Origin of the sequence: Streptomyces sp. C36 (assembly GCF_040932295.1) — a bacterium.
Classification (GTDB): domain Bacteria; phylum Actinomycetota; class Actinomycetes; order Streptomycetales; family Streptomycetaceae; genus Streptomyces; species Streptomyces triculaminicus.
Window position 1 is genome coordinate 110642 of sequence record NZ_JBFQGI010000007.1, and the last position, 57671, is coordinate 168312.

Consider the following 57671-nt stretch of genomic DNA (forward strand, 5'->3'; position numbering starts at 1 on the left):
CGACGTGCACGGAAGCCGCCGAACCGTATCCGGATGGCTCAGTGCTTCGCGGGCAGGAAACCCATCCTGTCGTAGGCCTGGGCCAGCGTCTCGGCGGCGACGGCACGGGCCTTCTCCGCGCCCTTGGCCAGGACGGCGTCCAGCGTCTCCGGGTCGTCGAGGTACTCCTGCGTACGGGCGCGGAAGGGGGTCACCCACTCCACCATGACCTCGGCGAGGTCGGTCTTGAGCGCGCCGTAGCCCTTGCCCTCGTACTTCTGCTCGAGCTCGGCGATCGTGGTGCCGGTGAGCGTGGAGTAGATGGTGAGGAGGTTGCTGACGCCCGGCTTGTTCTCGGCGTCGAAGCGGATGACCGTGTCGGTGTCGGTGACCGCGCTCTTGATCTTCTTCGCGGAGACCTTGGGCTCGTCCAGCAGGTTGATCAGACCCTTGGCCGTGGCCGCCGACTTGCTCATCTTGGCGGACGGGTCCTGCAGGTCGTAGATCTTCGCCGTCTCGCGGACGATGTGCGCGGCCGGCATGCGGAAGGTCTGGCCGAAGCGGCCGTTGAAGCGCTCGGCGAGGTCGCGGGTCAGCTCGATGTGCTGGCGCTGGTCCTCACCCACCGGCACGGAGTCGGCCTGGTAGAGGAGGATGTCGGCCACCTGCAGGACCGGGTAGGTGAACAGACCGACGGTGGTGCCCTCGGCGCCCTGCTTGGCGGACTTGTCCTTGAACTGCGTCATGCGGGAGGCCTCGCCGAAGCCGGTGAGGCAGTTCATCACCCAGGCGAGCTGCGCGTGCTCGGGCACGTGGCTCTGGATGAACAGGGTGCAACGGTCCGGGTCCAGGCCGGCGGCGAGCAGCTGCGCGGCGGCGATGCGGGTGTTCGCCCGCAGCTCCTTCGGGTCCTGCGGGACCGTGATCGCGTGCAGGTCGACCACCATGTAGAAGGCGTCGTGGGTCTCCTGCAGGGCCACGTACTGACGGACGGCACCGAGGTAGTTCCCGAGGTGGAACGAGCCTGCGGTGGGCTGGATACCGGAGAGAGCGCGCGGACGATCAAGGGCCATGCACACATTCTCTCAGGTGCTGAACCGGACTCGGCTCAGCGGTGCGTAGGCGGGTGTAGAAAGGCGTCAGCAGCATGCCCCGAACCCCCTACAGCAGGAACGGAGCACACGTTGACAGCCACGGAACGCAGCATCGCCGCCGCCGAGGAGTACAGCGCGCACAACTACCACCCGCTCCCGGTCGTGGTCGCGACCGCGGAGGGCGCGTGGATGACCGACGTCGAGGGGCGCCGCTACCTCGACATGCTCGCCGGCTATTCGGCGCTGAACTTCGGCCACGGCAACCGCCGGCTGATCAACGCGGCCAAACAGCAGCTCGACCGGGTGACGCTGACGTCGCGGGCCTTCCACCACGACCGGTTCGCGGAGTTCTGCGCGGAGCTCGCGCAGCTGTGCGGCATGGAGATGGTGCTGCCGATGAACACCGGCGCGGAGGCGGTCGAGACGGCCGTGAAGACCGCCCGCAAGTGGGGCTACCGCGTCAAGGGCGTGCCGGACGGGCGCGCGAAGATCGTCGTCGCCGAGAACAACTTCCACGGCCGGACGACGACCATCGTCAGCTTCTCCACGGACCCCGAGGCGCGGGCGGACTACGGCCCGTACACCCCCGGCTTCGAGATCGTCCCCTACGGCGACCTCGCGGCGCTGGAGGCGGCGGTCGACGAGGACACGGTGGCGGTGCTGCTCGAGCCCATCCAGGGCGAGGCGGGCGTGCTGGTGCCCCCGCCCGGCTATCTGGCGGGCGTACGGCGGCTGACGAGCGAGCGGAACGTCCTCTTCATCGCCGACGAGATCCAGTCCGGGCTGGGCCGGACCGGCCGGACGTTCGCCTGCGAGCACGAGGGCGTGGTCCCGGACATGTACGTCCTGGGCAAGGCCCTGGGCGGCGGCGTGGTCCCGGTGTCCGCGGTCGTCTCCTCCCGCGCCGTCCTCGGCCTCCACCGCCCCGGCGAGCACGGCTCCACCTTCGGCGGGAACCCGCTGGCGTGCGCGGTGGCCCTCGAGGTCATCGCCATCCTGCGCTCCGGCGAGTACCAGGAGCGCGCCACCGAACTGGGCGAGCACCTCCACCGCGAACTCGGCCTCATGACCGGCGCCGGCGCCGTGACCGCCGTCCGCGGCCGCGGCCTGTGGGCGGGCGTCGACATCGCGCCGGAGGTCGGCACGGGCCGCGAGATCTCGGAGCGCCTGATGGCACGCGGCGTGCTCGTGAAGGACACCCACGGCTCGACGATCCGCATCGCCCCGCCGCTGGTCATCACCAAGGAGGACCTCAACTGGGGGCTGGAGCAGCTCCGCGAGGTGCTGGGGGGCTGACGGGCCGCCGGGCTTCCGGGCTTCCGGAGGCCGCCCGCGGGGTCCGGGCTTCCCGCCCGGGCCCCCTCGGATGGGAAGCCCGCCTGGGCTTCGCTCAGCGGGCCCGCGCTGGGGTGAGCAGGGTGCCGGATCTCTTGACGTGTCGGGTGACCGGTGTGGTCTCGGCGCCCCGTATGCCCGGCAGTGCGCCGACGCGCGTGGCGAGGTAGTCGTACAGCGCGTCGGCGTCCCGGACGGCGACGACCGCCATCATGTTGGCCGGCCCGGTTACGGCCGCGGCGTACGCGACCTCGGGGTGACCGGCGAGGGCCTCGGCGACGGCGGTGAGCTCGCCGGGCGCGACGGTCAGCCACAGCACGGCCTCCTGGGTGAAGCCGTAGAGCGCCGGGTCGATGTCGATCTCGAAGTACAGCGTCCCGGCGGCGCGGAGTTCGTCGATCCGGCGGCGGACGGTGGACTCCGACCACCCCGTCGCGGCGGCCAGCTCGCCGACGGCGGCGCGGCCGTCCTTGGCGAGGGCGGCGAAGAGGCGGTCGTCGGCGGTGCCCGGCCGCACGTCGCGAGAAGGCGCGCCGGGCGCGGCGAGACGGGACAGCTCCTCGGTCTGCCGTGCGTCGAGCGCGGCGGTACGGCCCGGCCAGCCGCCCGCGCCGGCGACCATGCGCAGGATGCAGTGGGCGGTCACACCGGTGATCCGGGACGTCCTGGGCAGTCTGGACAGCAGCATGCTGCCCTGGGCGGACCCGCCGCGGGCCCGGGTGATGCAGGTGATCTCGGTGCCACCGGAGGCGAGCCCCACCCATGACGTGTCCGCCCGCTCGACGAGCGCGGCGGCGATCTCGGCCGAGGCGCCGGGGACACACTGGAGGCGCACGGCCCAGTCGACGAGGCCGAGGCTGCCGGCGTCCGGCATCCCGGTGACGCGGAGGACCCCGCCGGCGCGGAGGCGATGGTAACGGCGGGCGACCGTACGGTCCGAGACGCCGAGGACGGCGGCGATCCGGCTGAACGGGGCGCGCCCGTCGATCTGGAGGGCGTGCACCAACTGCCGGTCGAGGAGGTCGAGATCGCGTATGACGGAATCCACCGGAAAACGCTATCCGATGTCGCATTCCGTCAGGGTGGGCCCGGTTGAGGACGCGGGACGGCCGGTCCGGTGAGAGTCCTCGGCATGACGAATGCGAACACACTCGATACGCATGCGAACACGCTCGACCCCGTCGCGAAGACGGCTCTTCTCACCGCCGCCATGCGGGCACGGGAGTCGGCGCGGGCGGACGCCCTCTTCCACGATCCGCTGGCCGCGAAGCTCGCGGGGCCCTCCGCCATGGCCCTGCTCGAGACGGTCGGCGACGTGGCGGCGATCCCGGTACGGACGCGGTTCTTCGACGAGGCGATCGGGGGCGCGGTGGGGCACGGGGGTCCTCGCCAGCTCGTGATCGTCGCGGCGGGAATGGACACGCGCGCGTACCGGCTGGGTCTGCCGGACGATGTGACGGTCTACGAACTGGACCGGCCGGAGCTGCTGGACCGCAAGGAACAGCTGGCGGCCGGGGTCGCGCCGGCCTGCCGCCGGGTGGCGGTGGGCGTCGACCTCGCGGCGGCCGGCTGGGAGGAGGCCCTGGCCGGTGCGGGGTTCAGGGCGGACCTGCCCACGTGCTGGCTGGTGGAAGGGCTCACGCAGTATCTGCGGGAGCCGGACGTCCACACCCTGTTCGAGAGGATCTCGGCGCTCTCCGCGCCCGGCAGCCACCTGCTGACCGACTTCGTGTCCGCGCGGCTTCTCGCCGCCCCGGAGGCCCGGCCGATGCTGGAGCGGATGGAGGAGTGGGGCTCGGCATGGCACTACGGGGCGGACGATCCCGGAGCGCTGCTCTCGGAGCGCGGCTGGAAGGCCGAGGTCCGGTCGTTCGCCGGCGTCGGAGAGGCACTGGGGCGGCACGTGGAGGGCGGCCCCGGGATGTCGGGGTGGCTGGTGCACGCCCTCCGTTAGAGGATCACGTGCTCTCAGAGGATCACGTGGGGGATGAAGCGCGCGTACTCGTCCGTGATCAGGCCCGAGCTCTCGCGGATACCGAGGCCGGCGGACTCGTCGCCGACCACCCACGCGCCCAGGACGACGTGGTTGCCGTCGAATTCGGGCAGCGCGGCAAGCTCCTGGTAGCAGCAGGGCTCGTCCCGGACGACCGGTTCGGCGCCGGGTGCGTGGAGGGTGACGCCGGCACCCTCGCGGCCGAGCAGCGGCTTGGCGACGTAGCCGTTCGTACGGGCCAGCTCGCGCGGGCCGTCGAGGTAGGCGGGGAGAAGGTTGGGGTGGTCGGGGAAGAGCTCCCAGAGGATGGCCAGCAGGGCCTTGTTGGAGAGCAGCATCTTCCACGCGGGCTCGATCCACAGGGTCGAGCCCGTGCCGCCGCCGTTGTCAAGGGTGTCCAGGGCCTGGGGGCCGAAGTCGTCGGTGGCCAGCCACTCCCAGGGGTAGAGCTTGAAGCAGGACCGGATGAAGCGGAGCTTCTTGTCGACGAAGCGTCCCGAGAGCCGGTCCCAGCCGATGTCCTCCATGGAGATGGCCTCGGTGGTGATGCCGGCCTGTTCGGCGGTCTCCTGGAGATAGGCGACCGTCATCAGGTCCTCGCCCAGCTCGTCCCCGGCCGAGTGCGCGAAGTGCACGGGCGCGCCGGGCGGCAGGAGGGCGGCCTGGCGCTTCCAGGCATCGACGAGCCGCTCGTGGAGGGAGTTCCACTGGTCGGCGTGCGGAACGTCGGCGAAACGTTCCTCCATCCAGAACCACTGCGGTCCGGCGGCCTCCACCAGGGAGGTGGGCGTGTCGGCGTTGTACTCCAGCATCTTCGCCGGGCCGCCGCCCGGGCGGCCGTCGTAGCGCAGGTCGAACCGCCCGTAGAGGGTGGGCAGCTCCGCACGGCGCTGCCAGGACTCGGCGACCAGGTACTTCAGACCGGGATCGGTGATGCCGAGGTCGGCGAAGCGGTCCTGGTCGACGATGTGCGCGGCGGCCTCCAGGCACATGCCGTGCAGCTCCTCCACGACCTCCTCGAGCGCCTCGACCTCGGGCAGGGTGAAGGAGTAGTACGCGCTCTCGTCCCAGTAGGGACGCAGCGAACCGTCGGGCTGACGAGCAAGGGGGTAGATCAGCCCCTGCTCCTCGACGATCTCCTGCCAGCCGGGCCGGGGGGATATGCGGTGACGCTGCATCGCTCTGCGCTCAGCCGCCGCTCGAGCCGCCGTGCGAGGACGACGACGAACAGCCGAAGCCGCCCCGGTCGACGGCCTGGCTCTTGCTGAACGTGCCCCGGTCGGCGAATCCGCCGTTGTTCGACTTGGAGGAGTCGTAGTACCAGCGCGCGGAGGACGAGCCGCCACTGCTGGAGCCGGAGCTCGAGCTCGAGGACGTGGAGCCTCCGCTCTTCTTGCAGGCCTTGGAGTCGAGGACCTTGTATCCCCGGCTCACGTCGTAGCTGTTCGGGTCGACGCAGCGCTTGTCCGGTTCCGAACCGCAGGCGGTGAGCGTGGCGGCGAGCGCGCCCATGCCGCCGAGTATCACCGTGCTGGAACGAAGTCGCCTTCGTGTCTTGTGTGGCGTGTGTGCCATGTGTGGGACGCCCCCGTCGCGGATAAGTCCACACACCCTAAGCCGCCGGCCGGTGAGGGTCGGTTTCCGGCCGGTCCCGGCTCGGTCACAGGTTTGTCAGGAGCACGGTCAAAGGGTGACCAGGCGGACGGAATTGTCAGTGGCGCCCTGCATCATCGAGCCATGACCGAGTCTTTCGCCGACGCCGCCACCCTGCACGACCTGGCCCGTGCCCACCTCCCCGCCGACGCCGCCGAGCGCTGGATCGCCGGGCTGCGCCCCGCGGCCCGCCTGAAGGCCGCCTCCGGCTCCGACCCGGTCGTCGGCCGCCTCGGAAGCCTGCCCCTGCTGCCGGACGACGTGGAGTGGCCGGTATGGGACGGCCACGGCCCCCTCGCCTTCGTCGCCTCCCTCGACTGCGCCGCGCTGCCGTCCGGCGCCCTCGACATCGAGCTGCCTGCCGACGGCACGCTGAACTTCTTCTACTTCGACGGCCAGATCGACGACGGCGACGCCCTGGTCAACCCGGGTGAACCGGAGACCCTGGCAGGCGCGCGCATCATCTACGTCCCCGCCGGCACCCCGACCGCCGAACGAGCAATGCCGGAGGACCTGCTCGAGGGCCTGGTCGAGGACCTCGAGGACGTGGAGACCTACCGCGAGGTCCCGCTGACCGCCGTGATCGAGGCGACCGTCTCCGACTCCTACGACGACACGGCGTTCCCGGAGGAGTTCCGGAACGCGCTCTGGGACCTCGCGGGCAACGCCTGCCACCGCGTGGGCGGCCACGCCACCGCCGTCCAGAACCCGGTGGACCACGAGATCGCTCACGCCGTCCTCGGCGGCAAGGTCGCCTGGGGCGAACCCGCCATGGAGGCCGAGGCCCGTCGCTGGACGCTGCTGGCCCAGTTCGACTCCGACCACCGCGCCCAGATGATGTGGGGCGACACCGGCTGCCTCTACTGGCTCATACGCCCCGAAGACCTCGCCGAACGCCGCTTCGACCGGGCGATGTTCACCTGGCAGTGCTGCTGAGTCGCTGCCGCTGGGCCAGGTGGTCGACGAACCGGGCCCAGGCCCCGGCCGGGAAGGCCAGGGCGGGGCCTGAGGGGTTCTTGCTGTCGCGGACGGGGACGAGGCCGCCGGGTATGTTGTCGGCGACCTCGAGGCATTCTTCCTGCCCAGCGCTATACGTCGACTTACGCCAGCTGGCGTCGCTCAGGTCAATTCGCATGATTCGAGATCCTCCATTGCCCTTTCAATCCACTTGGTAGACAAGGCTGGTGCGAGCGCCAAGGCGTGCACAAGATCGTACCGATGGGAATGCTGCGCTACCGCCTTGCGATCCCTCACTAGGTCGGTAAGCGAGGGGCCGCCCTCGAGGTACACCACATCCGGTGCGTTCTCGAAGGACAGCATGGTCACCGATCCCCCCATGACCGCGTGCCCGCCAGCCGCGAACGGCAGAACCTGCAGCTCGATGTTCGGACTCCTGGACGCCTCCACCAGGTAGCTCAGCTGCTCGCGCATGACTGTCGGGCCACCGACTGGACGCCGGATCGCCGCCTCGTCCAGTACGACCCACAGCAGCGGAGGCACCTCCTTCACGAGGACTCTCCGTCGGGCAAGCCGTGCGGCCACCTTTTCCTCGATCTCGTCTGCAGCACACCATGGCAGCGCACAGTGCATCAGCTCACGAGCGTATGCCTCGGTCTGCAACAATCCGGGCATGCAGTGAGCCTGGTATTGATGCAACGCAGTGGCCCTGTCCTCGTACTCCCTGTACTTGCGGAACGCGTCCGTGGGCGGAAACCGATCGAGGTGAACCCACAGGTCGGACAGGTCGCCATCCGCCCCCAGGAGCTTGTCCAGCTGGTCGGAGACGTCCTTCTTCGGCGTCTCGTTACCCAGCTCGTACTGAGCGATCCGGCTGTGGGCGATAGGGATCCTGTCGCCCAACTCCTTTTGTGTCCAACCGGCTCGTACGCGCAACTTGCGCAACTTGGCGCCGTACAGGGCGGCCAGCGATGTCGAAGGGTCGAGTTCCTTGGGTGCGGGCACTGTTGCCACCTGTTTACGGATTGACGCGCCGAAAACCGTTACCCCTGGTGAGCGTAGCTCCACACCCCGATGCTGGGAACCGAAACCGGAGTGCACACACCACGACCGAGGTACCCGCCCATGCCCATGCCCCAGCCCGCCGACCCCGAGGCGATCCGCCAGACCGCTGCCCGCGTGGCGGTGGAGTTGCACGATGCGCTGCGCGCGCACGGACACTCGGTCCAGGTCGTGCCCGAGCCGCCGTCGTACGGGCAGCCGTACGTGACGTTCCTCAGTCCGCTGCGGGAAGACGAGGCGCGACTGATCACCGCCGCGCTCGCGGCGTATTCGGGGGCGCGGGAGTCCGGGCAGCCCTGCGGGGAGTGCCGGTCGATCAAGCAGGAGTGGGCCACGGCCCAGCGTGGGGGCGATCGCGAGGGTGCGGCGGCTTTGGCGTGGAGCATGGGGCTGCATCAGCGACGGGCGCACACTTGATCGGGCGTTAGCCGTACGGGTGTTGGCGTGGCGGAAGGGGCCCTTCAGGCACGCTCGCGCAGTACGTTTGCGCACAAGCGACCCCCCACGCTGGCGGCAACCGGCGAAGGGGGTCTACACCCACGAGGAGATAAGAGCTCCCGTCAGATGCTGAAGCATGTTAGCGCTCCGGCGCATTCCTTCACCCAGGTTCCGAACGAGATCATCCGTCACCCCCGCCTCTCCGCCGAGGCCGTCCGCCTGCTCCTGTGGCAGCTCGCGCTCCCGCCCGGCGTCGACGTGTCGCTCTCGGAGACCGCCAAGCGCGCGGGGATCAAGAAGACCGCCTTCACGCGCGCCAAGGGCGAGTTGCTCGCCGAGGGCTACGTCCACGAATGGAAACGTCAGGGCATCGCAGGCCGCTGGGCCACCCAGCAACTGATCTCGAACACCCCCCTTACGGCGGAGGAAGCCGCAGCGGCGGCCGGTCGCCCACCGGCTGCTCCGAAACCGGCCGTCGGTGAACCGACACCTCGGGACGTCGGCCGTCCCCAAGAAAACACTGAGGGGAACACTTCCCCACCTCCCCACCACCCGCTCGCCGAGCGAGGCGCGCAGGCCCTGGCCCTCGTCACCCGGGGCGAGCGCCGCCTCCGCCTGTCGTCCCGCGACGTGCGTGCTCTCGCCCCGCTCGTCGCCGAGTGGCTCCAGCGCGGTGCGAGCCTGCGCGAGATCCGCGACGAGCTGACCTCCGGCCTCCCCGACCAGGTCCGCTCCGCGCGAGGGCTCCTCCGCAACCGCCTCCTGCGCAAGATGCCCGACCCGGCCCCCGAGCCCACGCCCCCGCCGTCCCCGCTCCGCGCCTGCGCAGGCGGCTGCGGCCGCATGATCCGGCCTGCTGCAGGAGAGTCCCAATGCCGCGACTGCCGCTACGAGCTCGCCACAGCCGTACCGCACGACGACGCCTCTGGTGCCGCCGCCGCGACCAGACGCGGCATGGCCGCCGTCCGCGAGGCGCTCAGTCCCTTCGCGCCAGCCCTGTGAGGCCTACGACGGCCATGGTCGCCGTGAACCAACCGGCGACTGTGCAGCCATAGGTGACGTAGGCGAAACGCTCACCCCCAGGTTTGGCACCGTTGGGGCCCCAGTACTCGGCCTGGTGCAGGTTGAGCACGGGGATGGCGACATCGACGGCGTATGCGGCCGGCTCGAAGGCCGGGTAGCCCTTCTGGGGGTGGTCCGCAGTGGGGGCCGGGTTCCCCGACGCAACGCTTCTGATCGGCATCACCAGGTCGTCCTGCTGCTGGGCCCAATAAGAGGCGCCGAACGCCACAGCCCAGATGGCGACAAGCAGGTAGCCCATACGCCAGGTCTTGAATCCGTAGGCAATGGTTCTGTCCAGGATCCAGCTCCACAGCCGACGAGGGCGGAGGAGTTTGCTGTGCTTTCGCTTGTCTCGGCGGCGGGCGATGGAAATCTGTCGAGCCTCCTTGTCCTGCCCCGTCTGCTTGTAGACACGCGCCAGTTGTTCATAGGGCTGAGCGGCGAACACTCCAGGCGACGACTTGGTTCTCTCTATATGGCCGCAACGAATCCAGCTCAGCCGCTGTTCGTATTCGGCCCGGTTCCTGCCGCCGAAGCCGTCGTAAGTGAAGCCGGCCATCTGCAGCCCGCCCTCACCGGGCCACCAGGCGCGCGGGCGGCACACGTCGTCCCAGTTGTCCTCCACACGATGCGCCGACGCTCTCTCGAGGATCACCTTTCCGCGCACCTGTGAGACCGGAAGCCAATGCAGTTCGTCCGAAATACGCGCCCCGGTCGCGTCCAGAGCGGTGTGCCGGGCGGCCATCTCGAGCGTCACGATGCGAAGCGCGCCGTTGATCCGGGCACCGACGAGCCGTACCGTTCCCCGCACCCGCAACGGTTTGATGTGTCCAGTGGTCTCGTTCCTGTCGCCCAGGCACAGGTGCCCACCCACCTGAATCCCGTCGGCGATCAGCGCATTGTGGTGCCTGTCGACGCCTGTGAGCTCGGCGTAGGAGCAGTCCAGCCGACCCGCGACCGTGGCCGAACGCAGGGATACCGGCCCCTTGGCGGTGAAGCTGTGCAGGCTCAGATCCCCCCGCATCACGGACCGGTCGGCGTTCAAGGCCTCGCCATGACGTGTATCAGGGGCGATCACCGCCCTGTCGAAGGACACGTTCCCCTTGATGTCGGTGCCACCCAGCCGCACGGCACCCCCCGCCCGCAGGTACCGGAACAGGGCCTTTCCGCCCACCTTCATCCCGTCGGCGATCACCACCTCCTCGTCACCGTTCGTACCGGTGAACCGGGCACGTGAGAAATCGAGCTGGAGCGCAATATCGGAGCCGAGCATCCGCACCGCGCCCCTGGCCGTGAATTCCCTCAGAAACATTCCGCCACGAACAGTGAGACCGTCCGCTTCCACCGCGCACCCGTCGGTATTGGCGCGCATGGAGTCAACGAACGAGAGATTCACCTGCCCCTTGATCTCCGCCCCCGAAAGGATCAGGGCGCCACCGGCCTTCATGCCCCTCAACGACACGTAACCATCGACCCTGATACCGGGGGCCACCAGAGCATCCCTGTCGGCGTCCGCTCCCAGAAACCGGGCCGCGACTCCATCCAGCTCACCCGCGATGCTCGCCTGCATCAACCGGACCGACCCGATCGCACTCCTGGCCTCCCTGAGGACGAGCCGTCCCCCGACTCCGACGTCGTCGGCCATCAGCGCACTGCGGTACTTGTCGCACCCCAGGAACCCGGCCTCGGCGCACTCGAGGTCCCCCTTGATATCGGCGCCGCTCAGCCACACCGCTCCGGAAGCCCTGACGCGCTCCAGCGACAGGTGTCCGTCCACCCGCACCCCGTCCGCGACCAGCGCGACGCCATCCTCGTCCACGTCCCTGAGCTCCACCGCGGACACGCTCAGCTGGTCGGCGAACCGCGCACCGCTCAGCCGCACCCCTCTCCGCGCCCCGCCCGGCGGGGGCGGCAGAAACCTCGAGCCGGTCAGCTCCAGGGACGTCGCCCGGAGCTTCTCGGCGGTGAACCCGGCCATGTCGCAGTGCTCGAAACGGATCCGCAGGGCGGTGGCATGGTCGAGAGCAACGGGGGCGTCGAACGCGCAGTCCTCCAGCGCCACGTGTCGTTTCAACTCTGCGGATTCCAGGTCGAGGGGCCCGAGAATCCGTGCCCCTCGCAGGCGCACACCCCCGGGGTGCACCGTTTCTCCGTCGAGGATGATCTTCCGAAGGGCCGACGCGGCGATCGTGCGCTCAAAGCCCCAAGCACGCATGTCAGCCCACGTCACGTGGCCCCGGGGCTCCAGGTCGAGCTTCCTCCCGCCTGCCACGCGTGCCCGGAGCTGCGCTTCCACCGTCAGTGGGGGCATATCTCGACCGTAGAACCGCCCCGCTCACCCCGCGAGCGGGGACAGCCCCCCGCCCTCTCACCCCACCGCCCGCAGCGCTCTCACCAGCGCGTCGAGCACGCCCGCGAAGGCGTGGTCCGGTGGGGTGCCGTAGCCCGCGATCAGGCCGTCCAAAGCCGCAGGCCCTGGGGCCTCGGGGTGGCGGAAGCGGCTGAGGCCCGACAGGGCCAGGCCCTGCCAGGCGGCTGCCTTGAGGGTGTCGCGTTCGGTGCCGGGCGGGAGTTCCAGGACCGCGTGGAGGCCGGCGGCGATGCCGGTGACGCGGACGTGCGGGGCGTGCTCGGCGAGGACGGAGACGAGCTGGTCGCGGCGGCGGCGGTAGCGCAGCCGCATGGCGCGCAGGTGGCGGTCGTACGCGCCGGAGTCGATGAACTCCGCGAGCGTGAGCTGGTCGAGGGCGCCCGTCCCGTACTCGCCCTGGCCCTTGACGGCGAGCGCCTCGTCGACGAGGTGCTCGGGCAGCACCATCCACGCCAGCCGCAGCGCGGGGGCCAGGCTCTTGCTCGCGGTGCCGAAGTAGACGACGCGCTCGGGGTCCAGTCCCTGCAGCGCGCCGACCTGCTGCCGGTCGTAGCGGAACTCGCCGTCGTAGTCGTCCTCGAGGATCAGCCCGCCGGTGCGCGCCGCCCAGTCGACGACAGCGGCGCGCCGGTCCGGGTGCAGGGCCATGCCCAGAGGGAACTGGTGGGCGGGGGTGAGCAGCACGGCGCGTGCGGAGCGGTGGGCCGCCAGTTCCTCGACGCGCGTGCCGTGTTCGTCGAGGGGCAGCGGCGTGGAACGCAGCCCGGCGCGGTCGATGACGGAGCGGTGGAACCACAGCCCGTAGGACTCGACGCCCATCTCGCGCACGCCTCGTGCCTTCAGCACCCGGCTCAGGACGGCCAGGCCCTGCATGAAGCCCGAGCAGACCACGATCCGTTCCGGGGTGGCGCGTACGCCCCGGGCTCGGGCCAGGTAGCCGGCGAGTACGGCCCGTAGCTCGGGTGTGCCGGCCGGGTCGGTGTAGCCGAGGGCGGAGTTGGGGGCGGCGGTCAGTGCGCGGCGGGCGGCCGAGAGCCAGGCGGCGCGCGGGAACGCGGAGACGTCGGCGGTGCCGGGCATCAGGTCGTAGGCCGGACGGGAGGTACCGGTGGGGCGCGCGCCGCGCGCGGGGGTGTCCGCGCGGGGCGGGACGGCGCGCGTCGCCACGCGGGTGCCGGAGCCCTGGCGGGCGGTGAGCCAGCCCTCCGCGACGAGGTCGCCGTAGGCCTCGGCCACGGTGTTGCGGGCGATGCCGAGGTCGGCGGCGAGGGTGCGCGAGGAGGGCAGCCGGGTGCCCGGGGCCAGCCGGCCCGTCCGTACGGACTCGCGCAGGGCGCGGGTCAGACAGGCCCGTACGCCGCCGGGACCGGTGAGGTCGAGGTGCAGGTCAGTGCCGTAAGTGGCCCAATTTTCCGCCATGGAAATGGACCATATCCGTGGGCTACCACAACCGTAGTGTCATACCCATGACGACGAACGAGAACACGAACGCCACCGGTCAGTACGTCCCCGAGCACACCCCCCGCCTGCAGCTGCCGAAGCTGGTCCCCGACTTCTACAAGGCGATGGTCAAGCTTGACCAGGCGTCGAGCAAGGGCCTGGACCCGGTGCTGCTGGAGCTGGTGAAGATCCGCGCCTCGCAGATCAACCACTGCGCCTTCTGCCTGGACATGCACACCAAGGACGCCCTGGCGGCGGGCGAGAGCGTCGAGCGCATCATCCAGCTGAGCGCGTGGGAGGAGTCCAAGCACTTCTACACCGCGAAGGAGATCGCGGCGATCGAGCTGACCGAGGCCGTCACCGTCCTGACGGACGGCTTCGTACCGGACGAGGTCTACGAGCGGGCCGCCGCCCACTTCGAGGAGACGGAGCTCGCGCAGCTCATCTCCGCGATCATCGTGATCAACGCCTGGAACCGCATCGCCGTGACGACCCGCGGCGTCCCGGGCCACTACAAGCCGGGCTCGCTGAAGAACTGACGCACACGGCACGGGCCGGAGGTGACAGGGGTGCCTCCGGCCCGGCGCGCGTCTAAGACAGCCACTTCTTCCACACCTCCGGGTGCTTGTGCACCCACCGCTCGGCCGCCTTGTCGGCCGGCAGCTTGTCCTCGGCGATCATCTGCGCCACCTCGTTCTGGTCCGCCTTGGTCCAGTTGAAGTTCTTCAGGAAGCGGGCGGCCTTGCCGCCCTTCTTCGTGAACTCGGTGTTCAGGAACTTCTTCAGGGGCGTCGTCGGGTAGGCGCAGTCGACCGTGGACGGGTCGGCGGTGCCCTTCTCGGCGCAGGTGTCGGTGTACTTCGGGAGCTTCACCTCGACCATCGGCACCTCGTTGAAGAGCCACTGCGGCTCGTACCAGTAGGTCAGGAAGGGCTTCTTGTCCTTCGCGTACTGCTGGATCTGGGTGATCTGGGCGGCCTCGGAACCGGCGAAGACGACCTGGTAGTCGAGCTTCAGGTTCTTCACCAGCGCCTTGTCGTTGGTGACGTAGGACGGGGAGCCGTCCAGGAGCTGGCCCTTGCCACCGCTCTCCGGGCCGCGCATCTGCCCGGCGTACTTGTTCAGGTTCTTCCAGTCCAGGACGTCCGGGTGGGCGTCGGCGAAGTACTTGGGCACCCACCAGCCGATGTGGCCGGTGACGCCCAGGTCGCCACCGTCCGTCACGGTCTTCTTCTGCGTGACGTAACGCTTCTCCTGGTCCGGGTGGCCCCAGTCCTCCATGATGGCGTCGACACGGCCCTGGCTGAGGGCGTCCCAGGCCGGGACCTCGTCGACCTGGACGGTGTCCACGCGGTAGCCCAGCTCGTGCTCCAGCAGGTACGTCGCGACCGCCGCGTTGGCGCGGGCGCCGACCCATGACTGGACGGAGAGGGTGACCGTCTTCGTGCCCGCCGCGTTCGCGTAGGGCGAGGACTGCTTGGTCATGTCCGCCGCGCCGCAACCCGTGGCCGTGACGGCCGTGACGGTCGTCAGGCCGATGGCCGCGGCGGTGATCAGTGCTTTTCTCATGTCCGTCTCAGCCCTCCTTCGGCTTGGTCGGCTGGGTGACCCGGTCGAGCATCAGGCCCAGGCAGGCGATCGCCGTACCGGCCATCAGGCCGGTCGCCAGGTCGCCCTGGGCCAGGCCGAACACGACCTCGTAGCCGAGCGCGCCGCCGCCGACCAGGCCGCCGATGATGACGACCGACAGCACCAGCACCACGGCCTGGTTGACCGCCAGCAGCAGCTCCGCCCGGGCGAGCGGGAACTGCACCTGACGCAGCTGCTGCCCGCCCGTCGCGCCCAGCGAGCGGGCCGACTCGAGCGCCGCCGGATCGGCCTGGCGCAGACCCTGGCTGACGATGCGGACCACGGCCGGCAGCGCGTAGACGATCGCGGCCGCGGCGGCCGGCGCCCGGCCGATGCCGAACAGCGCGACGACCGGGATCAGGTAGACGAACTGCGGCATGGTCTGGAAGACGTCCAGAACCGGGCGCAGCAGCCGGTCCACGCGCGGGCTGCGGGCCGCGACGACCGCGACCGCGAAGCCCAGGACGAGCGTGACGACGACCGCCGCCAGCACCTGGGAGAGGGTGTCCATGGCCAGGTTCCAGCGGCCCAGCACGCCGATCGCGGCGAGTGAGAGGACCGCCGTCACCGTCGTGCGCCAGGTGCCGATCAGCCAGGCCAGGGCGGCCACGATCATCAGCGCGCCCCACCAGGGGAGGCCCTGCAGGCCGTCGCGCAGCGGGTCGAGGACCCAGCCGGTGTAGTGGGCGGCCCAGTCGGCCGTGCCCCCGATGCCGGGGATGCCGCTGTAGAGGTGGTCGACCATCCAGTCCTTGGCGCGGTTCACCGGGGGCGCTATCGCTACGGTCCAGTGGTCGGGCCAGGGGCTGGCGCCGACCAGGCGGCCCAGCGCGGCGACCGCGGCGATGCTCACCGCCCACGTGGTTGCCGTTCGGGTGCGGGCCCGTGTCTGGTTGTGCCCACCCGTTCCGCCTTGCGGAACGCCTGCCCACAACCGTGGGCGGGCGGAGCCGGAAGTCGTGCGGTCCAGGACGATCGCCAGGAGGACGATCGGGATTCCTGCTGCCAGGGCGCTGCCTACGTCTACGGTCGACAGGGCCTGGTAGACGCGGTCGCCGAGGCCGTCGGCGCCGATGACGGAGGCTATGACGGCCATGGAGAGGGCCATCATGATGCTCTGGTTGACGCCCAGCAGCAGTTCCCGGCGGGCCAGGGGCAGCCGAGCGGTCAGGAGGCGCTGGCGGCCGGTGGCGCCGAGGGAGTCGACGGCCTCCAGCACGCCCTGGTCCGTACCGCGCAGGCCCATCGCGGTGAGCCGTGCCATCGGCGGGGCCGCGTAGACGACCGTGGCCAGGACGGCCGGCGCCACGCCGATGCCGAAGACGAGGACCACGGGCAGCAGGTAGGCGAAGGCGGGGAGCGCCTGCATGGTGTCCAGTACGGGCCGCAGCGCCCGGAACGTACGGTCCGAGAGCCCGGCCGCGAGGCCCAGGAGCGCGCCGACGGCGACCGACGCCGCTACGGCGACGATCATCAGCGCGAGGGTGCGCATCGTCGGCACCCACATGCCCAGCAGCCCGCACACGGCGAACGAGGCGAGGGCGGTCACGGCCGCCCGTACGCCCGCCAGGCGCCAGGCCAGCAGCGACGCGCCCGCCGTGACCCCGGCCCAGCCGAGGGCGAGCAGCACGAGATACACGCCGCGCACCGCCGTGATGATGGCGTTGCTGATGTGCCCGAAGAAGTAGAGGAAGAGCCAGTGGCCGTCGCGGTTGTCGATGATCCAGTCGTTGGCGCGGCCCAGGGGGCCGGCCAGATCGACGGTCAGCGCGTCGGGCCAGGCGCCGCTGCCCCAGCGGGCCGCCGCGAGCGGCGCCAGGACGGCGGTGACGGCGCCAAGCAGCAGCAGCTTGCGGGCGGCCGGGCGGCGCAGGGCGGCACGCAGCCGGCCCGGCGGAGCCACGGCCCGGGGCGGGACGGTGGTGGTGGCGGAACTCATGCGGCCGCCTTCTTCAGGGAGTGCACCCGGCCCGGTATCCGGTCCAGCCCCGCGACGATGCTCAGCAGGGACTTGAAGTCCACGATGCCCAGGCACCGGCCGGCGTCCATCACGCGTGCCGGGGCGCCCGTGCGGGCGACGGCCTCGATGGCGTCGGCGACGGTGGTTGCGGGGTTCAGCGCGGGGCCGGCCTCGGCCTCGCCGGCGCCGCGGACGGGGCGCATGGCGCGGCGGACGGTGAGGACCTGCTCGCGCGGCACGTCCCGGACGAAGTCGCGGACGTAGTCGTCGGCCGGGGAGCCGACGATCTCCTCGGGGGTGCCGCACTGCACGACGCGGCCGCCGCGCATCAACGCGATGCGGTCGCCGACGCGCAGCGCCTCGCTGAGGTCATGGGTGATGAAGACCATCGTGCGGCCCTCGTCGCGGTTGAGGCGTACGACCTCTTCCTGCATGTCGCGACGGATCAGCGGGTCGAGGGCGCTGAACGGCTCGTCGAACAGCAGTACTTCGGGGTCGGCCGCCAGTGCTCTGGCCAGGCCCACGCGCTGCTGCTGGCCGCCGGAGAGCTGGCCGGGGCGGCGGGCCTCCATGCCCGCGAGGCCGACCTTCTCCACCATCTCGGCGGCCTTGGCCCGGCGCTCGGCCTTGCCGACGCCCTGGATCTCCAGGCCGTAGGCGACGTTGTCGAGGACCGTGCGGTGCGGCAGCAGGCCGAAGTGCTGGAAGACCATGGCGGCGCGGTGCCGGCGCAGGTCGCGCAGGGCGCCCTTGTCCATGCCGCGCACGTCCTCGCCGTCGATGGCGATGGTGCCGGACGTCGGCTCGATGAGCCGGGTCAGGCAGCGTACGAGGGTGGACTTGCCGGAGCCCGACAGGCCCATGACCACGAAGCACTCACCGGGGCGGACGTCGAAGGAGACGTCGCGGACGGCGACCGTGCAGCCGGTCTTCTCGCGCAGCTCCTCCGGCGAGAGGTCCGCCAGGTCGCTGCCGGGCACGCGCTCGGCCTTGGGGCCGAAGACCTTCCACAGGTTGCGGACGGAGAAGACGGGAGCCGCCCCGTCCGTCGCGTTCTGCCGATTCTCCACGTGGGCGTTCAGGCTCTCGGCGTTCGTATCGACGGTAGGCATCTTTATGCCTCACCCCCTTGGGTAGCGGCCTCGGCCAGCAGTTCGGCGCACTTCTCCCCCACCATCAGCACACCGATCATCGGGTTCACGGCCGTCATCGTCGGGAAGACCGACGCGTCGGCGATACGGATACCGTCAAGGCCGCGAATGCGCAACTGCGGGTCCACAACGGCGAGTTCGTCGCCCGTGGCGCCCATACGGCAGGTTCCGGCCGGGTGGTAGACGGTGTGCGCGACCTTGCGGGCGTACTCGCTGAGGTCCTCGTCCGAGGTGACCTCCGGGCCCGGACAGACCTCGCGCTTGAGCCAGCCGGCGAGCGGCTGGGTCCTGGCGATCTCGCGGGCGAGGCGGATGCCGTCCACGAGCGTGCGGGCGTCGTAGTCCTCCTCGTCCGTGAAGTAGCGGAAGTCGAGGGCGGGCTTGACGGCCGGGTCGGCGCTGGTGAGGTAGAGCCGGCCGCGGCTGCGCGGCTTGGGGATGTTGGGGGTCATCGACACGCCGTGCTCGGGCTTCTCGTAGCCGAGCCGCTCGGGGTTGTCGGTGAAGGGGATCTGGTAGAAGTGGAACATCAGGTCGGGGCCGTTCGCGGCCGGGTCGCGGCGTACGAACAGGCCCGCGTCCGAGTCCATCGCGGAGTTCTCCGGGATCGGCCCGTCCGTCTCCCAGACGATGACCGACTCGGGGTGGTCGAGGAGGTTCTCGCCGACGCCCGGCAGGTCGTGGACGACGGGGATGCCCAGCGCCTCCAGGTCGGCCTTGGGGCCGATGCCGGAGTGCATCAGCAGCCGCGGGGTGTCCACGGCGCCCGCGCACACCAGGACCTCGCGCGCGGCCTCCACGTAGACCTCCTCGCCCTCCTTGGTGCGGACGTGCACGCCCTTCGCCCGGGTGCCGTCCAGCTCCAGCCGGTGCGCCCAGGTCTCCAGCATCAAGTGGAGGTTGGGGCGGTCGAGGAAGGGGTGGAGGTAGGCGACGGAGGCGGAGGAGCGCTTGTTGTTCTCGGGGTGGTAGGCGAGGTCGAAGAAGCCCACGCCCTCGTGGAAGGGCTTGGCGTTGAAGCCCTCCACGCGCGGCACGCCGGCCGCCTCGCGCGCCGACTCGACGAAGTCGCGGGCGATGGCGTTGCGGTCCTTCTCGTCCACCGGAACGATGTTGTTGCGCAGCCGGGAGAAGTACGGGTCCATCGACTCCGCGCCCCAGCCCTCGGCGCCCGCCTGCTCCCACTCGTCCCAGTCGCCGGGCAGCGGCTTGAACGAGATGAGCGTGTTGTGCGAGGAGCAGCCGCCCAGGACACGGGCGCGGCTGTGCCGGATGTGGGAGTTGCCGCGCGGCTGCTCGGTGGTCGGGTAGTCGTAGTCGAGGTCGCCGCCGAGCAGGCCGAGCCAGCGGCGCAGGGTCAGGACGTCCTCGCGGTCGACGTCGGAGGGGCCGCCCTCGATGACGGCGACTCTGATGCCGGGGTCCTCGGTGAGGCGGGAGGCGATGACGGAGCCGGCGGTGCCGCCGCCGATGACGACGTAGTCGTAGACGGGCATGGTGGGGGTGAACTCCTTCTGCGGCAGGAAACGCTCGCGTTGCCGCGGCTCCGCATCGCTGCGGTTCCGCGACGCCCACGGGGGCGGGCTGCTGCGCGTACGAAACGTTTCTGTACGTCGGTGCGTACGAGCGGGGGTGCTGCGGGCGTCAGCCCGCGAACCAGCGCACCGGCTTCGGCTCGAGGTTCTGGTAGACGTGCTTGGCCTCGCGGTACTCGGCCAGTCCGGACGGGCCGAGCTCGCGCCCGATGCCCGACTTGCCGAAGCCGCCCCACTCCGCCTGGGGCAGATAGGGGTGGAAGTCGTTGATCCACACCGTGCCGTGACGCAGCCGGCCGGCGACGCGGCGCGCCCGGCCCGCGTCCTTCGTCCAGACCGCGCCGGCGAGCCCGTACTCGGTGTCGTTGGCCAGCGCCACGGCCTCGTCCTCGGTGTGGAAGGTCTCCACGGTGAGGATGGGGCCGAAGGTCTCCTCGCGTACGACCTTCATCTCGCCGTGGCACAGGTCCAGGACGGTCGGCGCGTAGAAGTAGCCGGTGTCCGGGCGGACGTCGCTGGGCTCCGGACGCCTGCCGCCGCAGCGCAGCGCGGCGCCCTCGGCGAGCGCGTGGGTCACATACGCCTCGGTCTTGGCGAGCTGCTGCGCGGAGACCAGCGGGCCGCACTCGACGCCCTTCTCGGTGCCCCGGCCCAGCCTGATCCGCTCGGCGCGGCGGGCCAGCTCGGAGACGAAGCGGTCGCGCACCGACTCCTCGATGATCAGGCGGGAGCCGGCCGAGCAGACCTGGCCGCTGTGGATGAAGGCGGCGTTGAGGGCCTGGTCGACGGCGGTGTCGAAGTCCTCGTCGCTCTCGCAGGCGTCGGCGAAGACGACGTTGGGGTTCTTGCCGCCGAGCTCCAGGGCGACCTTCTTGACGGTCGGCGCGGCCGCCGTCATCACCTTGGTGCCGCTGGCGAGCCCGCCCGTGAAGGAGACGAGGTCGACGTGCGGATGCTCGGCGAGCCGGGCGCCGACGGGGTCGCCGCCGCCCGTGACGAGGTTGGCGACGCCGTCCGGCAGCCCTGCCTCGGCCAGCAGCCGCACCAGGTGCACGGTGGACAGCGGGGTGACCTCGCTGGGCTTGACGACGAAGGTGTTGCCGGCCGCCAGCGCCGGGGCGATCTTCCAGCTGGCCTGCAGCAGCGGATAGTTCCAGGGAGTGATCAGCGCGCAGACACCCACCGGCTCGTGCACGACCACGCTGTGGACGGTGTCCGAGCCCGCGTCCACGACGCGCCCGGGGCCCTCGGCCACCACCAGGTCGGCGAAGTAGCGGAACGCGTCGCGCACGCAGTCGACGTCGATCCGGCCCTCCTCGAGGGTCTTGCCGGTGTCCCGGCTCTCGATCAGCGCGATCTCCTCGCGGTCCCGCTCGAGCAGGCCGGCCACCCGGCGCAGCAGCGCGGCCCGCTCGGCGACCGGAGTGCGCGGCCAGGGGCCCGCCCCGTTGTCGAACGCGCGGCGGGCGGCGGCCACGGCGGCGTCGGTGTCCGCCACGCCGCCCTCGGAGACGGTCGCGAGGACCGTGGCGTCCGCGGGGTCGAGGACCTCCCGCTGCGCCCCGGACGCGGCGGCGCGCCACACCCCGTCGACGTGGATGGTCTCGAGTGACGACATGACTTCTTTCCTTGCCTTCCGGTGGTGAACGGTCACGTCGCCGGACCGGGCCGCCACGGGCGGGCCCGGGACCGACAACGGGACGCCCCTAACCAGAGGGGAGAAACCTATGCCTCCTTTTTCACAAAGAGTGACGCGAGTCACTCAGCGTTGCGCCTGTCGGCCGCGCCCCTGGGCGCCTGTCAGCGGCCGGGGCTGGGGGCCGGGACCGGCGGGTAGCTGAACCGGAAACGGCCGGCAGTGGAACCGGCAGTGGAACCGGCAGTGGAACCGGACGTCGTGCCATAGGTGGACCCGTACGTGGAGCCGTAGGTGGAGCCATACGTGGACCCGTACGTGGATGCCCCGGACGACCCGGAGGTGGACCCGTAGGTCGACGACCCGGAGGTCGAACCGGACGTGGTGCCGTAGGTGGACCCGTACGTCGATCCGTAGGTCGAGCCGTACGTGGACCCGTACGTGGAGCCGTACGACGAACCGTAGGACGTCCCCGGGCTCGGGGTGGCGGTCGCGCTGGGCGTACCGCCGAGGCCGCCGCCGCTGCTGCCCTGGTCGTCGTCGCGCATGGCGGCCCGGGTGCCGATGCCGATGGCGGTGAGGAGTATGACGCCGGCCAGCACTCCGGCGAGGATCGACGCGTGTGTGGGCCTGGTGGGCAGGGGTTCGTCCTGGGGCCCGGGGGACGCGTCGGGGTCGTCCACCCACTTCTGCAGTTCGGCGTCCCAGTAGCTCATGTGCCTCGCCGCCCTACGCCAGTAACTGGCTGATCGCCTGGACGACGGCGGCGGCCGACGCCAGCGCCCCGACGGCCGTCGCGCCGCCGGTCAGCAGCTCGCGCAGGCGCGTCAGCCGGCCGCCACGGGTCCGGCCGTCCTGCCGGGCGTCCTCCTCGAGGCCCTCGAGCTCCTCCTCGAGCTCGGCCAGCGGCTCGGTCCGCGCGAAGCGGGGCAGGTCCAGCCGCAGGTCCCGTACCGCCGCGAGCAGCTCGGGCGACACCGTCAGCAGCCTGCGCGAAGCGTCCACCGCCCGTGCCTCCCGGCCCGCCGCGGCCGCGCCGCCGGCCATCTCGCCGATGGCGATGCCGCCGTCGGACGGCACCGGCACGGGGGCGGGCACGTCGCCTCCGCCGGCGGGCCGGTCGGTCCGCTCGGAGCGGTCCTCCGCCTTCGCGCCCGGCCCGCTGGCCGCCGCGCCCCCGGTCATGCGGCCGATGGAGATGCCACCGCCGCCGTGATCACGCTGTCCGTTCGTCATCGTTTCCCGCTCCCCGTGACGTTCTTCGCCTCCGCGCCCGCACCGCTGGCGACCGCGCCGCCGCTCATCGAGCCGATGAAGACGCCGCCCTCGTTGATCTGCACGATCTGCTGCTCGAACTGGTCCGTCTCATAGCCCTGCGCGCGCAGCGCGTCCCGCACACCGCTGGCGATCCGGTCCTGGACCGTCTTCACATAGCGGCTGATGTCCATCTCCTGGAACAGCGATACCTGCGGCACCGCGCCCATCTCCCGCACCGAGCCGGCCGGGCCGTCCGGCACCGCCCGCCGCGGGTCGGCGAGCCAGGTGCGGAAGCCGGAGACGGCCGAACGCACCGTGGACACCGCGGCCGCGAACCCGGCGGCCGGCGCCGTCAGCAGCGCCCGCACGCCGTCGCGCACGAGGTCGTCCTCGCCCCGCGAGGCGATCACGTCGACCGCCCGGAACTCCGGCCGCACCGGCGGCAGCACGTGCGGGGCGACCTCCAGGACTAGCATCCCGCCCTGGGTGTGCACCCTGACCAGCACGGACACCACGACCTGCTCGTCCCACGCGCCGACCCGCACCCGCAGGAAGTAGCGGCGCGCCTCGCCGCCCTCGTTCACCGACTCGGCGAGGTGACGCCGGACGATCTGCTCGTCGTAGGCCACGCCGGTGCGCTGCGGGCCGACCGGCAGATAGACGAACTCCTCGATCTCCAGGTCCTTCAGCCGGTCCCGGCTGGTCGCCGCCGCGGCCTCGCGCAGCGCCTCCAGCCGCGGCCGGATCAGCTCCACGACCGTACGGCCGGTGAACGGCGCCGGACCGTCGGGCGCGGCGCCCTTGCGCCTCTTGAGCTCCAGGGCGAACGACCACGGCTCGTAGGGCACGCCCATGCCGATGAACGGCCGGTAGGCGTCGTAGATCGTCAGACCGGCGTACTGCTCGCGGTCGATGGAGCGCGCGATGCGGTGGTGGTACGTGGACGTGGGCACCGCCCGCGGCAGCGCCAGGAACGCCTCCCGGTTCAGCTCGTCGCGCATCACGGCCGCCACCCGCTGACGGTGCATCCACACGGGCAGCACCAGCAACAGCGGGAAGATGATGCCGACCCAGTTCTCGGCCCCCTGGTACAGCGCCCAGAACGCGAAGACCCAGTACGCCAGCGTCAGCACCGGAATGCCCACCGGCAGCAGCACGCGCAGCGCGGCGTTCCCCTTCAGCGCCTGGCGCAGGGTCCGCCTGTCGACGACGTACGGCGCCGACCCGCGCCCGGCGGCGGTGTGCGCGGCCCAGTGCGCCATGCAGACCACGGCATACGCCGTCGACCACAACGGCACCGGCAGCTCCATCCCCTCCGGGGTGGACGCCACGTCGACGGCGATGAACCCCGTCCAGAGGGCGAGCAGAAGCAGTGCGGTCAGCGTGTCCTGACCACGGGCGCGCAGCGCGTGGGTGAGCACCGGCACCACGTCCACGCCCAGCGAGGGCGCGACCGGTCGTTCTTCATGTTCCACCAGCTCTTCGATGACCCGGCGGCGGAACTCGATGTCGAGGTAGGTCCCCGCGCAGAGTAACCGTGTGGCCTCTGTAGGGGACTCGTGGACGGACTTGCTCATGAACATCCCCCGATCCGTCGAACTCACCTGCGAATTACATGAGTTGACGTAATTTCGGAAGTACTCAGAATAAGCCACAAGGGCCGCACCCGACCCCGCCCGGAACCGCTTTTACGGGCCTGAAAGCGTCACAGAACGTGTGCGCGAACGGCGGAAACGGCCTGACGCACGCGAACGCCCCCGGTGGCCATGGGCCGCCGGGGGCGTCGCGCGTGTGCGATCAGGCGATCGGCCCGGATCGGGGTCGGTCGGGCGATCGGGCCGGATCGGGTCGGGTCAGAGGAGGCCGAGACCGCGGACGGCGTCGCGCTCCTCCACCAGCTCCTGGACCGAGGCGTCGATGCGGGAGCGGGAGAAGTCGTTGATCTCCAGGCCCTGGACGATCTCGTACTTGCCGTCCTTGCAGGTGACGGGGAAGGAGGAGATGAGGCCCTCGGGGACGCCGTAGGAGCCGTCCGAGGGGATGCCCATGGAGGTCCAGTCGCCCTCGGCGGTGCCGTTGACCCAGGTGTGGACGTGGTCGATGGCGGCGTTGGCGGCGGAGGCGGCCGAGGACGCGCCACGGGCCTCGATGATCGCGGCGCCGCGCTTGGCGACGGTCGGGATGAAGGTGTCGGCCAGCCACTGCTCGTCGTTGACGACCTCGGCGGCGTTCTTGCCGGCGACCTCGGCGTGGAAGATGTCCGGGTACTGGGTGGCCGAGTGGTTGCCCCAGATCGTCAGGCGGCGGATCTCGGAGACCGCGACGCCGGTCTTCTTGGCCAGCTGCGAGATGGCGCGGTTGTGGTCGAGGCGGGTCATCGCGGTGAAGCGCTCGGCCGGGACGTCCGGGGCGGCGGCCTGGGCGATCAGGGCGTTGGTGTTGGCCGGGTTGCCGACGACGAGGACCTTGATGTCGTCCGCGGCGTGGTCGTTGATGGCCTTGCCCTGCGGCTTGAAGATGCCGCCGTTGGCCTCGAGCAGGTCGCCGCGCTCCATGCCCTTGGTGCGGGGGCGGGCGCCGACGAGCAGCGCGACGTTGGAACCGTCGAAGGCCACGTTCGGGTCGTCGGTGATCTCGATGCCGCGCAGCAGCGGGAAGGCGCAGTCGTCGAGCTCCATGGCGGTGCCCTCGGCGGCCTTCAGGCCCTGCGGGATCTCCAGCAGGCGCAGCTTGACCGGCACGTCCGCGCCGAGAAGGTGACCGGAGGCGATGCGGAAGAGCAGCGCGTAGCCGATCTGACCGGCCGCGCCGGTGACGGTGACATTGACGGGAGTGCGGGTCATGGCGATCTCCTGCTGCGAACTGAGGTGGGTGTCCCTGCCCATGTGGTCGATCTCTCTTGGTGTCAAGAGATCGGGGCTCAGGCTATCCGACCGGGCACGCCCCGGTCCCCCGACCCGGTGTGGGACGCCTCACCGTCCACCCGCGCCGCCCCAGCCGCCGGCCGTCCGCGCGCCGCCACCGGCCGCCGGACCCCGCCCGGGCCCGGCCTCCGCGCTCAGCCGGTGGGCCCCGGTTGGACCGGGCGGGCGGCGCGCGGCAGGGTGCAGCCCTTGCGGCCGGACATCAGCTGCGCGCACGCCGATGCCTGGCTCGAGTCGGCGACGGCGATCATGCGGGTGTGCCCGTCGGCGCCCCGGTCGACGGTGCCGCTCTCGGCGCGGGCCTGGGCGCCCGTGGCGCTTATGCGCAGGGTGTCGCCAGGGGCCGCCTGGGTGATGCGGGCCCAGGCGGCGCCGCAGACCTTGCTGTAGCGCACCTCCAGGTAGGAGGCGCCGACGGTCGCGGAGCCGGCGGTGGTGGCGTGCTTGCCGCCGCAGCCCATGGTCTCCGGGTCCTTGCCCGCGCAGTCGTTTCCGGCGCACTTCACCCCGTCGGGCGCCTGCAGTGCGGGGCTGGTCGCGCTCGGCGTGGGGACCGCCCCCTGCGCCGTCCGGCTCTCGTCGTCGGCGCCGAGCAGCAGGACGGCGGCGGCGATGACGAAGAGGGCGCCGACCGCGCCGACGGCGAACAGCACGGCGTTACGGCGGGGGCGGCGGGGATCCTTGGAAGCCTTGGGGCCCTTGGGAGTCTTGGGGCCCTTGGGGGCCTGGAGGGGGATCGCCTTGGCCCGTACGTCGCGTGACTCCGGCCCCTTGGGCAGGCCGGTGACGGACGCGGCGGGCTCGCGGGGCGCCGCCGCCGGCTCGTTCGCCGAACGGCCCGGCGGCTCGTCCGCCGGCTCCTTCGGCGGGACGCCCTCGCTGCGCAGGGCGGTACGCATCCGGCCCGGCGCGGCGCGCCGCTCGCCCTTGCCCCCCTCGGCGGCGGGCGACGGGCCGAACTCGCCCAGCGCCGCACGGGCCTCGGCGACCCGGATGGCCTCCATCGTCACGTCGTGCCGCAGCTCCGACCGGCTCCAGGACCGTTCGGCCAGCTCCCACAGGATGCCCAGATGGCCGACGTCGGTGCCCGTGACCTCGGCCAGCGCCTCCGCCGCGCCGCGCGGCGGCAGCAGCCGGCCGTTGAGATAGCGCTCCCAGGACGTCTTGCTGTAGCCGGTGCGGTCCGCGACGGCGGCGATGCTCAGACCGCTGCGTTCGACGAGTCTGCGCAGTTGTTCGGCGAACTCGCGCACCTGCGGGTCGAGTTCTTCCGGTAGCGCCCTCCAACGAGGCATTGCTCTCCCCTGTCCCCCGGTACGAACGGTGTGGTGTCCCCGTATCGCTGCGCTTCCCCTCCACAGCCTCGCTTGCGGCTACCCACGGGGATGCCCGATACCAGCATGTCAGTTCCCAAAGGGGCGGCGCACGGTGGCATTTGGGGTTGATCAAGCCCATGGGGCGCACGCCCCTGGGGCATGCCCGGCGCCTCCGCAGGTTGACGTTGCGTCACTCCGTGGTGACGCGACCTGTCAACTTGATACGGAAAGGCGAACTCGTACCGGAACGGTCACCTCCGCGCCACAGGGCCGCGGCGGATCTTGATCATGCCGTTTCCCGCCATGATCCTCGATGGTGAGCAGGCAGCCCGTCCTCCCACGGGGGTGGAGGACGGGTCGCCGGCTCTCCTCCACCCCGTTACTACCCATTTGCACGCTTCCTACGCGGACGCGACGCAGGCCCGGCGCCGCCCGGCGCGGCCCGGCACGCGCCAGGTGACGCCAACACGCCACGTACCGCGCGTCAACCGCCGTACCGCGTCAACCGCCATCCGACGGCAGCACCAGAGTCCGTGGCACCGTGAAGCACTCGGGGGCGCCGCCGCCGGCCGGGCGCAGACAGACGCGGGGTGTGTGAAGGTCCTTGACCACCGTCATGGCGGTGGCCAGGTACTGCTCCGTGTCCCGCTGAGTCGCGGCCGTGGCCCCCTTGTCGTCGGCACCCGGCACGGCCAGCTCGATCCGGTCGCCGAGGCGCAGATTCGTGCCGCGCGCCCACACGGTCCCGCAGTCCTTGCCGTAGCGGATCTCCAGCCGCTGCCCTCCGGCCGCCCTGCGGCTGAGGAGCGTCATCGGATGCGGCAGACCGCACGCCATGGAGAGGGCGTCGACGCCGTCGCACTCCGTGTCCCGGCAGGCCGGCTCCTGCTTCTGCTGGTACGCGGGAGTGGTGGCGGCGAGGCTGTCGGGCCGCCGCTCGCCGGAGGCGTTCCGGCCCGCGGTGAGGAAGAGGACCAGGGAGACGGCGGCAGTGAGCGCGGCGGCGCCGGACAGGACCAGAGTCCTGGTGGAGCGGCCGGACAGTCCGCGTAGGCCGCCGCCCGCCTTCCTCCCGGAGGGCTCTCCGGGGGACGCGTCCTCGGGCGCGGACCGGGTCTCGGCCGGCCCATCCGTCGCAGCGGTCCTGGCGGTCGCAGCTGCCCCGGTGGTCGCAGCGGCCCCGGCAGTCGCGGCGGTCGCGGAACCGGATCGTCCGCTCCATGCCTGCTCGGCCAGCTCCCACAGCGCCACCAGCCGCCCGGCGGGCTCCTCCGCCAGCCCGCACAGCGCCTCGACCGCCTGCCTCGGCGGCAACTTCTTGCCGTTGAGATAGCGCTCCCAGGACGACTTGCTGAAGGGCGTGCACCCGCCCAGCGCGGCCAGGCTCAGCCCCGTACGCTCCCTCAGCTCGCGCAGCTCGGAGGCCAGCCGGGCGCACTCCCCCGGAAGGCGTCGTTCACCGCTCACCGGCGCAGCTCCCCCCAGGTGTCCGGGCCGACGATGCCGTCGACGACCAGCCCTCGGTCCTTCTGGAAGTCCTTGGCCGCCTTCTTCGACCGCTCGCCGTAGGAGCCGTCGGTGATGCCGGGGTCGAAGCCGTGGTGCTTGAGCAGGCACTGGGCCTCCACGACCTCCCAGCCCGACGTCTTGAGGTCCATCAGCGTGCTGTGCGTCGCGCTGTACCCGGCGCGCAGCTCGCCCTCCTGGCGCCGTACGTCGCACGGGCGGCCCCGGCCCTGGACGAAGACGAACGTGGCCTCGGTGTTGCCGGTGCCGGCGGGCCGCCTGTCGTCGTCGTGCCGCCAGGGGTGGGTGGTCAGCAGGGTGGCGGCCAGGGCGGCCGCCAGGACGACCACCGCGCCCGAGAGCACCCACGTCGTCCACCGCCGCCGGTCCGCCACGGGGGCGGTCCCGCCGTCGTCCGCCGGGTCGCCGGCCGCGGCCTCCTCCGTCCACGCGTCCGCCGCGACCTCGTGGAGCACCAGCAGGCGGGTCGGGTCCGTACCGCACACCCGCGCCAGCTCCTCGACGGCGTCACGCGGCGGCAGTTGCTTGCCGTTGAAGTACCGTTCCCAGGACGAACGGCTGTAGGACGTCTTGACCGCGAGCGAGGCGAGGCTGAGCCCGCTGCGGTCCTTGAGTCTCCTGAGCTGTACGACCAGCTGCCGGACGCGCTCGTCCAGCGATGCGGGTAATTCCTTCCAACGCGGCATGCTCCACCCCATACGCGTCACGGTCGCCCCCGAGGCAACAAGCCTCCTGCCGCACATGATGGCGACGCCCGCGCACCGGTTCCGCCCACATCAAGAGGCGAGTGCGACTTCCGGCCACGCGCGCGATGCCCCCACCGTCCCACCACGACGTCGTGGGACCCGGCTTCTCCACAGGTCAGGGCGTGGGACGTCCCACGATGACCCAACTCCCCGGAATCGTCTGGTGGATGCGGATGTGGCGCATCAGAGTCATTCCCGTACACCGTCATTCCCGTACACCGCCGAAAAGCCGACGGCGGCCCGTCCTCCCACGGGGGAGAGGACGGGCCGCCGTCATGTCCGCGGGACGGTCACTGCACGGTGAAGTGCAGCACGTCGTCCAGGAACGGAAGCTTCAGCCAGGCGTGCGGCTGGGCCATCAGGGCGAGCAGGACGATCGCCGCGCCCAGACCGCCGTACGTGAACATGTCCGTGAACCGGGACCGTACGGCCAGCATGCCCACGTCCGGCAGCGCCCAGCGCAGCACCGCGCCGCCGATCACGGCCAGGCCGATCAGGATCGTGCCCACCCGGAAGGCGTCGAACGCGACGATCAGCAGGCCCAGGCCGGTGGCGCCCAGCACCGCCAGCAGCGGCCACTGACGAGCCGGCGCGGGCGCGGCGCCGGGCGCGGCGCGCCCACCGCCCTCGGGGCGGGCGGTGTCGCGGGTGACCTGCGGCGGACGGCGCGAGGAACGGCCGGCGTCCTGACCGGCGCCCTTGTCAGCGCCCTGGCCGGCGCCCTGGTCGGCGTTCTGACCGGCACTCCGACCGGCGCCGGAGTCGCTGCTTCCGTCGCCCGGCGTGCCCGGCGTGCTCGGCATTTCCGGCGTGCCCGGCTCGCCGGACTCGGCCTCAGCCGGCATCGGCGACTCCGGCGGCGGCGCGCTCGGCGGCCTCCACCACGTTCACCAGCAGCAGCGCGCGCGTCATGGGGCCCACGCCACCCGGGTTCGGGGAGACCCAGCCGGCGACCTTGGCGACCTCGGGGGCCACATCGCCCATGATCTTGCCCTCGCCGTCACGGCTGACGCCGACGTCCAGGACGGCCGCGCCGGGCTTGACGTCCTCCGGCTTGATCAGGTGACCGACGCCGGCGGCGGCGACGATGATGTCGGCCTTGCGCAGCTGCTCGGACAGGTCTCGGGTGCCGGTGTGGCAGAGGGTGACCGTGGCGTTCTCGGTCCTGCGGGTGAGCAGCAGGCCGATCGAGCGGCCGACGGTGATGCCGCGGCCGACGACCACGACGTGCGCGCCGTTGAGCTCGACGTCGTGGCGGCGCAGCAGCTCGATGATGCCGTTGGGGGTGCAGGGCAGCGGGCCGGGCTCGTTGAGCACCAGGCGGCCCAGGCTCATCGGGTGGAGGCCGTCGGCGTCCTTGGCCGGGTCCATCAGCTCGAGCACACGGTTGGTGTCGATGCCCTTGGGGAGCGGGAGCTGGACGATGTAGCCGGTGCACTCGGGGTTGTCGTTGAGCTCCCGGACGACCGCCTCGATCTCCTCCTGGGTGGCGGTCCCGGGGAGCTCGCGCTGGATCGAGCCGATGCCGACCTCGGCGCAGTCGCGGTGCTTGCCGGCGACGTACCACTTGCTGCCGGGGTCGTCGCCCACCAGGAGCGTGCCCAGGCCGGGCGTGACGCCCTTGGCCTTCAGGGTCTCCACACGGACGGTCAGCTCGGACTTGATCGCGGCCGCGGTGGCCTTGCCATCGAGAATCTTGGCGGTCATGGGGGCCATCCTCCCGGATCGTGCGGCCCGCCTTCCACTCAGGTCGGGTCCGCGGTGTGCCAATGGCGTGGGGTGTGAACCGCCCACGGTGCGGCACGGTCGCCGCACCCATGGGCGTACGGCCGTACGGACGCGGGCGGGCGCGCGTCCGTACGGCCGTCCCGGTCAGTGGAAGAAGTGGCGCGTGCCGGTGAAGTACATCGTCACGCCCGCCGCCTTCGCGGCCTCCACGACCTGCTCGTCGCGGACCGAACCGCCCGGCTGGACCACGGCCTTGATGCCGGCCGCGGTGAGCACCTCGAGCCCGTCGGGGAAGGGGAAGAAGGCGTCCGAGGCCGCGTACGCGCCGCGGGCGCGCTCCTCGCCCGCGCGCTGGACGGCGAGCTTGGCGGAGTCCACGCGGTTGACCTGGCCCATGCCGACGCCGACGGTCGCGCCGCCCTTGGCCAGCAGGATGGCGTTGGACTTCACCGCGCGGCAGGCCTTCCAGGCGAAGGCCAGCTCGGCGAGCTCCTCGGCGCTCAGCGGCTCGCCCGTGGCGAGCGTCCAGTTGGCGGGGTCGTCGCCCTCGGCCTGGAGGCGGTCCTTGGCCTGGACCAGCAGACCGCCCTCGATGGGCCGGGACTCGCCGTGCGCCGCGGGCGCGTCGGCGCAGCGCAGCACCCGGACGTTCTTCTTGCGGGCCAGGACCTCGACGGCGCCGTCCTCGTAGCCCGGCGCGACGATGACCTCGGTGAAGATCTCCGCGACCTGCTCGGCCATGGCCACCGACACCGGCCGGTTCACGGCGATGACGCCGCCGAACGCGGACAGCGGGTCGCAGGCGTGGGCCTTGCGGTGGGCCTCGGCGACGTCCTGGCCGGTCGCGATGCCGCACGGGTTGGCGTGCTTGATGATCGCGACGCAGGGGTCCGTGTGGTCGTAGGCGGCGCGGCGGGCGGCGTCGGTGTCGACGAAGTTGTTGTACGACATCTCCTTGCCGTGCAGCTGCTCCGCGTTCGCGAGCCCCGTGCCGGTGGGGTCGAGGTAGAGCGCGGCGGGCTGGTGCGGGTTCTCGCCGTAGCGCAGCACCTGCTTGCGGGCGTAGGAGATCCCGATGAAGTCGGGCCACGGGCCCTCGTCCGCGCCGTAGCCCTCGGCGAACCAGTTCGCCACGGCCACGTCGTAGGCGGCCGTGTGCTGGAACGCCTCGGCGGCCAGGCGCTTGCGGGCGGCGAGGTCGAAGCCGCCGTCGGCGACCGCCTTGAGCACGTCGTCGTAGCGGCCGGGGTTGACGATCACCGCGACGGAGGGGTGGTTCTTGGCGGCGGCGCGGACCATCGAGGGGCCGCCGATGTCGATCTGCTCGACGCACTCGTCGGGCGAGGCGCCCGACGCGACGGTCTCACGGAACGGGTAGAGGTTGACGATCACCAGCTCGAAGGGGCGGACGTCCAGCTGCTCGAGCTGCTCACGGTGCGCCTCGAGACGCTGGTCGGCGAGGATGCCGGCGTGCACGCGCGGGTGCAGGGTCTTCACCCGGCCGTCCAGGCACTCGGGGAAGCCGGTCACCTCCTCCACCTTGGTGACCGGGACGCCGGCGGCGGCGATCCGGGCGGCCGTGGAACCGGTCGAGACCAGCTCGACGCCCGCATCGTGCAGACCACGGGCCAGCTCCTCCAGCCCGGTCTTGTCGTAGACGCTGACCAGCGCCCGTCGGATGGGCCGCTTCATGCCTTCGGCGGTCACAGGAATTTCACCTTTCGTCCCTCTATGCGGTAGCCGTCGCGGGCCAGACGTCCCACGACCTCGACGAGCAGCGCTCGCTCGACTTCCTTGATCCGCTCGTGCAGCGCGGATTCGTCGTCCTCGTCCCGGACCTCGACCACGCCCTGGGCGATGATCGGGCCGGTGTCGACGCCCTCGTCGACGAAGTGGACGGTGCACCCGGTCGCCTTCACGCCGTACGCGAGCGCGTCGCGCACGCCGTGGGCGCCGGGAAAGCTGGGGAGCAGGGCGGGGTGCGTGTTGACGATCCGCCCGCCGAACCGGGCGAGGAACTCCTTGCCCAGGATCTTCATGAAGCCCGCCGAGACCACCAGGTCCGGCTCATACGCCGCCGTGGCCTCGGTCAGCGCCCGGTCCCAGGCGTCACGGGTGGGGTGGTCCTTCACCCGGCACACGAACGTCGGCAGCCCGGCGCGCTCGGCGCGCTCGAGCCCCACGATGTCCTCGCGGTCGGCGCCGACGGCCACGATCCGGGCGCCGTAGCCGTCCGGGTCGGCGGCGACGGCGTCCAGCAGGGCCTGCAGGTTCGTGCCGGAACCGGAGACGAGCGCGACGACGCGGGCGGGACGGTTCGGCGGCGGCTCCACGGCGGGGCCCTTTCTCGCGGGTGGTGCGGTTTGTATGGTCGTACGAAACCGAAGGGGCGCCGGATACGGGGATCCCTACGAAGCCGTCGACCGCCAGCAACGATACCGGCACACCGAACCGCCCCCACGGGACGGGGGCGCGCACGGGAGGTAGCGTCGGGACCGGACCGGACGGCGACGCGGGAAAACGGGAAAACGGACGCGGCGCCGTACGCTCGAGGTGCAGGCCGACGACACAAGGGGAAGACACACTCCACATGCCGGACCGACGCCGCCACTCGGCTCACCGCCCCCCGCTGCCCACCGCCGCCGTGCTGCGCGAGCGCCAGTCGCCGCCGCCCGCCGGCCCGGAGGAGCGGGACAACCCCTTCGCGGCGCCGCCGAAGGGCCAGCCGGACCGGCCCTGGCAGCCGCGGACGCCCACGGGCGGCGGCGAGGGGGACGGCGACGGAGGCTCCGGGGACGACCAGCGGCCGGTGTGGGGCAGCCAGTGGAGCAGCCGGCAGCCCGGCCGCCAGGACGGCGGCTTCGGCGGCGGCCAGGGCCCGTCGGGCGGCGGGCCGGGTGGCCCCGGTGGCGGCCTGCGCTGGGATCCGACGGACCCGGCGCAGCGGCGCGCCCGCTACGCCCTGCTCGCGGGCATGTGGGGCTTCTTCTTCGCCCTCTTCAGCATTCCGCAGGTGGCCCTGCTGCTGGGCGCGCTCTCCCTGTACTGGGGCGTGAGCTCGCTGCGCGCCAAGGCCAGGCCCCGCGACCCGGACACGCCCGCCCCGACCACCACCCCGGGCCCCGGTGGCTTCCGCCCCCAGACCACGGCCGCGGTCAGCGGCCTGGTCACGGGCGGCCTGGCGCTGGCCATCGTCGCGGCGACGTTCTCGTTCCACCTCGTCTACCGCGAGTACTACACGTGCGTGGACGACGCCCTGACCCAGACGTCCCTGCAGGCGTGCGAGAACCACCTGCCGAAGCAGCTGCGGCCGCTGCTGGGCAACCAGGACTGAGGCCGCCGCCGGGCCCCGCCCCCGCCCCCGTCACGTTCACGGTTCACGGTCACGGTTCACGGGGAGGGGTGGGGCGGCGGGAAGTCGGGCCGCTCCTCGCGGGCGGGCAGCGTCAGGTCGCGGGGCGCGAAGTCCGCCATGAGCCCGCCGCTCGAGTCCTTGAGCGCGGCCCAGCGGCCCCGGCGGGACGCCGCGTCGTGCCACGCCGGCACCGGCGGCTGGGCGAACGCCGGGCCCGGGCGACTCGTCGAGCGCGGCTTGCGGCGCGTCCCCTTGCGCCGCCGGGGCTTCCACCAGCGCCGCCGCTCGGCCCTGCGCGGGGTCGCCTCCGCCTCCGACAGCGCCTCGCTGTGCGGCGGCGTCGGCATCACCGGCAGCGTCTCCGGTTCGTAGGCCACGCTCTCCGTCGCCGGTGCGGCCGTCCCGCCCGCGGCGAACCCGAACCACGCCGCGACCGCCCGCCACCAGGACCGGGAGGGAGCCGGTCCGGGCTCCTCGGCGGGGGTGGCCGCAGCGTCGGCCGGGGCATCGGCCGGCGCTGGGGATCCGGCTGGGGTGGGGGTGTCGGAAGGGTCGGTGAGGGTGGCCGGGTCGGGAGTGGCGTCGGTCGTGCCGTCGGTCGTGGCCTCGGGCGGGGCCGGTGAGGCGGGAGTCGGCGACGGCGGGGGTTCCACCGCCAGCCCCAGCAGCTCCCCCACCCTCCGCCATCCCGTCAGCCTCGTTCGCTCCTCACGGGCGCCACGCACCGCAACCCCCAGCCGCCACCGCACCAGCATCGCTCCCGGCAGCCCCACGGCCACCGTGCAGGCGGCCGCCGACGCGCCCGTACGCCACCACCGCGGCCCGAAGTCCGCCAGCGCGCCGTTGCCGAGCGGGCCGGACGCCGCGTACCCCAGCACCGTCATCACCACCCCGCACAGCAGCGCCCCCAGGGCGGCCGTCACGGCCGTGTCCAGCCAGCCCGGCAGGGACGGCGAGGGAGCGGAAGCGGAGGCGGAGTCCGCGTTCCCCGGCCGGGGAACGGCGGCGAACGCCACCGCGATCCCGGCCGCGCCCACCAGCACCGCCGCGCCCACCAGCACCAGCGGCCCGGCCTCGCCGGGCGACGGCAGCGCGGCGAGCAGCGGGAAGCGCGGCAGCGCGGACGGCCCGGGGACCGCCGTCAGTGGGGCGACCACACTGTCCGCGCCGACCGTGAAGCCGGACCCGAGCCCGTACGCCACGGCCCAGATCATCGCGTTGGGCAGCAGGGCCGCGCTCAGCAACCCGATCGCCACCCGGCCCGACCAACGCGGCGACAGCTGGGCGAACGCCTCCTCGGCCACCCCCGCGTGCAGGGCCAGCGACACGGCCACCAGCAGCGCGCCGCCACCCAGCAGCACGGCCGTGGCCGCCGCGGCGGCCCGGACCACCTCGGCCAGATGCGCACCGGTGAACCAGCACCGCACGCCCTCGGGCACCGTCCGCCGCACCGGCGACGGCGCGGGCAGCCCGGGGCGCCCCGCCGCCGTCCAGATCCCGGCCGCGACGAACCCTCCCGCGACCAGGGGCAGGCACAGCAGCACGCTCAGGGGCGAGGGGCGCACCGGCGCGTCCCACGCGTAGGCCGACGCGGCCAGGGCCACCAGCAGATAGCCGCCGAGCATCGCGGTGAAGGCGGTGCACGGTGCCGGGCCCGGCTCGTCCGGCAGTGCCCCCTCGGCGGGCTCGAGCGCGTGCCGGGCGGCACGGTAGAGCAGGGTGCAGGGCACGACCGCGAAGAGCAGGGGGGTGAGCCCGATGGGGACGGGGTCACCGGAGAGGGAGTCGATGCGCACGAGGTCGGCGCCGTGGGCCAGCAGCCAGAGGTCGGCGGCCACGCGCAGGGCGCTCGCCGGGCCGCCGTCGGGGTACGGGGAGATGATCCACAGCGCCAGCACGACCATGGCGAAGGCGCCGAGCCCCAGGCCCGCGGCGAGCACCCCGCCGAAGAACACCGAGGTCGTCGCGGACGGCCCGCTCACGGCGGGCCGCGGGCGCGGCGGCGACGACGGGCCATGATCGGCGTACTCACTCACGGGGCCATGCTGCCAAGAACGCGGCTTTGGTGCGGGTAGCCGTCACATGCCCGTCGTGTCGCTTGCGCCGGATGAATGCGCCTATGCGGCTGTACGGGGGCGTATGCGGGTATGCGGAGCGGGCCCATAGACGGACGGGCCCATAGACGGGCGTGGGCCCGCACCCCCTGAGGGGTGCGGGCCCACGTCGTGGAGCCTTGGCGTCCGCCGGAGAACCGGAGGAGCCGCCGGGAAACCCGGAGAAGGGTCAGCCGGCCAGCGCGGCGCGCGCGAGGAGGGCGGTCTCGGACGGGGTCTTGCCGACCTTCACGCCCGCGGCCTCGAGGGCCTCCTTCTTCGCCTGCGCCGTGCCGGAGGAGCCGGACACGATGGCGCCGGCGTGGCCCATCGTCTTGCCCTCGGGCGCGGTGAAGCCGGCCACGTAGCCGACGACCGGCTTGGTGACGTTGGCCTTGATGAAGTCCGCGGCCCGCTCCTCGGCGTCGCCACCGATCTCGCCGATCATGACGATCAGGTCGGTGTCGGGGTCGGCCTCGAACGCGGCGAGCGCGTCGATGTGCGTGGTGCCGATGACCGGGTCGCCACCGATGCCGACGGCGGAGGAGAAGCCGATGTCACGGAGCTCGTACATCATCTGGTAGGTCAGCGTGCCCGACTTGGACACCAGACCGATGCGGCCGGGCTTGGTGATGTCGCCCGGGATGATGCCGGCGTTCGACTGGCCCGGGGTGATCAGACCGGGGCAGTTCGGGCCGATGATGCGGGTCTTGTTGCCCTTCGACGAGGCGTACGCCCAGAAGGCGGCCGAGTCGTGGACGGCGATGCCCTCGGTGATGACGACGGCCAGGCCGATCTCGGCGTCGATCGCCTCGACCACGGCGGCCTTGGCGAAGGCCGGCGGGACGAAGACGACAGTGACGTCGGCGCCGGTCTTCTCCATCGCCTCGGCGACGGAGCCGAAGACCGGGACGGCCGTGCCGTCGAAGTCGACCTCGGTGCCGGCCTTGCGCGGGTTCACGCCGCCGACGATGTTGGTGCCGTCACCCAGCATGAGCTTGGTGTGCTTCATGCCCGTGGCACCGGTCATCCCCTGGACGATGACCTTGCTGTCCTTGGTGAGGAAGATAGCCATGGTTGTGGAGTCCTCGTCCCTTACTTAGCCGCAGCCAGCTCGGCGGCCTTGTCGGCCGCGCCGTCCATGGTGTCCACGCGCTGCACCAGCGGGTGGTTGGCGTCGGACAGGATCTTGCGACCCAGCTCCGCGTTGTTGCCGTCGAGGCGCACGACCAGCGGCTTGGTGACGTCCTCGCCCTTGTTCTTCAGCAGCTCGAGGGCCTGGACGATGCCCTTGGCGACCTCGTCGCACGCGGTGATGCCACCGAAGACGTTGACGAAGACGGACTTGACGTCCGGGTCGCCGAGGATGATCTCGAGACCGTTGGCCATGACCTCGGCGGAGGCGCCGCCACCGATGTCGAGGAAGTTGGCGGGCTTGACGCCGCCGTGGTTCTCACCGGCGTAGGCGACGACGTCGAGGGTCGACATGACCAGACCCGCGCCGTTGCCGATGATGCCGACCTGGCCCTCGAGCTTGACGTAGTTCAGGCCCTTGGCCTTGGCGGCCGCCTCGAGGGGGTTGGCCGAGGCCTTGTCCTCGAGCGCCTCGTGCTCCGGCTGGCGGAAGTCGGCGTTCTCGTCGAGCGAGACCTTGCCGTCGAGGGCGATGACGTCGCCGCTGGCGACCTTCGCGAGCGGGTTGACCTCGACGAGGAGCGCGTCCTCGGCGACGAAGGTCTTCCACAGGGTCACCATGACCTCGGCGACCTTCTCGGCCACCTCGGCCGGGAACTTCGCCTGGGCGACGATCTCGCGGGCCTTCTCGATGGAGACGCCCTCGTTGGCGTCGACCGGCACCTTGGCGAGCTTCTCGGGGGTCGTCGCGGCGACCTCCTCGATGTCCATGCCACCGGCGACCGAGGCCATGGCCAGGAAGGTGCGGTTGGTGCGGTCGAGGAGGTACGAGACGTAGTACTCCTCGAGGATCTCGGGAGCGGTCTCGGCGATCATCACCTTGTGGACCGTGTGGCCCTTGATGTCCATGCCGAGGATGTCCGTCGCACGAGCGACGGCCTCGTCCGGGGTGGCGGCCAGCTTCACGCCACCGGCCTTGCCACGGCCACCGACCTTGACCTGGGCCTTGACGACCGACTTGCCACCGAGACGCTCGGTCGCGGCGCGCGCCCCCTCAGGCGTGTCGATGACTTCACCGGCCAGCACCGGTACACCGTGCTTGGCGAAGAGGTCCCTCGCCTGGTACTCGAACAGGTCCACGCGCGTCCGTCCCTTTTCCATGGATATCGCGGTTCGTTGTCTGCGCGGGCGTGCCGCAGGCAGCGTGACGACGCGATCTTTTACGAGGGCGGCACACGGTCACCGTTGACGCGGCATGTCCGTCTCGCAGGTTATCCCCGAGGGGGGTGTGACCTTAAATCGCAGGTCACACTCAGGCCGTGATTACGCTCACAGATCGCGACGGCGCCCGTACGCTTCCGGCGCGCCGCGGCGTGTCAGACGGCGGCCTCCGGTATGGGCAGGGGGCGCTTCTCCAGGGCGGCCGCCATCACGTCCGGGAAGAGGTCGGGGGTGCAGGCGAAGGCGGGTGCGCCGAGGGCCGCGAGGGCCGCCGCGTGCTCACGGTCGTAGGCGGGGGCGCCCTCGTCCGACAGGGCCAGCAGGGTCACGAACTGCACCCCTGACGCCTTCATGGCGGCGACCCTCTTGAGCATCTCGTCGCGGATTCCGCCCTCGTAGAGATCACTGATGAGGACCACAACGGTCTCGGCCGGGCGGGTGATGCGGGACTGGCAGTAGGCGAGCGCGCGGTTGATGTCCGTACCGCCGCCGAGCTGGGTGCCGAACAGCACGTCGACCGGATCGGTCAGCTGGTCGGTGAGGTCCACGACGGACGTGTCGAAGACGACCAGACGGGTGGTGAGGGCCCGCATGGAGGCGAGGACCGCGCCGAAGACGGAGGCGTAGACGACGGAGGCGGCCATCGAACCGGACTGGTCGATGCACAGGATCACCTCCTTCTTCACCGCCTGCGAGGCCCGCCCGTAGCCGATGAGGCGCTCGGGGACGACCGTGCGGTACTCGGGGAGGTAGTTCTTGAGATTGGCGCGGATGGTGCGGTTCCAGTCGATGTCGTGGTGCCGGGGGCGGCTCACGCGCGCCGAACGGTCCAGGGCGCCGGAGAGCGTGGCGCGGGTGCGCGTCGTCAGACGCTTCTCGAGGTCCTCGACCACCTTGCGGACGACGGCCCGCGCGGTCTCCTTGGTGGTCTCCGGCATCGCCTTGTTGAGCGAGAGCAGCGTGCCGACGAGGTGCACGTCCGCCTCGACCGCCTCCAGCATCTCCGGCTCGAGCAGCAGGGCGGACAGCCCCAGCCGGTCGATGGCGTCGCGCTGCATCACCTGAACGACGGACGTCGGGAAGTACGTCCGGATGTCCCCCAGCCAGCGGGCGACGCGCGGCGCCGAGCCGCCGAGGCCGGCCCCGCGCGGGCCGCCGCGCCCGCTGCCGTCGCCCGGTCCCGAGCCGTAGAGCGCCTCCAGGGTGCGGTCCATGGCGGCGTCCGTACCGGCGAGGGCGCAGCCCGTGCCGTCGCCGCCGTCCCCGCCGAGCACGAGCCGCCAGCGGCGAAGCCGCTCGGCGGCGGCTTCGGCGTCGACGGCCGGGACAGTGATGTCCGTTGCGGTGGTGCGCGTGTCGGTGGTGTGCGTGTCGGTGTTGTCCGCCGCCGTGGTGTGCGTGGTCGTCGTCATCCGCTTCTCATCCCCCTGTGTGTGCCATGCCCAGCAGCAGGCGCATCGTCGGCAGCACCGCCGCCGCCCGCTCCTCGTCGAGGCCCGCCCCGAAGCCGCGTACCGCCTTCTCGCCCGGTCCCGCCGCCCCCGCGTCCCCCGTCCCGCCCCGGCGTATCCGCTCGCCGAGCGTGCGGCGCGCCCCCTGCTCGAACGCGGAGAAGGTGCGGCGCAGAAGGGGCAGTACGTCCGTGAAGGCGTCCGGCGCCACGCCGGTCAGCCAGGCGTCGACGAGGGCGAGCAGCCGCTCGTCGTGGACGAGCAGCATCCCGCCGGAACCGCCGCTGCCGACGAACCCCTCGATCCAGGCGGCCGCCTCGGCGGGCGCCGTGCCGACCGAGAGCACGAGCCCCATCAGCCGGGCGGCCCGCTCGTGCGTCAGCCGCCCGTCGTCGAGCAGCAGTCGCGCGGCCCGACCCCGTATCCCGCCCGGCAGCCCGTCCCGTTCGGCCAGCGTCGCCAGGACGGCGGCCCAGCGGTCACGGAGGGGGTCCTCGCGCAGGGGGCCGGTCTCGCCGGTCTTCTGGCCGTTGCCCTCGCCGGTCTTCTCCGCGTCGGCCTCGGCGGTCCCGGCATGCGTCCCCGCGTCGGCCTCGGCGGTCCCGGCGTCCGTCCCCGCGTCGGCCTCCGCCAGCAGGGCCACCGCCCGGTGGACGGCGTCCACGTGGCCGCGCATCTCCGCCGCCGCGTCCGCGTCGAGTCCCGAGCAGGCGGCCGGGAGGCCGACGAAGACGCGTTCGGCGAGGCCCTCCGCCACCTCGCCGAGGGCCGCGGTGTCCGTGCGGCGCACGTCGCCGTAGCGCACGGAACGGACCAGGGCCGGCAGCGCCTGGGCCAGGTGCCCGACGTCCGAGTCGAGCGCGGCGCGGTCGGCGAGGGCGCGCATGACGACGGGCAGGGCGTCGGGCAGCCCCGCGAGCAGGCACTGCTCGGCGAGGGCCGTGACCTCGGCGAGGGCGGTGGCGCCCCGCGCCAGCGACTCGGCCTTCGCGGTGGCCGCGCCCTCCACCGTCGTGCCCCACACCCCCGCCTCGGCGAGCCGTACGGACAGCTCCGGCTCCCAGCACAGCCGCCAGGTCTCCCGGAACGTGCCGAGACCGGCGCGCGAGCGCTGCGGCTCGCCCCAGCCGACGCCCAGCAGGCGCAGCCGGTGCAGCAGCCTGCTGCGGCCCGCGTCGGTGTCCTTGCGCAGGTCGAACTCGATGTCGCGGAACGCCGCTTCGGGCTTGAGCCGCAGGCTGCGCTGGAGGCGGGCGAGGTCGCGCTGCAGGGGCGGGGCCGGTGCGGACTCGGGGACCTCGCCGAGGACGTCGCCGATGACGAGCCGGTCCTGGACGAGGGCGAGCGGCACGTCCGAGCCGTCGCACATCACCGCGCGCACCGCGTCGGTGGTCTCGCCGAGGCCGGCGAGCGGCCGGCCGCGCATGGCGGCCAGCGTGTCCGCGAGCCGCACGGCCTCGATGACGTGCGCGGAGGAGACCGGATGGTCCTCGTCGCGCAGCAGGCGCGCGACATCGGTCATCCAGCGCTCGACGGGCCGGTCGGGGGCGCGGAAGAGGTGCCCGTACCAGCCGGGTGAGGTGATGCCGGCGCCGTAGCCGCTGCGCCGGGCGAGCCTGCGGTGGGTCCAGGGCACCCAGCCGATCTCCGCCTTGACCTTGGGGAGGCCCTTGAGCGCCTGCCGGTCGGCGGCCACGGTCCGCTTCTCGGTGAGGGCGGGGACGTGCCAGGCACCGCAGACGACCGCGATGCCGTCGCCGAACTCGCGCCGGGCGTCGCGCAGTCGCAGCCGCATGTGGGCCTCGCGGACGGCGTCGCGGCCGGCCCGGGGGCCGTCGTCGGCGGCGTCGCCGAAGGAGGCCCGCAGCTCGGCCATCGCCTCGGCGATGGCCGCGAACGGCGCGAGCGCGTCGCCGTCCGGTGCGACGCGTCCGGCGCCGCGGCGGTGCTCGACGGCGTCCTCCCACCACACCTCGGGGTCGTCGTAGCCGGCGGCCCCGGCGAGCGCGGCGAGCGGGTCCAGCCGCGGCGCGCGGCCGGCCTTGTCGTCCTCGCCGGCCTCGCCGTCCTCGTCAGCCGGTGTTCCGGATTCCGCGCCCTCGTCCGTCTCCTCGTTCTCCTCGTTCTCCTCGTTCAACGCGAGCGTGTGCGCGGCGGGCAGGTCGATGAAGCGGACCGGCACGTCGTGGGCGAGCGCCCAGCGGATGGCGGCCCACTCCGGGGAGAAGTCGGCGAACGGCCAGAACACGGCCCGGCCCGGGTCGGCGGCGGCGTGGGCCAGCAGCGCCACCGGAGGGCGCATGCCCTCGTCGGCCGCGAGGTGGATGAGGGCGTCCGCCTCGGGCGGCCCCTCGATCAGCACGGCGGCCGGCCGGCACTGCTCGAGCGCCGCCCGCACCGACCGCGCGGAGCCCGGCCCGTGGTGGCGCACTCCCAGCAGCGCCGGGGCGGGCCCGCTCATACGGACACCTCGCGGCAGGCGCGGTAGAAGTCCTTCCAGCCGTCGCGCTCACGGACGACCGTCTCCAGGTACTCCTGCCATACGACGCGGTCCGCCGCCGGGTCGCGGACGACCGCGCCGAGGATGCCGGCGGCCACGTCCCCCGCCCGCAGGACGCCGTCGCCGAAGTGCGCGGCGAGCGCGAGACCGCCGGTGACGACGGAGATGGCCTCGGCCGTCGAGAGCGTTCCCGAGGGCGACTTGAGCTTCGTACGGCCGTCGGTGGTGACGCCGTCGCGCAGCTCGCGGAAGACGGTGACGACGCGGCGGATCTCGTCGATGCCGTCGGGCGTGGCGGGCAGGTCGAGGGAGCGGCCGAGCTGGTCGACGCGGCGGGCGACGATGTCGACCTCGGCCTCGGGGCTGGCCGGCAGCGGCAGTACGACGGTGTTGAAGCGGCGGCGCAGGGCGCTGGAGAGTTCGTTGACGCCCCGGTCGCGGTCGTTGGCCGTGGCGATCAGGTTGAACCCGCGCACGGCCTGCACCTCCTCCCCCAGCTCGGGGATGGGCAGGGTCTTCTCGGACAGGACGGTGATCAGGGTGTCCTGGACGTCGGCGGGGATGCGGGTGAGCTCCTCGACCCGCGCGGTCATGCCCTCGGCCATGGCCCGCATGACGGGACTGGGCACGACCGCCTCGCGGCTGGGGCCGTGGGCGAGGAGGCGGGCGTAGTCCCAGCCGTAGCGGATGGCCTCCTCGGCCGTTCCGGCGGTGCCCTGAACGAGCAGGGTGGAGTCGCCGCTGACGGCGGCGGCCAGATGCTCGGACACCCAGGTCTTGGCGGTGCCGGGCACGCCGAGCAGGAGCAGGGCGCGGTCGGTGGCGAGCGTGGTGACGGCGACCTCGACGACCCGGCGCGGGCCGATGTACTTCGGTGTGATGATCGTGCCGTCGGGCAGGGTGCCGCCGAGCAGGTAGGTGGCGACGGCCCACGGCGACAGGCGCCAACGGGCGGGCCTGGGGCGGTCGTCGGCCGCCGCGAGGGCCTTCAGCTCGTCGGCGAAGGCGTCCTCGGCATGCGGGCGCAGGGCTTCTGTGGAGATTCCGGGCACGGTTCAAGTCCCCCTCGTCGTGCGGTTCCGGGTTACGTCCAAAACCCTGCACCACACCACTGACAATCGGCCCGGAGGTGTGGAAACCGCAGGTCAGGGCGATTGTCAGTGGGGGGTCGTAACGTCGTCGGCATGAATCCGCAGGGGGAACGATGGACGGCGGAACAGGTGCTCGCGCTGGCTCCTGACGCTGCGTCACGCAAGGCGGGCGCGAAGCTCGCGGCGCCCGGTCCGTGGTCGGGCGCGAGCGCGCACACGGACGGGGGGACGGGCGGGGGCGCGGGCGCGCTCTGGGGGGAGTGCAAGGGCAGCGGCAGCACGCCGTACCGCACGGTCGTGGACCTCGCGGGGGACGGGGGTCCGGCCTTCCACTGCAGCTGCCCGAGCCGGAAGTTCCCGTGCAAACACGCCCTGGGGCTCCTGCTGTTGTGGTCGGAGGGGGAGGCGGCCGTGCCGTCCTCGGCCGCGACGCCGCCCGAGTGGGCGGGGCAGTGGCTGGAGCGGCGGCGGCAGCGCGCCGAGCGGGCGGCGGGGGGTGGGCCGGACGGGGGGACGGCTCCCGCTCCCGTGGACGCCGAGGCGGCCCGGCGCCGCTCCGAGCGGCGTGCGCGGCGGATCGCCGAGGGGGCGGCCGAGCTGGAGCGGCGGCTGGCCGATCTGCTGCGGGGCGGGCTCGCGGCCGTCGAAGGGGCGGCGTACGGGCAGTGGGACGAGACGGCGGCCCGCATGGTCGACGCGCAGGCGCCGGGACTGGCCGCGCGCGTACGGGAGTTGGCGTCGGTGGTGGGGGCCGGGTCCGTGGAGGGGACGGACCGGGCCTCACGGCTGCTGGAGGAGTGCGCGCTGCTGCACACGCTGGGTCAGGGGTATCTGCGGGTGGAGGAGCTGCCGGAGTCCCTGGCGGCGACGGTCCGCACGCGCGTCGGCATCACGTCGGACGCGGCGGCCCTGCTGGCCTCCGTCCCGCCCGTGCGGGACCGCTGGCTGGTCCTGGCCCAGCGGGACGCCGACGACGGCCGCCTGACCACGCGCCGCATCTGGCTGTACGGCAGGAGCACGGGCCGGATGGCCCTCCTCCTCTCTTATGGCGCCGCCGGCCGCGCGCCCGAGCTCTCCCTTCCGGTGGGCCTCGCCCTGGACGCCGACCTGGCCTTCCATCCCTCCGCGCGTCCGCTGCGCGCGGCGCTGGGCAGGCGCTACGGCCCGCCCGAGCCCAGCCCGGCACCGCCGCCCGGCGGCGACACGGAGGCGGCGCTGCGCGCCTACGGCGAGGCCCTGCGGGACGACCCCTGGCTGGAGTCCTGGCCGGTGGTCCTCTCGGCGGTGACTCCGGTGCCGGACGCGGACGGCAAGGGCTGGCAAGTGGCCGACGCTCCGGGCGAGTCGGCGCTTCCCGTCCCGCCCGGGGGCGGCGGGGACGACATGGGCCTGTGGCGGCTGACGGCGATATCCGGCGGCGGCCCGGTGCCGGTCTTCGGCGAGTGCGGACACCGGGGCTTCACCCCGCTGACCACATGGGCGCCGGAGCCGGTGGCGCTCTGACGCGCGCCCGTACGAGCGGGCCCGCGCGGCCTCTCGCACCACCTCGGTCGTCCACCACCTCGGTCGTCGCAGACGTCGCCTCAGTCGTCTCATCCCACCTCAGCCGTCTCATCCGCCTCATCCACCCGGCCTCATCCGGACCGGGCGGTCACCGCACAGGAGGGCACGCCCGTGACCAGCTCCATCACCACTCCCGCGACTCACAGCAGCCCCATCCCCCGCGCCGGCTCCGCCGCAGCCGACGGCATCGACTCGAGCGGGCCGGGCGCGAGCGGTCCCAGCACGAGCGTTCCCGCCTGGGACGGGCCCGGCTGGGACGATCTGCTCACCACGGCCCTGCTCGGCACCGAGCGGCGGGCGGTGCCCGCGCGGCCTCGGCCGGGGCAGGACGCCGCCGGGGCGCTGCTGGACGCCGCCGCGCTGCGGACCGTGCGACGACGGGCCGCTCTGCTGCCGGCCCCCGCCCGGGCTCGGCCCGGGGCGGCCCCCCGGGACGACCGGCCCGCCCTGCCCGAGGCGGCCCGGCGACGGCTCGCGCTGCTGCTCGCCGACCGGGCCGCGCCCGGCGGCGGAGGACGCCGGGGCGGCGCGCCGGACCTCACCGAACTGCTCCCCCAGTGGCTGGCGACGGCCAACGGCCACGGCTACCGCGCCCCCGAGGCGCTGCTGCCCGCGCTGCTCGAGGCGGCGCGGGCCCGCAGCGACCTGCGGCCGGCGGCGCTGGCCCTCGGCGGGCCCAGGGCGCTGTGGCTGGCCCGGCTCAACCCGCAGTGGAAGTACGCCCTGCGCGGCGGTACGACGGCAGGCTTCCCAGGAGCCGCCGCGCCCACGAGAAGCCCCGAGGACGAGGGGCGCGTCTGGCAGGAGGGGCTGTTCGCGGAGCGGGTCGCCGTGCTGGCGGCCGTACGGCGCCGCGATCCCGGCGCCGGGCGGGAGCTGCTGGCCTCGACCTGGGCGAAGGAGCCGGCGGAGGACCGGCTGATGCTCCTCGACTCACTGCGCGCGGAGCTCTCGGCCGCCGACGAGACGTTCCTGGAACAGGCCCTGTCCGACCGGAGCCGCAACGTCCGTGCCACGGCGGCGGAGCTGCTGACGGCCCTGCCCGGTTCGGCCCTGACGGCCCGGATGGCCGAGCGCGCCCGGGCGTGCGTGGCGCTGGACCGTACGGCCGACGGCGGCGCGCGCGTCGTGGTCGAGGCGCCGCACGAGTGCGACAGCGGGATGCAGCGGGACGGCGTGGTGGCCAAGCCGCCGGCGGGCCGCGGCGAACGGTCGTGGTGGCTGAGCCAGCTGGTGGAGGCGGCCCCGCTGGCGATCTGGTGCGAGCGGCTGGGAGTGGGCGGCGCGGCGGAGGCCGTGGCCCTGCCGGTCGCCGACGGCTGGCAGCCGGACCTGCACGCCGCCTGGTGCCGGGCGGCCGCCCGGCAGGGGGACGCGGAGTGGTCCCGGGCCCTGCTCGGCCCCGCGACGTCACCGCCCGCCCCGGCGAGCTCCTCGTGGCTGGACCCGGCCAGGCTGCTGTCCGCGCTGCCCCCGACGGAACGGGCCGGGTGGGTGGCGGAGTTCGTAGCGGCCCACGGCCTGTCCGAGGCGTTCCGGCTGCTGGGAGTGTGCTCCGTGCCCTGGGCGGAGCCGCTGGGCGCGGCGGTGGTGGACGCGCTGGACGCCGCACGGCGCGCGGGCGGCTATCCGTGGAGCTTCAGCGGGGTGATGGGCCTGGCCGAGCGCTGCCTGGACCCGGCCCAGGCCGACCGGCTGGAGGCGCTCACCACCGTCCCCGAGGGGCCGGCGGACGGCGCCGCCGCCGGCGCCGCGGGCTATTGGGTCGAGGCGTTCCAGCGCCTCATAGGCACGCTGCGCCTGCGCGCCGCGATGAGCGCGGAGCTCGCCGAGCAGGAAGCGGACGCCGTGGCCACGGGGCCGTAGCCCCGAGCGGGCGCGGGCCGTACGGTCGCGGGACCGCGGCCCCGTACGGTCCCGCTGCCGGGCGGGACCGTAGGAGACGCCCCCGCCGGGCAGCGCGCGCCGGAAGAGGAACCGGAGGGTACGGCCTCGGCTACGCCCCCGCCGTCTGCCGGACGTTGGCGTTCACCCACTCCACGATCGCCGTCGTCGTGGCGCCCGGGGTGAAGATCTCGGCGACGCCCTGCTCCTTGAGCGGGGCGATGTCGGCCTCGGGGATGATGCCGCCGCCGAAGACCTTGATGTCGGCCGCGTCGCGCTCGCGCAGGAGCTCGATCACCTTGGCGAAGAGCGTGTTGTGGGCGCCGGAGAGGATCGACAGACCGATGGCGTCGGCGTCCTCCTGGATGGCGGTGTCGACGATCTGCTCGGGCGTCTGGTGGAGCCCCGTGTAGATGACCTCCATGCCGGCGTCGCGCAGCGCACGCGCGATGACCTTGGCTCCGCGATCATGGCCGTCGAGCCCCGGCTTGGCCACCACCACGCGGATCGGACCGGTCACTCCCATCACTGCCTCCAGGTACGAGCCGTCAACCGGCCGCGAGGCCCCGTACCCAAGGGGCCCGGGGACGTGAACGAACGTTATCTCCAGCATCCCGCAAGCGGCCGTTTCGCGGTGGAGAGCGAGGGGGAAATCACACGTGGGACACCACGTTCGCTACGCACTGCTTCCGTAACCCGCGTCTCACGGGCCACATGCGCCCGATCCGTTCCGAGTCGCCGGACCACGAAGCGGTCGCGAGGGGAGCCGCTACGAGGCCCGCACCCTGCTGTCGGCAGCCGCCCGGCACAGCGGTGCGGCTGCCGCGCACAGCTGCCCGCGAGGGCACACGGGGGACAAGGGCCGCCTTGACTGTGTGCCGTTCGGGAGGTCGGTCGGCCATGAGGGCCTTGCCCTTTCTCTGCACCCTCTTACGCCCTTGTGCTCTTGTGCGCCCGTCGGCCGCGCTGCTGCGGTCCACGGTCCTGGAGCTGGCGATCCTTACCGCGCATGTGCTGATGTACCCCACCGGCATGACGCAGGAACGCCGTCCGCCGCCCCCGCCCCTGCCGCCGGCCCCGACCGAGGCCCGGGATACGAGGGAACGGGAAACACGAGAGGCACGGGAGGTTCTGGAGGGACGAGAGGGGCAGGAGGGACCGGACGCGGCCGGGGCGGACGACACGCCCGGGGCCGGACATGTCACCCATCTGCCGGTTCTTCTTCTCCACGGCTTCATCGACAACCGCTCGGTGTTCCTCCTGCTGCGCCGTTCGCTGCTGCGGAACGGCTGGCGGCACGTGTGGTCGCTGAACTACTCCCCCCTCACATGCGACCTCCGCACGGCGGCCACCCTCCTCGCCCGGCACGTCGAGGAGGTCTGCGCGGCCACGGGACACGAACGGGTGGACATGGTCGGGCACAGCCTCGGCGGACTGGTCGCCCGCTACTACATCCAGCGGCTGGGCGGCGACGCCCGCGTGCGCACCCTCGTCACCCTCGGCACGCCGCACGGCGGCACGCGCGTGGCGCCCCTTATGTCGGCCCATCCCCTGGTGCGCCAGATGCGCCCGGATTCGGATGTCATCGCGGAACTGGCCGAGCCCGCACCGCATTGCGCGACGCAATTCATCGGTTTCTGGAGCGACCTGGATCAGATCATGGTGCCGGTGGAGACGGCCCGTATCGATCATCCCGACCTGATGGCGCGGAACGTCCGCGTCAGCGGCGTCGGCCATCTGGCGCTGCCGGTGCACGGGGCCGTGGCGGCGGGCATCCGGCAGGCGCTGACCACGGAAGAAGCCATGGCCGGCGCGCGAGGGGCCGCCTCGGTCGCATGAACCGGGCCCCCGTTTCGCGATGCGGGAGTCACTGTCCGGGCGCCCCTTTGACGACCCTTTGACGCCCCCGCATCCGATAGCGGATCGAACGGATATCGAACGCCGGGCCGACCAGCCGGGCCCCAGTCAGCCGAAAGGCGGCTAAATGCCCGAGCCCTCACCCCATGAAACGTGAGGAAGATTGTCGTTGCCGCATACCGCCGGGTACAGTCGCCGCTAATTCTCCTGCTGCCAAGGCGAAATGGAAGTGGTGGTGAACGACCGTCACCCGCAGGCGGGCCCGGATCAGTCCGTTCCCGCTCCCGGTGCCTCCTATGGGCACGGGCACTACACGTCGTACGAGCAGCAGGCCTCCCCGCAGAGCTTCGCCGGATACGACGGCTACAGCACCGGCCAGTGGGACACCTCCGGCACTTCCGGCCATTGGGACACCACCAGCCAATGGGGCGTCACCGGACAGACCCAGACCTGGGACTTCAGCGGCTACGACCTCGGCGGCCAGAACGCCACCGGTCAGCACTACACCGGCCAGCACGACTCCGGTCAGCACGACTCCGGCCAGTGGGCCGGTCCCGACGCCTCCGGCCAGTGGAATGTTCCCGGCGCCACGGCGTCCGGCCAGTGGGACACCGGCGCGTGGAGCGCGGCCGGCTCTCCGGCGGGTTCGTACGACACCGGACAGCACGCCTCGGGCCAGTGGGACACCGGCGCGCACCAGCAGGCGTGGGACACCAGCGGGCAGTACCCCGCCCAGCAGTGGAACACCCCCGGCCAGGACGCCTCCGGCCAGTGGGACATGAGCGCCCAGCAGACGCAGACCTGGGACGCCGGTGCCTACGCGGCGATGCAGACGCCCGAGGGCGGCCACGCTCCCACCCTCATGGTCGACCTGTCCGGCGTCGACCTGACCGCCGCCGCGCCCGCGCCCGTCCCCGAGGAGAACCGGGCCCAGTCGGTCGCGAACGCCGAGACCCGGGCCATGATGATCATCGAGGAGCCGGAGCCGGCCGACGAGCCGGACTTCGAGCCCCTCGGCACCCTCGACGACGAAGCCTCCGAGGCGTCCGCGTCCGTACCGGCGCAGACACGGCCGCACGGTGACGACGACGTCCCCGGCCGCGCCCGCGCCAGCCGCCGCAAGGGCGCCCCCGCTCGCACCGGCTACCGGCCGCGCCGCAAGGCCCTGCTCACCGTCGCCGTCCCCTCGGTCGCCGTCATGGGCGTCGCCGGCATCGCCGCCGCCTCCGTGATGACGGGCGGCGAGAAGGAGGCCCCGAAGCCCACGGCCGCCTCCGCCCCTGACACCACCGTCAAGCTCTCGGCGGCCAACAGCAAGCTCGACACCCAGCTCGCCGGCCTCAGCCGCGGCGCCGACGACTTCGCCAGCCGCGCCAACCGCACCCAGGAGCGGATCGACCTCAAGGCGCGGCAGGAGGACGAGCGCAAGCGCAAGGCCGAGGAGGCCGCCAAGAAGGAGCGCGAGCGCCCCAAGTTCGCGCTGCCGGTCAGCCAGCACGGACTGAGTGCGATGTACGGACAGGCGGGCGTCAACTGGATGTCGGTGCACACCGGCATCGACTTCCCCGTCGCCTACGGCACACCCGTCATGGCCGCCACGGACGGCACGGTCCGTACGCAGTACAACGTGGCCTACGGCAACATGGCCATAGTGACGTCACCCGACGGAACCGAGACGTGGTACTGCCACCTCAGCAGCACCAAGGTCCGCTCCGGGTCGGTCAAGGCCGGCGACGTCATCGCCTACTCCGGCAACTCCGGCAACTCCACCGGCCCGCACCTGCACTTCGAGGTCCGGCCCGGCGGCTCGGCCGTCGACCCCCTGCCGTGGCTGCGCGGCCACGACCTCGACCCGACGTGACCTGACGCGACCCGCGCCCCCATCGGGGGCGCGGTCGCGAGGGCGTCGAGCCGGGTGCCGCGCTACAGCTTCTCGACCGGCGCGTAGCGCAGCAGCAGCCGCTTCGGCTTCTCCTCGCCGAAGTCGACCGTGGCCTCGGCGTTGTCACCGCTGCCCTTGACGGCGACGACCGTGCCGAGCCCGAACGAGTCGTGCGTGACGCGGTCGCCGATGGCGAGCGCCACCACCGGACGGTCCTTGGCGCGGCGCGTCGCGAAACCGCTCGGACCCGCCTTGGCGCCGCCGCGCGAGGACGCGAAGCCCGAGGAGAATCCCGAGGTGACGCCCGACCCGGCGCCCAGCGAGGACGCCGACGGCGTCGCGGGGCCCGTACGGCGCCAGTCCAGGTACTGCCCGGGGATCTCCTCCAGGAAGCGCGACGGCGGGTTGTACGACGGCTGTCCCCACGCGCTGCGCATGCTCGCACGGGTCAGGTACAGCCGCTCGCGGGCGCGCGTGATGCCCACGTAGGCCAGCCGCCGCTCCTCCTCCAGCTCCTTCGCCTGCCCCAGGGCGCGCATGTGCGGGAAGACGCCGTCCTCCATGCCGGTGAGGAAGACGACCGGGAACTCGAGGCCCTTCGCCGTGTGCAGGGTCATCAGCGTGATGACGCCCGATCCCTCGGTGTCCTCGTCGGGGATCTGGTCGGAGTCGGCGACGAGCGCGACCTTCTCCAGGAAGTCCGCCAGGGTGCCCGGCTCGTCCTCGTCGCGCTCCTGCTCGAACTCCAGGGCGACGGCGGCGAGCTCCTGGAGGTTCTCCACACGGGTCTCGTCCTGGGGGTCCGTGGACGCCTGCAGCTCGGCCAGGTAGCCCGTGCGCTCCAGGACGGCCTCGAGGACGGTCGCGGGCCCGGCCCCCGACTCGACGACGGTGCGCAGCTCCTCCATGAGCGTGTTGAAGCGCTTGACGGCGTTGGACGAGCGGGCCGCCATGCCGTAGGCCTCGTCGACGCGGCGCAGCGCCTGCGCGAAGCTGATCTTCTCGCGCAGCGACAGGGCGTCGATCATGGCCTCGGCGCGCTCGCCGATACCGCGCTTGGGCACGTTGAGGATGCGCCGCAGCGGGACGGTGTCCTCGGGGTTCGCCAGCACCCGCAGGTAGGCGAGGACGTCGCGGACCTCCTTGCGCTCGTAGAAGCGCACGCCGCCGACGACCTTGTAGGGCAGGCCGACGCGGATGAAGATCTCTTCGAAGACGCGGGACTGGGCGTTGGTGCGGTAGAAGACGGCGACGTCGCCGGCCTTGGCGTCCTTGGCGTCGGTCAGCCGGTCGATCTCGTCGGCGACGAACTGCGCCTCGTCGTGCTCGGTGTCGGCGACGTAGCCGGTGATGGAGGCGCCGGCCCCGGCCTGGGTCCACAGGTTCTTGGGGCGGCGGTTCTCGTTGCGCTCGATGACGGCGTTGGCGGCGTTGAGGATCGTCTGCGTGGAGCGGTAGTTCTGCTCGAGCAGGATCGTGGTGGCGTCCGGATAGTCCTCCTCGAACTGGAGGATGTTGCGGATGGTGGCACCGCGGAAGGCGTAGATCGACTGGTCGGCGTCACCGACGACGCACAGCTCGGCGACGCCCTCCTCGCCCGCGTTCTCGGGCGTGCCCACCAGCTCGCGCACCAGCGTGTACTGCGCGTGGTTGGTGTCCTGGTACTCGTCGACCAGGACGTGCCGGAAGCGGCGCCGGTAGTGCTCGGCCACGTCGGGGAAGGCCTGCAACAGGTGGACCGTGGTCATGATGATGTCGTCGAAGTCGAGGGCGTTGGCCTCGCGCAGCCGCGACTGGTACATCACGTAGGCCTCGGCGAGGGTCTTCTCGAAGCCGTCGGCGGCCTGCGCCGCGAAGGCCTCCTCGTCGATGAGCTCGTTCTTGAGGTTGGAGATCTTCGCGCTGAAGGACTTCGGCGGGAACTTCTTCGGGTCCAGGTCCAGGTCGCGGCAGACCAGGGCCATCAGCCGCTTGGAGTCGGCCGCGTCGTAGATCGAGAAGGAGGACGTGAAGCCCAGCTTCTTGCTCTCCCGGCGCAGGATCCGCACGCACGCGCTGTGGAAGGTCATCACCCACATGGCGTGGGCGCGCGGGCCGACGAGCTGCTCGACGCGCTCCTTCATCTCGCCGGCGGCCTTGTTGGTGAACGTGATCGCCAGGATCTGCCCCGGGTGGACGTGACGCGAGCCCAGCAGATGTGCGATGCGGTGCGTGAGCACGCGCGTCTTGCCGGAGCCGGCGCCCGCGACGATCAGCAGCGGCGAGCCCGTGTGCACCACGGCGGCGCGCTGCTGGTCGTTCATCCCCTCGAGCAGGGCCGCGGGGTCCACGACGGGGCGGGCGGCACCGTCGCGGTAGTACGCCTCACGGGGGACGGGTACGTCGAAGGCGCCGCCGAACAGGTCGTCCGGCAGCGGCTCGGGGGCCACGTCCTCCGGAGGAGGCGGGTGCTCCTCGTCGGAGGGGGCCAGGTCCGCCAGGAAGCTGTCGTCAAAGAGGCTGCTCATCGCCTCCCGAGTCTAGGCGGCCGCACTGACAGGCGGCCCCCGATCCCGCCAACAGTGGCCACCCCCACAGACCCGACAGTGGCCACCCCCACCGAACGGTCACACCCAGAGCACGGCGATGAAGACGTTCGCGGTGGTCAGCGCCCCGACCGTGCCGAAGGCCGCGGCCTCGACCTTCTCCTCGTCCCGCTTGACGTACACCAGGCCCAGGATGACGACCAGCAGCGCCAGCTTCACGCCGATCTTGACGGTGTTGACGGTGTGGCCCTGCGCCTGGTGCAGGCCCACCAGCGCGACGCCGGTGACCAGCATGGTCAGCGCGCCGTGCAGCATCGCCGGGACCATGCGGGCCTCGCCCCTGCCCATGGCCTTCATCTGGGTCAGGAAGCCGCCCAGCAGGCAGGCGATGCCGATGATGTGCAGGCCCACGAGGGCGTGAATCAGTACGTCCATGGGGACCGACCCTAGCCGGGGCCATACCAGCCCCCGGCCGGGAGGTGGGGAAGGAACACGGCTTCGGTCAGTCGCCGTCCGCATCCCTCTCCACGGGGAGGGATCGCCCGGCCACGAGCAGTCACCAAACCGCCGAATAGGGGCAATAGCGGTCATGGCCGTTTCGGGATCTCCCCGAGGCCTAGCGTCCTCCTCCAGAACGGCGGTGGCCCGCCCCTCCCCCCTCGTGCGGGCCACCGCCCGGCTCCCCCTGCCGGACCGGAAGGAAGTGACGGCGATCGTGGCGTCCCACCGCAAGCCCAAACAGAGCCCCCTCGCCGGCGGCACCGCCCGCGCGGCGGCGGCCCTCGCCCTCGCGGGCGCCGCCGCGGCCACGGCTCTCGAGGGCACCGGCCACGCCGCCCCGGCCCTCACCCCCGAGCAGGCCAGGGCCGAGGTCGCCCGGTACTACCAGCAGGCCGAGGTGGCCACCGAGAAGTACAACGGCGCCAAGGAGAAGGCCGACCGCGCGCGCTCCGCCCTCGACCGGCTCCAGGACGAGGCCGCCCGCAAGGCCGAGCGCCTCAACAGCGCCCGCGACGCCCTCGGCTCGTTCGCCGCCGCCCAGTACCGCGACGGCGGCATGCCCACCAGCGTCCGTCTGCTGCTCTCCGCCAGCCCCGACCGCTATCTGCAGGGCGCCTCGCTGGCCGGCCGGGCGGGCGAGCGGCAGGCCGGCGCGGTGGCCCGGGTACGGCACGAGCTGCGGGGCGTCCAGCAAGTCCGTAGCGCCGCCGACACCCGCCTCGCCGAGCTCCGGCACGAGGAGGCCGCCCTCGCCCGGCACAAGCGCGCGGTCGAGGCCAAGCTCGGCCGGGCCGAACGGCTGCTGCGCGAGCTGCCCAAGGAGGAGCGCACGGCCGTCGCGGCCGGCGAGCGGGCCACGGGCACCGTCGCCGAGGCGGCGGACTCCACCCTCGCCTCCGTGCGCTCCGCGGCGCGGCAGGCCCCGGCGGCCGCCGTCTCGGGGCGCGCCGCGCGGGCGGTGGCCTTCGCCTACTCCGCGATCGGCAAGCCCTACGTGTGGGGCGCGACCGGCCCGTCGGGCTTCGACTGCTCGGGGCTGACGCAGGCGGCGTGGCAGGCGGCCGGGGTCTCCCTGCCGCGCACCACCTATACGCAGATCGCCGCCGGGCGACGCATCGCCCGCGGCCGGCTGGCCCCCGGCGACCTGGTGTTCTTCTACCCCGGCGTCAGCCACGTCGGCCTCTACATCGGCGGCGGCCGCATGATCCACGCCCCGCATCCCGGGGCTCCGGTGAGGATCGCGCCGATCGACGAGATGCCCTTCGTGGGAGCGTCCCGGCCCGCCTGAGCGTCCCGCCGCGGGTGTGTCAGTGGGCGACGTGCTTGGTCAGCCACCTGAAGACGTCGGGGACCTGCCGCTTCCATACGGCCGTGCCGTGGCCGCCCGCGCCCGCCGGGACCATGCTGACCTGCACGGTCGTCGGCGCCTTCGCGGCCTCCTTGATCGCCACGCCGCCCTGGTAGCCGTCGCCCTCCGCACCCGAGAGGAACAGCGCCACGTGCGGCGGGGTCGCGGCGCGCTGCAGCATCTTCAGCGGGTTGTTCGCGTCCCGGAGCTCCGGCGTCTTCGCGGTGAGGGAGGCGGGCTCGCCGATGGGGTCGTTGTAGCCGGACAGGCTCACTCCGGCCCGGTAGCGGTCGGGGTGGGCGATGGCCAGCTTGGTCGCGCAGTGGGCGCCCGCGGAGTAGCCGGCGACGGCCCAGCCGTCGGGCTTGTCGGTGGCGCGGAAGGTGTCGACGACCATCTTGCGGACGTCCACGCTGAGCCAGGTGTCCGCGTTGACCTTGCCGGTGGTGTTGGCGCAGCCGGAGTCGACGTCGCCGAGGAGGGTGGTGCGCGGCGCCACGATGATGAACGGGGCCACCTCGCCCTTCTCCATCATGGGCTTGAGCTGCGTGTTGACGTTGAGGGTGCCGAACCAGGCCTTGGCCGACCCGGGGAAGCCGGGCAGCACCTCCACCACGGGGAACGTCTTGTTCTTGTACGCCGGGTCGTCGTACTGCGGCGGCAGCCAGACGTAGACCTCGCCCTCGACGCCGGATATGCGGCCCTTGAGCTGGGTCTCCTGGACCCCGGGCCCCATGCGCTTGTCGGAGGCGGGCTTGAACTTCTGCGCGACCTTGGGCTGCTGGTCCGGCGACGTGCCGCCGGTGCCGTCCGGGCCGAGGTCGGCGGCCGCGCTGACGTGGTTGCCGGTGCCCAGCAGGTCGGCCCAGGTGTCGAAGAGGCCGTTGGCGTTGTTGACGACGACGAAGACCATCACCACGGCCGTGACCTGCGCGAACAGCAGCATGAAGAAGCGCGTGACATGGCGTACGAGCTTCGGGCCGCCGACCTTGCCCCACAGCGTGAGCGGCAGGGCCAGGGCCACCACGACCAGGACGATCGTGGTCAGGAAGAACGGTGTTCCCGTCAGGCTCATCGGGCGGCGGCTCTCGTTTCGGGTGCTGTGCTTCTCGCCTGAGCTAGATGGCGAGGCTCGCCGAGAGGTTCCGTGAGGGCCCGAGAGGTTCGTTCCGTGAGGTCCCGGGAGGTTCGGCGAGATCCCGGGAGGTTCGGCGAGATCCCCTAGGGGTTCGGCGAGATCCCTGGGGGTTCGGCCCGGTTTCGCACCGAACCCCGGCCGGCCGTCCGCGTCAGACCAGGCGCCGCGCCGTCGCCCAGCGGGTGAGCTCGTGCCGGTTGGACAGCTGCAGCTTGCGCAGCACGGCGGAGACGTGGGACTCGACCGTCTTCACCGAGATGAAGAGCTGCTTGGCGATCTCCTTGTAGGCGTAGCCGCGCGCGATCAGCCGCAGCACCTCGCGCTCGCGCTGCGTCAGCCGGTCGAGGTCCTCGTCGACCGGCGGCGCGTCCGTGGAGGCGAACGCGTCGAGGACGAAGCCGGCCAGGCGGGGCGAGAAGACCGCGTCGCCCTCCCGGACCCGGAAGATCGCGTCGATCAGGTCGGTGCCGGTGATGGTCTTGGTGACATAGCCGCGCGCCCCGCCCCGGATGACGCCGATGACGTCCTCGGCGGCGTCGGAGACCGACAGGGCCAGGAAGCGGACCGGCGCCTCCTGATCGGCCATCATCGCGGCGCTGCGGCGCAGCACCTCCACACCGCCGCCGCCGGGGAGGTGGACGTCCAGCAGGACGACCTCGGGGCGGGTCGCGGTGATGACGGTCACCGCCTGGTCGACGTCGGCGGCCTCGCCGACGACCTCGACGCCCGTGCGGGCGGTGGTGCCGATCTCGGCCTGCACGCCCGTGCGGAACATCCGGTGGTCATCCACCAGCACGACCCTGACGTGGCGCTCCGTAACCTCTTCGGTCGTCATGACGCCTTCTCCGCCCTCTCCATCTCCAGCTCCACTTCCGTCCCCCCGTCGGGCGCCGAGCGCAGGCGCGCCGTGCCGCCGTTGCGCTGCATCCGGCCGATGATCGACTCCCGGACGCCCATGCGGTCGTCCGGCACCGCGTCCAGGTCGAAGCCGGGGCCGCGGTCGCGTACGGAGATGAAGACCGTACGCCCCTCGACCTCGGCGTACACCTGCACGGCACCGCCCTGGCCACCGTACTTGGCCGCGTTCACCATGGCCTCACGGGCGGCCTGGAGCTGGGCGTCCAGGCGTTCGTCCAGGGGGCAGTCGCCGACCACGACGACCTCTATGGGGACGCCGTGGTGGTCCTCCACCTCGGCGGCGGTGGCCTTGACGGCCTCCGCCAGCGTCCGCGGCTCCTCGGCCTCGTCCTTGCCCCGGCCCTCGGGGTTGTAGAGCCAGTTGCGCAGCTCCCGCTCCTGGGCCCGGGCGAGGCGGGCGACCTCGCGGGGGTCGTC

The 57671-nt window shown here is 72.4% G+C and carries 48 protein-coding genes (1 of these 48 cut by a window edge); 12 read left to right on the top strand and 36 right to left on the bottom strand.

What is annotated here, in order from left to right:
* Positions 1-38 precede the first annotated feature (38 nt).
* Entirely contained in the window at positions 39-1052 is a 1014-nt protein-coding gene (gene trpS, locus AB4K12_RS21800) for a tryptophan--tRNA ligase (RefSeq protein WP_086572110.1), read from the bottom strand.
* Between the two features lie 111 nt (positions 1053-1163).
* Between trpS and rocD the strand changes: the two genes are divergently transcribed.
* A complete protein-coding gene (rocD, locus tag AB4K12_RS21805) occupies positions 1164-2369 on the top strand; it encodes an ornithine--oxo-acid transaminase (protein ID WP_368435790.1) in 1206 nt (401 codons plus the stop codon).
* A gap of 94 nt (positions 2370-2463) precedes the next feature.
* Here the strand turns inward: rocD and AB4K12_RS21810 are convergent, their stop codons facing one another.
* Positions 2464-3456, bottom strand: coding sequence for an Lrp/AsnC family transcriptional regulator (locus tag AB4K12_RS21810; protein ID WP_368435791.1), 993 nt, complete (start codon positions 3454-3456; stop codon positions 2464-2466).
* A gap of 84 nt (positions 3457-3540) precedes the next feature.
* Between AB4K12_RS21810 and AB4K12_RS21815 the strand changes: the two genes are divergently transcribed.
* Positions 3541-4362 carry a class I SAM-dependent methyltransferase gene (locus AB4K12_RS21815; protein WP_368435792.1) on the top strand — a complete coding sequence of 274 codons (822 nt, stop codon included), beginning with the start codon at positions 3541-3543 and terminating at the stop codon, positions 4360-4362.
* A 14-nt stretch (positions 4363-4376) separates the two neighbouring features.
* Here the strand turns inward: AB4K12_RS21815 and AB4K12_RS21820 are convergent, their stop codons facing one another.
* Positions 4377-5579 carry a glutathionylspermidine synthase family protein gene (locus tag AB4K12_RS21820; protein ID WP_368435794.1) on the bottom strand — a complete coding sequence of 401 codons (1203 nt, stop codon included), beginning with the start codon at positions 5577-5579 and terminating at the stop codon, positions 4377-4379.
* A gap of 10 nt (positions 5580-5589) precedes the next feature.
* On the bottom strand, positions 5590-5913 hold the full coding sequence (locus tag AB4K12_RS21825) for a hypothetical protein (protein WP_368435795.1): 324 nt from the start codon (positions 5911-5913) through the stop codon (positions 5590-5592).
* A gap of 225 nt (positions 5914-6138) precedes the next feature.
* On the opposite strand from AB4K12_RS21825, the gene AB4K12_RS21830 reads away from it, so the two are divergent.
* Positions 6139-6990 (top strand): YwqG family protein, encoded by an 852-nt coding sequence (locus AB4K12_RS21830; RefSeq protein WP_368435796.1) that lies wholly within the window; start codon positions 6139-6141, stop codon positions 6988-6990.
* Here AB4K12_RS21830 and AB4K12_RS21835 read toward each other — a convergent pair.
* Complete coding sequence (locus AB4K12_RS21835; protein ID WP_368435797.1) at positions 6971-7189, bottom strand: DUF397 domain-containing protein; 219 nt, start codon at positions 7187-7189, stop codon at positions 6971-6973. The two genes, AB4K12_RS21830 and AB4K12_RS21835, sit on opposite strands and share 20 nt — an antisense overlap.
* Positions 7174-8016 carry a helix-turn-helix domain-containing protein gene (locus AB4K12_RS21840; RefSeq protein WP_368435798.1) on the bottom strand — a complete coding sequence of 281 codons (843 nt, stop codon included), beginning with the start codon at positions 8014-8016 and terminating at the stop codon, positions 7174-7176. The genes AB4K12_RS21835 and AB4K12_RS21840 overlap by 16 nt, the downstream gene beginning before the upstream one ends.
* Positions 8017-8136: 120 nt before the next feature.
* Between AB4K12_RS21840 and AB4K12_RS21845 the strand changes: the two genes are divergently transcribed.
* Both AB4K12_RS21845 and AB4K12_RS21850 read left to right on the top strand, forming a co-directional pair.
* Positions 8137-8490, top strand: a complete 354-nt coding sequence (locus AB4K12_RS21845) for a hypothetical protein (RefSeq protein WP_368435799.1) — start codon at positions 8137-8139, stop codon at positions 8488-8490.
* 147 nt (positions 8491-8637) lie between these two features.
* Positions 8638-9513 (top strand): hypothetical protein, encoded by an 876-nt coding sequence (locus tag AB4K12_RS21850; protein ID WP_368435800.1) that lies wholly within the window; start codon positions 8638-8640, stop codon positions 9511-9513.
* Here AB4K12_RS21850 and AB4K12_RS21855 read toward each other — a convergent pair.
* Both AB4K12_RS21855 and AB4K12_RS21860 read right to left on the bottom strand, forming a co-directional pair.
* Complete coding sequence (locus tag AB4K12_RS21855; protein ID WP_368435801.1) at positions 9488-11884, bottom strand: hypothetical protein; 2397 nt, start codon at positions 11882-11884, stop codon at positions 9488-9490. The genes AB4K12_RS21850 and AB4K12_RS21855 overlap by 26 nt on opposite strands.
* 57 nt (positions 11885-11941) lie before the next feature.
* Entirely contained in the window at positions 11942-13363 is a 1422-nt protein-coding gene (locus tag AB4K12_RS21860) for a PLP-dependent aminotransferase family protein (RefSeq protein WP_368435802.1), read from the bottom strand.
* Positions 13364-13410: 47 nt separating this feature from the next.
* Here AB4K12_RS21860 and AB4K12_RS21865 point away from each other — a divergent pair, with 47 nt between their 5' ends.
* Entirely contained in the window at positions 13411-13923 is a 513-nt protein-coding gene (locus AB4K12_RS21865) for a carboxymuconolactone decarboxylase family protein (RefSeq protein WP_368435803.1), read from the top strand.
* A gap of 52 nt (positions 13924-13975) precedes the next feature.
* On the opposite strand, the gene AB4K12_RS21870 is transcribed toward AB4K12_RS21865, so the two are convergent.
* The 16 genes from AB4K12_RS21870 to purN form a co-directional block, all read right to left on the bottom strand.
* Positions 13976-14953: an ABC transporter substrate-binding protein gene (locus AB4K12_RS21870; protein WP_368435804.1), complete on the bottom strand. Its 978-nt coding sequence runs from the start codon at positions 14951-14953 to the stop codon at positions 13976-13978.
* A 7-nt stretch (positions 14954-14960) separates the two neighbouring features.
* Positions 14961-16952 (bottom strand): ABC transporter permease, encoded by a 1992-nt coding sequence (locus tag AB4K12_RS21875; protein ID WP_368435805.1) that lies wholly within the window; start codon positions 16950-16952, stop codon positions 14961-14963.
* Complete coding sequence (locus AB4K12_RS21880; protein ID WP_368435806.1) at positions 16949-18085, bottom strand: glycine betaine/L-proline ABC transporter ATP-binding protein; 1137 nt, start codon at positions 18083-18085, stop codon at positions 16949-16951. The genes AB4K12_RS21875 and AB4K12_RS21880 overlap by 4 nt, the downstream gene beginning before the upstream one ends.
* A 2-nt stretch (positions 18086-18087) precedes the next feature.
* Positions 18088-19620, bottom strand: a complete 1533-nt coding sequence (locus tag AB4K12_RS21885) for a GMC family oxidoreductase (protein ID WP_368435807.1) — start codon at positions 19618-19620, stop codon at positions 18088-18090.
* Between the two features lie 148 nt (positions 19621-19768).
* Positions 19769-21277 (bottom strand): aldehyde dehydrogenase family protein, encoded by a 1509-nt coding sequence (locus AB4K12_RS21890; protein ID WP_368435808.1) that lies wholly within the window; start codon positions 21275-21277, stop codon positions 19769-19771.
* A gap of 182 nt (positions 21278-21459) precedes the next feature.
* Complete coding sequence (locus tag AB4K12_RS21895) at positions 21460-22011, bottom strand: hypothetical protein (protein ID WP_368435809.1); 552 nt, start codon at positions 22009-22011, stop codon at positions 21460-21462.
* Between the two features lie 13 nt (positions 22012-22024).
* Entirely contained in the window at positions 22025-22531 is a 507-nt protein-coding gene (locus tag AB4K12_RS21900; RefSeq protein WP_368435810.1) for a hypothetical protein, read from the bottom strand.
* The gene (locus AB4K12_RS21905; protein WP_368435812.1) at positions 22528-24156 is read right to left on the bottom strand and encodes a hypothetical protein; all 1629 of its coding nucleotides are present in this window, start codon (positions 24154-24156) and stop codon (positions 22528-22530) included. The genes AB4K12_RS21900 and AB4K12_RS21905 overlap by 4 nt, the downstream gene beginning before the upstream one ends.
* 249 nt (positions 24157-24405) lie before the next feature.
* A complete protein-coding gene (locus AB4K12_RS21910; RefSeq protein WP_368435813.1) occupies positions 24406-25395 on the bottom strand; it encodes a malate dehydrogenase in 990 nt (329 codons plus the stop codon).
* 215 nt (positions 25396-25610) lie between these two features.
* Entirely contained in the window at positions 25611-26771 is a 1161-nt protein-coding gene (locus AB4K12_RS21915) for a DUF2690 domain-containing protein (protein ID WP_368435814.1), read from the bottom strand.
* A 522-nt stretch (positions 26772-27293) separates the two neighbouring features.
* The gene (locus AB4K12_RS21920; RefSeq protein WP_368435815.1) at positions 27294-28259 is read right to left on the bottom strand and encodes a helix-turn-helix domain-containing protein; all 966 of its coding nucleotides are present in this window, start codon (positions 28257-28259) and stop codon (positions 27294-27296) included.
* Positions 28256-29005 carry a helix-turn-helix domain-containing protein gene (locus AB4K12_RS21925; RefSeq protein ID WP_368435816.1) on the bottom strand — a complete coding sequence of 250 codons (750 nt, stop codon included), beginning with the start codon at positions 29003-29005 and terminating at the stop codon, positions 28256-28258. The genes AB4K12_RS21920 and AB4K12_RS21925 overlap by 4 nt, the downstream gene beginning before the upstream one ends.
* A gap of 350 nt (positions 29006-29355) precedes the next feature.
* On the bottom strand, positions 29356-29910 hold the full coding sequence (locus tag AB4K12_RS21930) for a DUF3017 domain-containing protein (protein WP_368435817.1): 555 nt from the start codon (positions 29908-29910) through the stop codon (positions 29356-29358).
* The gene (locus AB4K12_RS21935; protein WP_368435818.1) at positions 29900-30772 is read right to left on the bottom strand and encodes a bifunctional methylenetetrahydrofolate dehydrogenase/methenyltetrahydrofolate cyclohydrolase; all 873 of its coding nucleotides are present in this window, start codon (positions 30770-30772) and stop codon (positions 29900-29902) included. Before AB4K12_RS21935 ends, AB4K12_RS21930 begins: the two co-directional genes overlap by 11 nt.
* Positions 30773-30937: 165 nt before the next feature.
* On the bottom strand, positions 30938-32485 hold the full coding sequence (purH, locus tag AB4K12_RS21940; protein ID WP_368436081.1) for a bifunctional phosphoribosylaminoimidazolecarboxamide formyltransferase/IMP cyclohydrolase: 1548 nt from the start codon (positions 32483-32485) through the stop codon (positions 30938-30940).
* A gap of 11 nt (positions 32486-32496) precedes the next feature.
* Positions 32497-33126 (bottom strand): phosphoribosylglycinamide formyltransferase, encoded by a 630-nt coding sequence (gene purN / locus AB4K12_RS21945; RefSeq protein ID WP_086572892.1) that lies wholly within the window; start codon positions 33124-33126, stop codon positions 32497-32499.
* A 257-nt stretch (positions 33127-33383) separates the two neighbouring features.
* Here purN and AB4K12_RS21950 point away from each other — a divergent pair, with 257 nt between their 5' ends.
* Positions 33384-34127, top strand: coding sequence for a hypothetical protein (locus tag AB4K12_RS21950; protein WP_368435819.1), 744 nt, complete (start codon positions 33384-33386; stop codon positions 34125-34127).
* Positions 34128-34183: 56 nt separating this feature from the next.
* Here the strand turns inward: AB4K12_RS21950 and AB4K12_RS21955 are convergent, their stop codons facing one another.
* From AB4K12_RS21955 to AB4K12_RS21980, 6 genes are all read right to left on the bottom strand, one after another.
* Complete coding sequence (locus AB4K12_RS21955; protein ID WP_368435820.1) at positions 34184-36184, bottom strand: DUF6350 family protein; 2001 nt, start codon at positions 36182-36184, stop codon at positions 34184-34186.
* Positions 36185-36431: 247 nt separating this feature from the next.
* The gene (sucD, locus tag AB4K12_RS21960; RefSeq protein WP_086572652.1) at positions 36432-37316 is read right to left on the bottom strand and encodes a succinate--CoA ligase subunit alpha; all 885 of its coding nucleotides are present in this window, start codon (positions 37314-37316) and stop codon (positions 36432-36434) included.
* A gap of 20 nt (positions 37317-37336) precedes the next feature.
* Positions 37337-38515 carry an ADP-forming succinate--CoA ligase subunit beta gene (gene sucC, locus AB4K12_RS21965; RefSeq protein WP_368435821.1) on the bottom strand — a complete coding sequence of 393 codons (1179 nt, stop codon included), beginning with the start codon at positions 38513-38515 and terminating at the stop codon, positions 37337-37339.
* Positions 38516-38751: 236 nt separating this feature from the next.
* Positions 38752-40008 carry a VWA domain-containing protein gene (locus tag AB4K12_RS21970; protein WP_368435822.1) on the bottom strand — a complete coding sequence of 419 codons (1257 nt, stop codon included), beginning with the start codon at positions 40006-40008 and terminating at the stop codon, positions 38752-38754.
* Positions 40009-40015: 7 nt separating this feature from the next.
* Positions 40016-42508 carry a DUF5682 family protein gene (locus AB4K12_RS21975; protein ID WP_368435823.1) on the bottom strand — a complete coding sequence of 831 codons (2493 nt, stop codon included), beginning with the start codon at positions 42506-42508 and terminating at the stop codon, positions 40016-40018.
* The gene (locus tag AB4K12_RS21980; protein ID WP_368435824.1) at positions 42505-43599 is read right to left on the bottom strand and encodes an AAA family ATPase; all 1095 of its coding nucleotides are present in this window, start codon (positions 43597-43599) and stop codon (positions 42505-42507) included. Before AB4K12_RS21980 ends, AB4K12_RS21975 begins: the two co-directional genes overlap by 4 nt.
* 132 nt (positions 43600-43731) lie before the next feature.
* On the opposite strand from AB4K12_RS21980, the gene AB4K12_RS21985 reads away from it, so the two are divergent.
* Positions 43732-45141, top strand: a complete 1410-nt coding sequence (locus tag AB4K12_RS21985; protein ID WP_368435825.1) for an SWIM zinc finger family protein — start codon at positions 43732-43734, stop codon at positions 45139-45141.
* A gap of 321 nt (positions 45142-45462) precedes the next feature.
* A complete protein-coding gene (locus AB4K12_RS21990; protein ID WP_368436082.1) occupies positions 45463-47067 on the top strand; it encodes a DUF5691 domain-containing protein in 1605 nt (534 codons plus the stop codon).
* A gap of 130 nt (positions 47068-47197) precedes the next feature.
* Here the strand turns inward: AB4K12_RS21990 and AB4K12_RS21995 are convergent, their stop codons facing one another.
* Positions 47198-47611: a cobalamin B12-binding domain-containing protein gene (locus tag AB4K12_RS21995; RefSeq protein ID WP_362253111.1), complete on the bottom strand. Its 414-nt coding sequence runs from the start codon at positions 47609-47611 to the stop codon at positions 47198-47200.
* A gap of 374 nt (positions 47612-47985) precedes the next feature.
* Here AB4K12_RS21995 and AB4K12_RS22000 point away from each other — a divergent pair, with 374 nt between their 5' ends.
* Both AB4K12_RS22000 and AB4K12_RS22005 read left to right on the top strand, forming a co-directional pair.
* Complete coding sequence (locus AB4K12_RS22000; protein ID WP_368435826.1) at positions 47986-48924, top strand: esterase/lipase family protein; 939 nt, start codon at positions 47986-47988, stop codon at positions 48922-48924.
* A 253-nt stretch (positions 48925-49177) separates the two neighbouring features.
* Positions 49178-50803, top strand: a complete 1626-nt coding sequence (locus tag AB4K12_RS22005) for a peptidoglycan DD-metalloendopeptidase family protein (RefSeq protein ID WP_368435827.1) — start codon at positions 49178-49180, stop codon at positions 50801-50803.
* A gap of 62 nt (positions 50804-50865) precedes the next feature.
* On the opposite strand, the gene pcrA is transcribed toward AB4K12_RS22005, so the two are convergent.
* Together pcrA and AB4K12_RS22015 are read right to left on the bottom strand one after the other, a co-directional pair.
* Positions 50866-53331 carry a DNA helicase PcrA gene (pcrA, locus tag AB4K12_RS22010; RefSeq protein WP_086572292.1) on the bottom strand — a complete coding sequence of 822 codons (2466 nt, stop codon included), beginning with the start codon at positions 53329-53331 and terminating at the stop codon, positions 50866-50868.
* Positions 53332-53430: 99 nt separating this feature from the next.
* A complete protein-coding gene (locus tag AB4K12_RS22015) occupies positions 53431-53784 on the bottom strand; it encodes a hypothetical protein (protein WP_362253120.1) in 354 nt (117 codons plus the stop codon).
* A 205-nt stretch (positions 53785-53989) separates the two neighbouring features.
* On the opposite strand from AB4K12_RS22015, the gene AB4K12_RS22020 reads away from it, so the two are divergent.
* Positions 53990-55138 carry an NlpC/P60 family protein gene (locus tag AB4K12_RS22020; RefSeq protein WP_368435828.1) on the top strand — a complete coding sequence of 383 codons (1149 nt, stop codon included), beginning with the start codon at positions 53990-53992 and terminating at the stop codon, positions 55136-55138.
* 19 nt (positions 55139-55157) lie between these two features.
* On the opposite strand, the gene AB4K12_RS22025 is transcribed toward AB4K12_RS22020, so the two are convergent.
* The 3 genes from AB4K12_RS22025 to AB4K12_RS22035 all read right to left on the bottom strand — a co-directional run.
* The gene (locus AB4K12_RS22025; protein WP_362253125.1) at positions 55158-56273 is read right to left on the bottom strand and encodes an alpha/beta hydrolase-fold protein; all 1116 of its coding nucleotides are present in this window, start codon (positions 56271-56273) and stop codon (positions 55158-55160) included.
* A gap of 214 nt (positions 56274-56487) precedes the next feature.
* A complete protein-coding gene (locus AB4K12_RS22030) occupies positions 56488-57171 on the bottom strand; it encodes a response regulator transcription factor (protein WP_362253128.1) in 684 nt (227 codons plus the stop codon).
* On the bottom strand, positions 57168-57671 hold the 3' end of the coding sequence (locus tag AB4K12_RS22035) for a PspC domain-containing protein (RefSeq protein ID WP_368435829.1). The gene runs 777 nt beyond the window's last position; only the last 504 of its 1281 coding nucleotides appear in the window; the start codon falls outside the window, past its right edge; its stop codon occupies positions 57168-57170. The genes AB4K12_RS22030 and AB4K12_RS22035 overlap by 4 nt, the downstream gene beginning before the upstream one ends.

Coding starts and splice junctions, on each gene's coding strand:
- trpS (WP_086572110.1), bottom strand. CDS start 1,052: ATGGCCCTTGATCGTCCGCGCGCTCTCTCCGGTATCCAGCCCACCGCA.
- AB4K12_RS21935 (WP_368435818.1), bottom strand. CDS start 30,772: ATGACCGCCAAGATTCTCGATGGCAAGGCCACCGCGGCCGCGATCAAG.
- AB4K12_RS21850 (WP_368435800.1), top strand. CDS start 8,638: ATGCTGAAGCATGTTAGCGCTCCGGCGCATTCCTTCACCCAGGTTCCG.
- AB4K12_RS21910 (WP_368435813.1), bottom strand. CDS start 25,395: ATGACCCGCACTCCCGTCAATGTCACCGTCACCGGCGCGGCCGGTCAG.
- AB4K12_RS21885 (WP_368435807.1), bottom strand. CDS start 19,620: ATGCCCGTCTACGACTACGTCGTCATCGGCGGCGGCACCGCCGGCTCC.
- AB4K12_RS21870 (WP_368435804.1), bottom strand. CDS start 14,953: ATGAGAAAAGCACTGATCACCGCCGCGGCCATCGGCCTGACGACCGTC.
- AB4K12_RS21925 (WP_368435816.1), bottom strand. CDS start 29,005: ATGCCGCGTTGGAAGGAATTACCCGCATCGCTGGACGAGCGCGTCCGG.
- sucD (WP_086572652.1), bottom strand. CDS start 37,316: ATGGCTATCTTCCTCACCAAGGACAGCAAGGTCATCGTCCAGGGGATG.
- AB4K12_RS22015 (WP_362253120.1), bottom strand. CDS start 53,784: ATGGACGTACTGATTCACGCCCTCGTGGGCCTGCACATCATCGGCATC.
- AB4K12_RS21900 (WP_368435810.1), bottom strand. CDS start 22,531: ATGACGAACGGACAGCGTGATCACGGCGGCGGTGGCATCTCCATCGGC.
- AB4K12_RS21915 (WP_368435814.1), bottom strand. CDS start 26,771: ATGCCTCGTTGGAGGGCGCTACCGGAAGAACTCGACCCGCAGGTGCGC.
- pcrA (WP_086572292.1), bottom strand. CDS start 53,331: ATGAGCAGCCTCTTTGACGACAGCTTCCTGGCGGACCTGGCCCCCTCC.
- AB4K12_RS21860 (WP_368435802.1), bottom strand. CDS start 13,363: ATGGCGGAAAATTGGGCCACTTACGGCACTGACCTGCACCTCGACCTC.
- AB4K12_RS22030 (WP_362253128.1), bottom strand. CDS start 57,171: ATGACGACCGAAGAGGTTACGGAGCGCCACGTCAGGGTCGTGCTGGTG.
- AB4K12_RS21930 (WP_368435817.1), bottom strand. CDS start 29,910: ATGCCGGCTGAGGCCGAGTCCGGCGAGCCGGGCACGCCGGAAATGCCG.
- AB4K12_RS21845 (WP_368435799.1), top strand. CDS start 8,137: ATGCCCATGCCCCAGCCCGCCGACCCCGAGGCGATCCGCCAGACCGCT.
- AB4K12_RS21835 (WP_368435797.1), bottom strand. CDS start 7,189: ATGCGAATTGACCTGAGCGACGCCAGCTGGCGTAAGTCGACGTATAGC.
- AB4K12_RS21995 (WP_362253111.1), bottom strand. CDS start 47,611: ATGGGAGTGACCGGTCCGATCCGCGTGGTGGTGGCCAAGCCGGGGCTC.
- AB4K12_RS21825 (WP_368435795.1), bottom strand. CDS start 5,913: ATGGGCGCGCTCGCCGCCACGCTCACCGCCTGCGGTTCGGAACCGGAC.
- AB4K12_RS21820 (WP_368435794.1), bottom strand. CDS start 5,579: ATGCAGCGTCACCGCATATCCCCCCGGCCCGGCTGGCAGGAGATCGTC.
- AB4K12_RS21830 (WP_368435796.1), top strand. CDS start 6,139: ATGACCGAGTCTTTCGCCGACGCCGCCACCCTGCACGACCTGGCCCGT.
- AB4K12_RS21880 (WP_368435806.1), bottom strand. CDS start 18,085: ATGCCTACCGTCGATACGAACGCCGAGAGCCTGAACGCCCACGTGGAG.
- AB4K12_RS21970 (WP_368435822.1), bottom strand. CDS start 40,008: ATGACGACGACCACGCACACCACGGCGGCGGACAACACCGACACGCAC.
- AB4K12_RS22000 (WP_368435826.1), top strand. CDS start 47,986: ATGAGGGCCTTGCCCTTTCTCTGCACCCTCTTACGCCCTTGTGCTCTT.
- AB4K12_RS21950 (WP_368435819.1), top strand. CDS start 33,384: ATGCCGGACCGACGCCGCCACTCGGCTCACCGCCCCCCGCTGCCCACC.
- AB4K12_RS21815 (WP_368435792.1), top strand. CDS start 3,541: ATGACGAATGCGAACACACTCGATACGCATGCGAACACGCTCGACCCC.
- AB4K12_RS21875 (WP_368435805.1), bottom strand. CDS start 16,952: ATGAGTTCCGCCACCACCACCGTCCCGCCCCGGGCCGTGGCTCCGCCG.
- AB4K12_RS21895 (WP_368435809.1), bottom strand. CDS start 22,011: ATGAGCTACTGGGACGCCGAACTGCAGAAGTGGGTGGACGACCCCGAC.
- AB4K12_RS21855 (WP_368435801.1), bottom strand. CDS start 11,884: ATGCCCCCACTGACGGTGGAAGCGCAGCTCCGGGCACGCGTGGCAGGC.
- purH (WP_368436081.1), bottom strand. CDS start 32,485: ATGAAGCGGCCCATCCGACGGGCGCTGGTCAGCGTCTACGACAAGACC.
- AB4K12_RS21985 (WP_368435825.1), top strand. CDS start 43,732: ATGAATCCGCAGGGGGAACGATGGACGGCGGAACAGGTGCTCGCGCTG.
- AB4K12_RS21890 (WP_368435808.1), bottom strand. CDS start 21,277: ATGTCGTCACTCGAGACCATCCACGTCGACGGGGTGTGGCGCGCCGCC.
- AB4K12_RS21975 (WP_368435823.1), bottom strand. CDS start 42,508: ATGAGCGGGCCCGCCCCGGCGCTGCTGGGAGTGCGCCACCACGGGCCG.
- AB4K12_RS21865 (WP_368435803.1), top strand. CDS start 13,411: ATGACGACGAACGAGAACACGAACGCCACCGGTCAGTACGTCCCCGAG.
- AB4K12_RS22025 (WP_362253125.1), bottom strand. CDS start 56,273: ATGAGCCTGACGGGAACACCGTTCTTCCTGACCACGATCGTCCTGGTC.